The organism is Leifsonia sp. NPDC014704 (assembly GCF_043083605.1).
In the GTDB taxonomy this organism is placed as follows: Bacteria; Actinomycetota; Actinomycetes; order Actinomycetales; family Microbacteriaceae; genus Leifsonia.
On the sequence record NZ_JBIBYW010000001.1, the window covers coordinates 1,344,250 to 1,394,639 of the forward strand.

44 protein-coding genes (1 of these 44 running past the window's edge) are annotated in these 50,390 nt (G+C 70.8%); 20 read left to right on the forward strand and 24 right to left on the reverse strand.

From position 1 onward, the window contains the following. The 4 genes from ACF1AJ_RS06570 to ACF1AJ_RS06585 form a co-directional block, all read right to left on the reverse strand. On the reverse strand, positions 1-100 hold the start of the coding sequence (locus ACF1AJ_RS06570; RefSeq protein ID WP_391506623.1) for a hypothetical protein. Its footprint begins 377 nt before the window's first position; the window shows 100 of its 477 coding nt (coding positions 1-100); the start codon lies at positions 98-100; its stop codon lies beyond the left edge, outside the window. After that, entirely contained in the window at positions 100-1,293 is a 1,194-nt protein-coding gene (locus ACF1AJ_RS06575) for an ROK family transcriptional regulator (protein ID WP_391506624.1), read from the reverse strand. Before ACF1AJ_RS06575 ends, ACF1AJ_RS06570 begins: the two co-directional genes overlap by 1 nt. Positions 1,294-1,766: 473 nt before the next feature. Then, the gene (locus ACF1AJ_RS06580; protein ID WP_391506625.1) at positions 1,767-4,703 is read right to left on the reverse strand and encodes a UPF0182 family protein; all 2,937 of its coding nucleotides are present in this window, start codon (positions 4,701-4,703) and stop codon (positions 1,767-1,769) included. Positions 4,704-4,802: 99 nt separating this feature from the next. Continuing rightward, entirely contained in the window at positions 4,803-5,942 is a 1,140-nt protein-coding gene (locus ACF1AJ_RS06585) for a PDZ domain-containing protein (protein WP_391506626.1), read from the reverse strand. A gap of 176 nt (positions 5,943-6,118) precedes the next feature. Between ACF1AJ_RS06585 and ACF1AJ_RS06590 the strand changes: the two genes are divergently transcribed. Next, positions 6,119-7,468 (forward strand): zinc-dependent metalloprotease, encoded by a 1,350-nt coding sequence (locus ACF1AJ_RS06590; protein WP_018190484.1) that lies wholly within the window; start codon positions 6,119-6,121, stop codon positions 7,466-7,468. 78 nt (positions 7,469-7,546) lie between these two features. Beyond that, positions 7,547-8,422: a hypothetical protein gene (locus ACF1AJ_RS06595; RefSeq protein ID WP_391506627.1), complete on the forward strand. Its 876-nt coding sequence runs from the start codon at positions 7,547-7,549 to the stop codon at positions 8,420-8,422. Here ACF1AJ_RS06595 and ACF1AJ_RS06600 read toward each other — a convergent pair. Further along, positions 8,367-10,130, reverse strand: a complete 1,764-nt coding sequence (locus ACF1AJ_RS06600) for an ATP-dependent helicase (protein WP_391506628.1) — start codon at positions 10,128-10,130, stop codon at positions 8,367-8,369. The two genes, ACF1AJ_RS06595 and ACF1AJ_RS06600, sit on opposite strands and share 56 nt — an antisense overlap. After that, entirely contained in the window at positions 10,127-11,146 is a 1,020-nt protein-coding gene (nudC, locus tag ACF1AJ_RS06605; RefSeq protein WP_391506629.1) for an NAD(+) diphosphatase, read from the reverse strand. Before nudC ends, ACF1AJ_RS06600 begins: the two co-directional genes overlap by 4 nt. Positions 11,147-11,206: 60 nt before the next feature. Between nudC and ACF1AJ_RS06610 the strand changes: the two genes are divergently transcribed. Further along, positions 11,207-12,286, forward strand: a complete 1,080-nt coding sequence (locus ACF1AJ_RS06610) for a phosphotransferase (protein WP_391506630.1) — start codon at positions 11,207-11,209, stop codon at positions 12,284-12,286. Here ACF1AJ_RS06610 and ACF1AJ_RS06615 read toward each other — a convergent pair. Further along, complete coding sequence (locus ACF1AJ_RS06615) at positions 12,217-15,579, reverse strand: ATP-dependent helicase (protein WP_391506631.1); 3,363 nt, start codon at positions 15,577-15,579, stop codon at positions 12,217-12,219. The two genes, ACF1AJ_RS06610 and ACF1AJ_RS06615, sit on opposite strands and share 70 nt — an antisense overlap. Further along, positions 15,576-18,764, reverse strand: a complete 3,189-nt coding sequence (locus ACF1AJ_RS06620) for an ATP-dependent helicase (protein ID WP_391506632.1) — start codon at positions 18,762-18,764, stop codon at positions 15,576-15,578. The genes ACF1AJ_RS06615 and ACF1AJ_RS06620 overlap by 4 nt, the downstream gene beginning before the upstream one ends. A 107-nt stretch (positions 18,765-18,871) precedes the next feature. Here ACF1AJ_RS06620 and ACF1AJ_RS06625 point away from each other — a divergent pair, with 107 nt between their 5' ends. Together ACF1AJ_RS06625 and ACF1AJ_RS06630 are read left to right on the forward strand one after the other, a co-directional pair. After that, positions 18,872-19,096, forward strand: coding sequence for a DUF3107 domain-containing protein (locus tag ACF1AJ_RS06625; RefSeq protein WP_309858263.1), 225 nt, complete (start codon positions 18,872-18,874; stop codon positions 19,094-19,096). 9 nt (positions 19,097-19,105) lie between these two features. Continuing rightward, entirely contained in the window at positions 19,106-19,408 is a 303-nt protein-coding gene (locus ACF1AJ_RS06630; protein ID WP_391506633.1) for a hypothetical protein, read from the forward strand. 229 nt (positions 19,409-19,637) lie between these two features. Here ACF1AJ_RS06630 and ACF1AJ_RS06635 read toward each other — a convergent pair whose 3' ends face one another. Beyond that, a complete protein-coding gene (locus ACF1AJ_RS06635; RefSeq protein ID WP_309858258.1) occupies positions 19,638-20,354 on the reverse strand; it encodes a ferritin-like fold-containing protein in 717 nt (238 codons plus the stop codon). A 125-nt stretch (positions 20,355-20,479) separates the two neighbouring features. Here ACF1AJ_RS06635 and ACF1AJ_RS06640 point away from each other — a divergent pair, with 125 nt between their 5' ends. Further along, positions 20,480-21,955 (forward strand): DEAD/DEAH box helicase, encoded by a 1,476-nt coding sequence (locus tag ACF1AJ_RS06640; RefSeq protein WP_391506634.1) that lies wholly within the window; start codon positions 20,480-20,482, stop codon positions 21,953-21,955. 114 nt (positions 21,956-22,069) lie between these two features. Here the strand turns inward: ACF1AJ_RS06640 and ACF1AJ_RS06645 are convergent, their stop codons facing one another. Next, a complete protein-coding gene (locus tag ACF1AJ_RS06645) occupies positions 22,070-23,197 on the reverse strand; it encodes a coiled-coil domain-containing protein (RefSeq protein WP_391506635.1) in 1,128 nt (375 codons plus the stop codon). A 63-nt stretch (positions 23,198-23,260) separates the two neighbouring features. Next, complete coding sequence (locus ACF1AJ_RS06650; protein ID WP_391506636.1) at positions 23,261-24,133, reverse strand: PHP domain-containing protein; 873 nt, start codon at positions 24,131-24,133, stop codon at positions 23,261-23,263. Between the two features lie 59 nt (positions 24,134-24,192). Here ACF1AJ_RS06650 and ACF1AJ_RS06655 point away from each other — a divergent pair, with 59 nt between their 5' ends. Further along, on the forward strand, positions 24,193-25,830 hold the full coding sequence (locus ACF1AJ_RS06655) for an aminopeptidase P family protein (RefSeq protein ID WP_391506637.1): 1,638 nt from the start codon (positions 24,193-24,195) through the stop codon (positions 25,828-25,830). Positions 25,831-25,894: 64 nt separating this feature from the next. Here the strand turns inward: ACF1AJ_RS06655 and ACF1AJ_RS06660 are convergent, their stop codons facing one another. Beyond that, a complete protein-coding gene (locus ACF1AJ_RS06660; protein ID WP_391506638.1) occupies positions 25,895-26,524 on the reverse strand; it encodes a general stress protein in 630 nt (209 codons plus the stop codon). Between the two features lie 76 nt (positions 26,525-26,600). On the opposite strand from ACF1AJ_RS06660, the gene ACF1AJ_RS06665 reads away from it, so the two are divergent. From ACF1AJ_RS06665 to ACF1AJ_RS06675, 3 genes are read left to right on the forward strand one after another with little or no spacing between them, the layout of a single operon-like run. Further along, positions 26,601-27,923: a magnesium transporter MgtE N-terminal domain-containing protein gene (locus ACF1AJ_RS06665; RefSeq protein ID WP_309858241.1), complete on the forward strand. Its 1,323-nt coding sequence runs from the start codon at positions 26,601-26,603 to the stop codon at positions 27,921-27,923. Continuing rightward, positions 27,910-28,431 (forward strand): DUF1003 domain-containing protein, encoded by a 522-nt coding sequence (locus tag ACF1AJ_RS06670; protein WP_018190466.1) that lies wholly within the window; start codon positions 27,910-27,912, stop codon positions 28,429-28,431. Before ACF1AJ_RS06665 ends, ACF1AJ_RS06670 begins: the two co-directional genes overlap by 14 nt. Continuing rightward, positions 28,424-29,602, forward strand: coding sequence for an Mrp/NBP35 family ATP-binding protein (locus ACF1AJ_RS06675; RefSeq protein WP_391506639.1), 1,179 nt, complete (start codon positions 28,424-28,426; stop codon positions 29,600-29,602). The genes ACF1AJ_RS06670 and ACF1AJ_RS06675 overlap by 8 nt, the downstream gene beginning before the upstream one ends. Positions 29,603-29,704: 102 nt before the next feature. Here ACF1AJ_RS06675 and ACF1AJ_RS06680 read toward each other — a convergent pair whose 3' ends face one another. From ACF1AJ_RS06680 to ACF1AJ_RS06690, 3 genes are read right to left on the reverse strand one after another with little or no spacing between them, the layout of a single operon-like run. Further along, positions 29,705-31,204, reverse strand: a complete 1,500-nt coding sequence (locus tag ACF1AJ_RS06680; RefSeq protein ID WP_391506641.1) for a pyridoxal phosphate-dependent decarboxylase family protein — start codon at positions 31,202-31,204, stop codon at positions 29,705-29,707. Continuing rightward, positions 31,191-32,561 (reverse strand): MFS transporter, encoded by a 1,371-nt coding sequence (locus ACF1AJ_RS06685; protein ID WP_391506642.1) that lies wholly within the window; start codon positions 32,559-32,561, stop codon positions 31,191-31,193. The genes ACF1AJ_RS06680 and ACF1AJ_RS06685 overlap by 14 nt, the downstream gene beginning before the upstream one ends. Positions 32,562-32,607: 46 nt before the next feature. Next, positions 32,608-32,970 carry a twin-arginine translocase TatA/TatE family subunit gene (locus tag ACF1AJ_RS06690; protein WP_309858228.1) on the reverse strand — a complete coding sequence of 121 codons (363 nt, stop codon included), beginning with the start codon at positions 32,968-32,970 and terminating at the stop codon, positions 32,608-32,610. A 97-nt stretch (positions 32,971-33,067) separates the two neighbouring features. Here ACF1AJ_RS06690 and ACF1AJ_RS06695 point away from each other — a divergent pair, with 97 nt between their 5' ends. Beyond that, positions 33,068-33,700, forward strand: coding sequence for an O-methyltransferase (locus tag ACF1AJ_RS06695; RefSeq protein ID WP_018190461.1), 633 nt, complete (start codon positions 33,068-33,070; stop codon positions 33,698-33,700). 79 nt (positions 33,701-33,779) lie between these two features. Here ACF1AJ_RS06695 and ACF1AJ_RS06700 read toward each other — a convergent pair whose 3' ends face one another. The 3 genes from ACF1AJ_RS06700 to dapE all read right to left on the reverse strand — a co-directional run bounded on the left by ACF1AJ_RS06700 (position 33,780) and on the right by dapE (position 36,353). Further along, positions 33,780-33,953 (reverse strand): DUF3117 domain-containing protein, encoded by a 174-nt coding sequence (locus ACF1AJ_RS06700; RefSeq protein ID WP_018190460.1) that lies wholly within the window; start codon positions 33,951-33,953, stop codon positions 33,780-33,782. Positions 33,954-34,021: 68 nt separating this feature from the next. After that, a complete protein-coding gene (locus ACF1AJ_RS06705; RefSeq protein WP_391506643.1) occupies positions 34,022-35,287 on the reverse strand; it encodes a hypothetical protein in 1,266 nt (421 codons plus the stop codon). Continuing rightward, positions 35,256-36,353 carry a succinyl-diaminopimelate desuccinylase gene (gene dapE / locus ACF1AJ_RS06710; RefSeq protein ID WP_391506644.1) on the reverse strand — a complete coding sequence of 366 codons (1,098 nt, stop codon included), beginning with the start codon at positions 36,351-36,353 and terminating at the stop codon, positions 35,256-35,258. Before dapE ends, ACF1AJ_RS06705 begins: the two co-directional genes overlap by 32 nt. Positions 36,354-36,370: 17 nt before the next feature. Between dapE and dapD the strand changes: the two genes are divergently transcribed. The 6 genes from dapD to ACF1AJ_RS06740 are packed head-to-tail and all read left to right on the forward strand — an operon-like array spanning position 36,371 to position 40,237. Continuing rightward, positions 36,371-37,381 carry a 2,3,4,5-tetrahydropyridine-2,6-dicarboxylate N-succinyltransferase gene (dapD, locus tag ACF1AJ_RS06715; protein WP_391506645.1) on the forward strand — a complete coding sequence of 337 codons (1,011 nt, stop codon included), beginning with the start codon at positions 36,371-36,373 and terminating at the stop codon, positions 37,379-37,381. Positions 37,382-37,433: 52 nt separating this feature from the next. Then, positions 37,434-37,844, forward strand: coding sequence for a hypothetical protein (locus tag ACF1AJ_RS06720; protein ID WP_391506646.1), 411 nt, complete (start codon positions 37,434-37,436; stop codon positions 37,842-37,844). Between the two features lie 52 nt (positions 37,845-37,896). Then, positions 37,897-38,313 (forward strand): hypothetical protein, encoded by a 417-nt coding sequence (locus ACF1AJ_RS06725; protein ID WP_391506647.1) that lies wholly within the window; start codon positions 37,897-37,899, stop codon positions 38,311-38,313. Beyond that, positions 38,310-39,542: a hypothetical protein gene (locus tag ACF1AJ_RS06730; protein ID WP_391506648.1), complete on the forward strand. Its 1,233-nt coding sequence runs from the start codon at positions 38,310-38,312 to the stop codon at positions 39,540-39,542. Before ACF1AJ_RS06725 ends, ACF1AJ_RS06730 begins: the two co-directional genes overlap by 4 nt. A gap of 12 nt (positions 39,543-39,554) precedes the next feature. Next, on the forward strand, positions 39,555-39,914 hold the full coding sequence (locus ACF1AJ_RS06735; RefSeq protein WP_391506649.1) for a hypothetical protein: 360 nt from the start codon (positions 39,555-39,557) through the stop codon (positions 39,912-39,914). Continuing rightward, a complete protein-coding gene (locus ACF1AJ_RS06740; protein WP_391506650.1) occupies positions 39,911-40,237 on the forward strand; it encodes a hypothetical protein in 327 nt (108 codons plus the stop codon). The genes ACF1AJ_RS06735 and ACF1AJ_RS06740 overlap by 4 nt, the downstream gene beginning before the upstream one ends. A 93-nt stretch (positions 40,238-40,330) precedes the next feature. Here the strand turns inward: ACF1AJ_RS06740 and ACF1AJ_RS06745 are convergent, their stop codons facing one another. Genes ACF1AJ_RS06745 through pdhA form a run of 3 tightly spaced genes read right to left on the reverse strand, consistent with a single transcriptional unit; the run spans position 40,331 to position 43,883 of the window. Next, positions 40,331-41,761, reverse strand: coding sequence for a dihydrolipoamide acetyltransferase family protein (locus tag ACF1AJ_RS06745; RefSeq protein ID WP_391506651.1), 1,431 nt, complete (start codon positions 41,759-41,761; stop codon positions 40,331-40,333). Further along, positions 41,761-42,771: an alpha-ketoacid dehydrogenase subunit beta gene (locus ACF1AJ_RS06750; RefSeq protein WP_391506652.1), complete on the reverse strand. Its 1,011-nt coding sequence runs from the start codon at positions 42,769-42,771 to the stop codon at positions 41,761-41,763. The genes ACF1AJ_RS06745 and ACF1AJ_RS06750 overlap by 1 nt, the downstream gene beginning before the upstream one ends. Beyond that, on the reverse strand, positions 42,768-43,883 hold the full coding sequence (gene pdhA / locus ACF1AJ_RS06755; protein WP_391507448.1) for a pyruvate dehydrogenase (acetyl-transferring) E1 component subunit alpha: 1,116 nt from the start codon (positions 43,881-43,883) through the stop codon (positions 42,768-42,770). The genes ACF1AJ_RS06750 and pdhA overlap by 4 nt, the downstream gene beginning before the upstream one ends. Before the next feature lie 243 nt (positions 43,884-44,126). Here pdhA and ACF1AJ_RS06760 point away from each other — a divergent pair, with 243 nt between their 5' ends. Then, a complete protein-coding gene (locus ACF1AJ_RS06760; RefSeq protein ID WP_018190453.1) occupies positions 44,127-44,591 on the forward strand; it encodes an Lrp/AsnC family transcriptional regulator in 465 nt (154 codons plus the stop codon). Between the two features lie 148 nt (positions 44,592-44,739). On the opposite strand, the gene ACF1AJ_RS06765 is transcribed toward ACF1AJ_RS06760, so the two are convergent. Then, on the reverse strand, positions 44,740-47,028 hold the full coding sequence (locus ACF1AJ_RS06765; protein WP_391506653.1) for a polyribonucleotide nucleotidyltransferase: 2,289 nt from the start codon (positions 47,026-47,028) through the stop codon (positions 44,740-44,742). 344 nt (positions 47,029-47,372) lie between these two features. Here ACF1AJ_RS06765 and ACF1AJ_RS06770 point away from each other — a divergent pair, with 344 nt between their 5' ends. Next, complete coding sequence (locus ACF1AJ_RS06770) at positions 47,373-47,852, forward strand: hypothetical protein (RefSeq protein ID WP_391506654.1); 480 nt, start codon at positions 47,373-47,375, stop codon at positions 47,850-47,852. A 12-nt stretch (positions 47,853-47,864) separates the two neighbouring features. Here the strand turns inward: ACF1AJ_RS06770 and ACF1AJ_RS06775 are convergent, their stop codons facing one another. Next, positions 47,865-48,623 (reverse strand): fructosamine kinase family protein, encoded by a 759-nt coding sequence (locus tag ACF1AJ_RS06775; protein WP_391507449.1) that lies wholly within the window; start codon positions 48,621-48,623, stop codon positions 47,865-47,867. Further along, a complete protein-coding gene (locus ACF1AJ_RS06780; protein ID WP_391506655.1) occupies positions 48,620-49,060 on the reverse strand; it encodes a VanZ family protein in 441 nt (146 codons plus the stop codon). Before ACF1AJ_RS06780 ends, ACF1AJ_RS06775 begins: the two co-directional genes overlap by 4 nt. Positions 49,061-49,078: 18 nt before the next feature. On the opposite strand from ACF1AJ_RS06780, the gene ACF1AJ_RS06785 reads away from it, so the two are divergent. Further along, positions 49,079-50,299 (forward strand): low temperature requirement protein A, encoded by a 1,221-nt coding sequence (locus ACF1AJ_RS06785; RefSeq protein WP_391506656.1) that lies wholly within the window; start codon positions 49,079-49,081, stop codon positions 50,297-50,299. The last annotated feature ends 91 nt before the right edge of the window (positions 50,300-50,390 follow it).

The following is a 50,390-nucleotide window of genomic DNA, read 5'->3' on the forward strand; positions in this document are numbered from 1 at the left end:
GTCCACGGAATGCGGTCAGCGCCTCGCGCACTCCGGGGGCGAACCGGAAGGTGTCCGCGGCATCCCGGCCGAGGTCGACAGCGTCGGCGAGCAGGGTCATCACGACACCCCCAGCTGCGCGGAGAGCACCATGACGACGCAGCCGCGGAGCACGATATCACGTCCCTGGCTGGTCATCCGGACGGTGACGCCGGAGTGGAAGCCGGCCATCGTGCGGTTGCGGAGGGTCTCCCGCACGGCATCCAGCAGTACGCCGTCGAGCAGCTCCTCCGGACCGGCGAGGACGACCTCCGACAGGTTCAGCGCGCCGACGATCGGCGCGAGCGCGACGCCGAGCCGCTGGCCGGCCTCCCGCAGCACCGGCCCGGCCGATGCTCCGGCGGCCTCGGCGGCCGCCACGCGCGACTCCAACCGCGGCACCGCTAGCCAGGCCTCCAGACACCGCTCGCGGTCGTACGGCGCCTCGGGCCCCGCATCCGTTCCGACCATCACCTGACCGATCTCACCGGCTGCGAAACGGCTGCCGAAGACCAGCGCACCGGCGACCAGCAGGCCGGAGCCGACACCGTGGCCCACCTTGACGAGCATCATGTCGCCCTGCGCGTCGGCGAAGCCGTGCTCCGCCAGCACCGCGACGTTCGCGTCGTTCGCGACGAACACCGGGAGCCCGGTGCGTTCGGCGATGCGCTGCTGCAGCGGCTCATCCACCCAGCCGAGGTTCGGGGCGGTGGCGACCACGCCATCCGCGTCGACGATGCCGGGAGACCCGATGCCGATACCCAGCACGGGCGCAGACGTCAGCTCGACCAGTCGGTCGACGAGCGCGAGCACTTTTGCGGTCGCGTCCTCGCCGCGGCTCCCGGCGAGTTCGACCTCCGCGGTCTGCAGGATGCGGCCATCCATGTCGAGGACGGCTCCGCGGAACACGGCGTGCTCACTGAGGTCGACGCCGACGATCTGTGTCGCGCCCCGGTTGACGTCGAGAAGCACGGCGGGCTTTCCCGGGCGGGCGTCGTCGCGCTGGCCGAGTTCGACGACCAGGCCTTCGGCGATCAGCTCCCCCACGAGGTCCGAGATCGTGACGCGGGTGAGGCCCGTCGTCCTGGCGAGATCCGCCCGGCTCGCGCGCCCGGAGCGGTACAGGGACTGCAGCACGAGCGAGCGGTTGTGACCGCGTGCGTGCTCGGGAAGCACCTTCGTCCGGGGGCGGAGCGCCCGGCCGGGGACGAGCCCGTGGTCGGACGGCGCACCCCGATCGGCGGCGGTGGTGCGCTTGGCCAGGTCGATCGACATGTTTGTTAGTAAAGCTGACAATCAAAGTCGGCGCAAGAGTTTTCCGCCTTCCTCTTGTCGCGTTACGCACTTTGCACGGGCGCTGAGCATTCGGCGACGCCCACTCTCTTCGGCCAGCGCAGACCCCGCCGCCCTGCGCCGCGGGCAGCTCCCTGCGCGCAGCTTCCGTCGGAGAAAGTGCCCCAAATCTCCGACGCACCGCGGCCCGGATGGAGATCCGGCGGGAAGCGGGATGAATCTCCGGCGGTAGCGCCCGTGAATCCGCGCGCAGGGCGCGGCTAAGCCGAGGCATGCCGGCGGGCGCTTCCGTCGGAGTAAGTGCCCCGAATCTCCGACGGGCCGCGGCCGGGATGGAGATGAGGCGCGAAGCGGGACGAATCTCCGACGGGGCGCGTCGAACGCGCGGCGGACACGGAACGCGAAACGGCCCGCGCGAGAACGCGCGGGCCGTTTCAGCCGGTCGAGACGGCGGACTACTTGGCGGCGGGCTGCCCCTCCGCCGCGACGGCGTCGGAGATCGCCTGCTGGAGGCGCTTCTGGGCCTCGCCGTACGCGGCCCAGTCACCGGACTTCAGAGCGGCCTGGCTGTCGCTGAGCGCCTGGTTGGCGCGCTGCAAGGCTTCCTGGAGGGCCGTGTTGCCTGCCGCGGAGCCGCCGGTCCCTCCCCCGGTCTGCTCGCCACCACCGGTGCCGCCGCCGGTCTGACCGCCGGTGCCTCCACCCTCGGTCGGAACGTTGTTGTCACCGGCTGTCGCACCCGAGTCGCCGCCGAACAAGGCGTCCAGTGCCTGGTCCAGGGTGTCCTCGAACTCGATCTTGTCACCGAAGGCCACCAGCACCTTCTGCAGCAGCGGGTAGCTGGTCTCACCCGAGGAGCGAACGTACACCGGCTGCACGTAGAGCAGACCACCACCGACCGGCAGGGTCAGCAGGTTGCCGTTGATGACCTCCGATTTACCCTGTCGCAGCAGGTTCAGCTGCTGGGAGACGGTCGGATCGGAGTCGAACTGGTTCTGCATCTGGCCGGGGCCCGGGATGGTGTCGCTCGATGGCAGCTGCAGGAGCCTGAGCTTGCCGTAGCCGGATGCGACCTTGCCCTTGGTGTCGCCGGCATCCGCGTCCACCGCCAGGTAGCCCTTCAGCACCGACCGGCTGGACTCGCTCGTGCCCGCCGGGATGAACGTCGAGTAGAGCGAGAACGCGGGGTCGTCCTGACCGGGCATCTTCATGGTCAGGTAATACGGCGGCTGGAGGGCCGGGTTGCTGGACGGCGAGGTCGGGTCGTTCGGTGTGGTCCACGCGTCTTCACGCGAGTAGAACGAACCGGCGTCGTCGACGTGGTACTGACCGAGCACCGACCGCTGCACCTTGAACAGGTCGGACGGGTAGCGCACGTGGCTCATCAGCTGCGCGCTCATGTCGCTCACCGGCTTGACGGTGGTCGGGAAGACCTTCTCCCACGTCTTGAGCACGGGGTCGGTGGTGTCCCAGGCGTACAGGGTCACCGAGCCGTCGTACGCGTCGACCGTGGCCTTCACCGAGTTGCGGATGTAGTTGATGTCGTCGAACGCGTAGGCGGGCTTCGGGGTGTCCTTGTCCGCCGTAGCGTCGCTCAGGCTGCCGACGTGCGAGTACGGGAACTGGTCGCTCGTCGTGTAGCCGTCGATGATCCACTTGACGCGTCCGTCCACGACGGCCGGGTACGCCTGCGAGTCGAGCGTGAGGTACGGCGCGACCTTCTGCACGCGCTTGATCGGGTCGCGGTCGTAGAGGATCTGCGAGTTGCTGTTGACCGCGTCGGAGAGCACGATCTGCTCGTCCTGGAACTTCAGCGCGTACACCAGTCGCTTGAAGATGTTGTCGAGCTTCGGGCCGCCGTTGCCGTCGAACGTCGTGTACGTCTGCTGCGCGCCGTCCGCGCCGCCCGGATAGTCGAGCTCGACCTGCTTCGAATCCTTCGGGGCACCGACGATCGAGTACGTCGGCGACTGCTCGCCGAAGTAGATCCGCGGCTGGTACGTGCCGAGCGTCCCCGTGGTCGGAATTCCCGACTCCATGAACACCGGCTGCCCGTCGGGAGAGCGCTGGTTGCCGTAGGCGGCGACGAGCCCGTAGCCGTGGGTGTAGACGATGGTGTCATTGAACCAGTTGCGGGTGCCGCCCAGACCGGACTGCTGCAGCTCGCGAACCGCGACGACGGCATCCTGCTGCGTGCCGTTGACCTCGTAACGGTCGACGTTCAGCTTCTCGGGGAACGCGTAGTACTGCCGGAACTGCTGCAGCTGACGGAACGAGGGGCTGACGACGGCGGGGTCGAGGATGCGGATCTGCGCGGTGGTCTGCGCATCCTGCCGCAGGGCCCCCTGCTCGGCCGTCGTCTTCGCGTTGTACGGGATGGTCTCGATGTCGCTGAGCCCGTATGCCTCGCGGGTGTAGTCGATCCCCTTCTGCACATAGGGCGACTCGAGCGTCTTCTGACTGGGGTCGACCTGGAATCGCTGGACCACCCACGGCACGATCGCGCCGACCACCAGGGCGGCGACGATGAGCAGCGCCGTTCCCACCATCGGGAAGCGCCAGCGGCCGATGAACGCCGTCAGCACGAAGAGGATGGCGACGAAGACGGTCGCCCCCGCCAGGATCGCCCGGCCCGGGATGGTCGCGTTGACGTCCGTGTAGGCGGCGCCGTTGATCATGTCATTGACGTTGGAGTCGGTGACCGTCGCATAGCGGTCGAGCCAGATGCTGATGCCCTGCAGGAGGAGGTACAGCGCGGCGATCACGGAGATCTGGACGCGCGCGGCGCGAGAGATGCGCACCTCGCGCCCGCTGACCCGGATCGAGCCGTACAGGTACGTGGTCGCCAGCGTCGCGAGCAGCGAGATGAGGACCACCGCCGAGGCGAACCCGACCGCGCTGCGGTAGAACGGCAGGGCGAAGAGGTAGAAGCCGATGTCGAGGTGGAATAGCGGGTCGGTCTTGCCGTAGGCCGTGCCGTTGAGCCACAGCGCCGCCGTCTGCCAGCGGCTCGCGGTCGAGACGCCGGCGAAGATGCCGAAGACGATCGGGATGCCGTACATCGCAAGGCGCCGCAGGGGCTCGATGACCTGCTGATAGCGGTCGAGCTGCGAGTTCAGCTTGGCGTAGACCGGGCGCAGCCGGTACGCGAGCTGGATGGACAGCCAGAGCGGCAGCGCCATCCCGAAGAATCCGATGAAGAACATGGCGATGCCCGCGAACCACTGGGTGGTCAGCACCTGGAGGTAGCCGACCTGGTCGTACCAGAGGACGTCGGCGTACAGCCCTGCGAAGACGAAGAACAGGATGACCACCGCGACGATCACCCCGAGAGTGATCCAAATGGCCGCGCGCCGGCGGCCTGCGGGTCGAGCTGCTGCTGTTGAACTCACGTATGGCCCTCTTGGTCTCGCGTGGCGGGGATGTGAACCATCCTAGGCAAGAGACGCTTGGAGAACGCTGCTACGCGACCGTGCACTCGAACCGTGCGCTCAGCGGGCGGGGCAGGTGGCGAGGCCCGAGGTGCTCGATCCGTCCTCCACCGCCTTCAGCACCTTGAGCGAGTCGTCCAGCGTCTTCACGGCGAAGACGCGGAGTCCGGCGGGGATGTGGCCGGTCACCTCGTCGCAGTTCGAGGCGGGCGCCAGGAAGTAGTCGGCCTTGCCGTCGTCGCGTGCGGCGTACATCTTCTGCCGGATGCCGCCGATCGGTCCGATCTGACCGGTGTTGTCGATCGTGCCCGTCCCGGCGATGCGCTTGCCGCCGTTGAGGGAGCCGGGCGTCAGCTTGTCGATGATCCCGAGCGCGAACATCTGGCCGGCGCTCGGGCCGCCCACGTCGTTGAGCTGGATCTTCACGTCGAACGGGAAGGTGTAGTCCATCCCGGCGCCGATGCCGAGGACGACCTGCCCCTGCGACTCGGTCGGGGTGATCGAGACGGTCGTCGCCGCGCCGTCGCGCACGATCCCGAGCTCGGCCGGCTTCGTGGTGCCGTTCTGCTTCACCGCGCTGCGGAGCTCGTCGACGCTGGCGATCTTCGTGCCGTTGACGGAGGTGATCTCGTCGCCGACCTTCAGCACGTCGGCGGCCGGCGTGCCCTTGATGAGCTGCTTGACGGCCACGTTCTCGGGGAAGGTGTAGCCGAGCTCGTTCAGGGCGGCGGCGATCGCATCCTGCTGGGAGTCGACCATCAGGGCGGCGTTCTCGGCGTTCGACTGCTCGGTGGTGGTGCCGGGCGGGAACACGGACTCGAGCGGCAGCACCGCCTTGCTGGGCTGGAACCACGCGCCCGCGATCTCCATCCACGACGGGCGCTGCTCGGGATTGCCCACCACCGAGACGGTGAGCAGGTCGAGCGAGCCGGATGTGGGATAGGTCTTCTGGCCGGAGATGCTGATGAGCTCCTTGGCGTCCCCGCCTTCCTTCGCGCCGACCTGCTGGTCGGTGCCGAGGGTGTTGTAGACAGGCCCCGGCTGCTCGATCACGAACGGCGCGGGGACGAGCGCGAGCACCAAAGCGAGGACGACGGCGAGGCCGATGGCGACCCAGCCGATGATCACGCGCCGCGGCGGCGCGATGCGCGCGGCCTCCTGGGTGCGCAGCGTCGGGTCCTCGTCGCCGAACAGCGTCACGGGGGCGTCCTCTCGTCAGGGTCGTGTTCGCCACAGGCGCACGGTCCGGAAGCGAGCATAGGGCAATTCCCACCCGGCATCCCGGCGCCAGCGGCTAGCGTAGATGACAAGCCTGAAGCCGAGCCCGACGGCTGCTCACCGGACGGCCGGCTCACTTCGAGGAGTAGGGAACGACGATGGCCGACGACCAGAACGAGGAGCGGGACGACGACGAGTTCCGCGACATGCTGAACCAGTTCCTGTCGGGGAACGGCGCATCGATCGACCCGAGCCGCCTCGCCGGTGCCGCGGGCCTCCCGAACGATCCCGCCAGCATCCAGGCGCTGCTCGGACAGCTGCAGAACGCGCTGATGAACCCGGGCGGCGGCATCAACTGGGACATCGCCGAGCAGCAGGCGCGCCAGCTCGCCGCCGACGGCGCCCATGCGGTCACGCCGGCCGAGCGCGCCTCGCTCGACCAGGCCTTCCACGTAGCCGCCCTCTGGCTCGACCAGGCGACCGGTGTCGCCGGCCTCAGCGCGACGCCCGAGCTGATCGGCCGCGCGGAGTGGGCACGGCAGACGATGCCGCTGTGGACGCAGCTGGCCGAGCCGGTGGCGCTCAGCATCTCGGACGCGCTCACCCGCGTCCTCGCCGAGCAGGCTCCGGAGGAGATGCAGGCCATGCTGCAGAACGCCGGCCAGGTCATGCGCTCCATCGGCGGCGCGCTGTTCGCGATGCAGCTCGGCCAGGTGGTCGGGCAGCTCTCCAAGGAGGTCGTCTCCGGAGGCGACATCGGCATCCCGCTCCTGCCCGACGGCACCGCGGCCCTGCTCCCGCAGAACATCGCGGAGTTCGGCGACGGACTCGACATCCCCGACGACCAGATCCAGCTGTACCTCGCGGTCCGCGAGCTGGCTCACGCGCGCCTGTTCCGGCATGCGAAGTGGCTGCGGCTCCAGCTGATCACGCAGATCACCGCCTTCGCCAAGGGCATCACGATCGACACCGACGCCCTGGAGTCGCTGGCCGAGAACTTCGACCCGTCCAACCCCGACGAGCTGCGCGAGGCGATGGTCAGCGGCCGTCTGATCCCGCCGCGCACCGAGGAGCAGCAGGAGGCGCTCGCGCGTCTCGAGACCGTCCTCGCGCTGGTCGAGGGCTGGGTCGACGTGGTGACCGCCAACGCCACCCGTCTCCTCCCCCGCGCCGACGCGATCGCCGAGACGGTGCGGCGCCGGCGTGCATCGGGCGGTCCGGCGGAGTCCGCGTTCGCGACCCTCGTCGGACTGGAGCTGCGACCTCGCCGGCTGCGCGACGCCGCCGCGATGTGGCAGGCCGTGACGGAGGCGGTCGGCATGGATGCGCGCGACGACCTATGGTCGCACCCGGACCTGCTGCCGCAGTCGTCGGACCTCGACGACCCGTCGGCGCTGGTCGCACGCCTCACCGCCACCGCGACCGGTCAGGAGCCCGAGCAGGATGCGCTCGATCAGGCCATCGAGGACCTCCTGCGCGACGACAGGGACCGGCCGACCGAAGCCTGACCTGTGGATGACCGGGGCCCGCGGTCGGCGGCTGTGGACAACCGCTGACCGGGCCTCGGCATCCGGCAGGATGCGGGGATGGCCCTGGCACTCGACCCCCGCATCCAACGCGTCTGGCGCACTCCCGACTGCCTGCAGTTCGGTGTGGAGCAGCCGGTGCTCATGCTCGACGGCGTCAGCGCGGCCGACGAACGGATGCTCGCCGCGCTCGCCTGCGGAGTCACCCGGCAAGGTCTGCAGCTGCTCGCCGAGCGGGGCGGCGCGCCGCCGGGCGCGGCCGCGGCGCTGCTGGAGCGCATCGCGCCCGTGCTGGCACGCGGTGACGGCTCGGTTGGCGGACGCGATGACGGCTCAGGGAGCCCTGACGAGCGACCGCCCGACCGGCCGCCGCTCGTCGTGCTCGACGCGACGGGACCGACGGCGTCGCAGCTCGCGCGGATGCTGACCGATGCGGGCGCGGAGGTGCGCGGCGGACTCGCGTGGGACGACCCCGCGCTCGATCGCGCGGAGGCCGCGATCCTGGTCGGCTCGTATGCGATCGAGCCGCAGCGTTCCGCCCGCTGGCTGCGACGCGACATCCCCCATCTGCCGATCGTGTTCGGGGATGCCGGGGTCACCGTCGGCCCATGGGTACGACCCGGGGTGGCGCCGTGCCTTCGGTGCGTCGACCTTCACCGCACGGCCGCCGACCCGGCGTGGCCGGTGATGGCCACCCAGCTGCACACGCTGCCGCCACCGGGCGAGGACGCGATCGTTTCCGCGATCGTCGGTGCCCGTGCCGCCACGCTGGTGCTCGCGGGGATCGCCGCGGCGCGCGGACGGTCGGTACCGCCGCCACCGGTCGGGGTGAGCTGGCGGTCGCTCCGAACTCGCTCGGAATGGGGCGGTGCCGACTGGGTCAGCGTCGCGTGGGAGCCGCACCCGGAGTGCGGGTGCCTCGGCCTTCCGCCGTGACCGTCGGCCGCAGCTCCGCCAGGAAGCGGGACGGCTGCCGGAGCTGGGGCCGGCCAGGCTGGTTGCCGCGCGCCGCCCAGCTGAGGTGGAGGCTGCGACGCGCTCGCGTGATGCCGACGTACAGCAGGCGACGCTCTTCGTCGATCTGCTCGAAGGTGCTCGCGTAGCTGATCGGGACGAGCCCCTCGCTGAGTCCGATCAGGTAGACCGAGGGCCATTCGAGGCCCTTGGCCGCGTGGAGGGTCGCGAGGGTCACAGCCGACATCGTCGGCTCGTGCTGACCGGCCTGCCGGGCGAGCAGCTCGTCGGTGAAGCCGCGGAGCGTTTGGCCGGGCGGCTGCTCATCCACGAGGCCCATGATGGCGTTCAGCGACTCCCAGCGCTCGCGGACGGCTCCACGGGCCTCGGGCGGCTGCACCGACCATCCCAGCGAGCGCAGCACGTCGCTGACCGACTTGAACAGCGGGTCCTCGGTGGCCGCGAGACTGGCTGCCCGCAGCGACATAACGGCCTGCCGCACCTCCGGCAGGTCGAAGAACCGCTTCGAGCCGCGGATCTGGTAGCTGATCCCGAGGTCGCCGAGGGCCTGCTCGAGTGCCGCCGCCTGCACGTTCACGCGGTACAGCACCGCGATGTGCTCCGGGCGTGCGCCCGCGGCCAGTTCGGCGGCGATGCGTCCGGCGACGGCCCGGGCCTCGGCCCGATCGTCCTCGAAGGAGGCGGGCTCGGTCACGGGGTCACCGGACGGTTGCCCACCGGCGACCTCGGCCGGGCGCAGCGTCAACGCGCCGGACCGCCCCCGCATCAGCCGGTTTGCTGTGTCGATCACGGCCGGCGTCGAGCGGTAGTTCTGCTCCAGCCGCACCACGGTCGCTCCGGGATGCTCGTGCTCGAACCCGAGCAGGTACTCGCTGCGGGCTCCGGCGAAGGAGTAGATCGTCTGACTGGCGTCGCCGACGACGCACAGGTCGCGGCGCGTGCCCAGCCACAGGCTGAGCAGCTGGTGCTGCAGCGGCGAGACGTCCTGGTACTCGTCGACGACGAAGAAGCGGTACTGCTCGCGCACCTGCAGGGCGACCGCCGGTTCCGACTCGATCATCCCGGCGCAGGCGAGCAGCACATCCTCGAAGTCGATCTGCTTGCGCTCGTCCTTGAGGTCCTCGTACGACTGCAGCAGATCGGCGACCTGCGTCGCGGTCAGAGAACCGGGTGTCGGCCGGTCGGCGGCGGTGTACTGCTCGATGCTCAGGCCCGAGACCTTGCGCCACTCGATCTCCGCGGCGACGTCGCGGAGGGTGGCCGTGTCCACCTTCACCTTCAACCGCTCGGCGGCATGCCCCAGGATGCGGCCCTTGCCGTCGAGCACGGAGGGCAGCTGCCCGCCGACGACCTGCGGCCAGAAGTGGTTCAGCTGCGCGAGGGCGGCGGAGTGGAAGGTCCGCGCGGACACTCCCCCGGCGCCGAGCTGGCGCAGGCGCCCGCGCAGCTCGGCGGCGGCGCGCGCGGTGAACGTGAGCGCCATCACACGACCGGGCGCATAGGCGCCGGAGGCGACGCCGTACGCAATGCGGTGCGTGATCGCGCGGGTCTTGCCGGTTCCGGCACCGGCGAGGATGCACACCGGACCGAACAGCGCCTCCGCCGCGACCCGCTGCTGCGCATCCAGCCCGGCCAGCAGGGCGTCCGGGCCGGAGAGCGCGGTGCTCACGGCGCCGGCGGCTCGTCGAGCGGGCCGCCGTACCAGTCCTCGATGAGGGCGCGCGCGATGGACGAGCGTCCTGGCAGGATGATCTGCTCGCGCGCCGCCCACAGCTCATCGCGGGTGAACCAGCGCACGTCGAGGATCTCCTCGCCGTCCGGGTCGAGCGCGCTCGCGGCCTGATCGTCGGCCAACCGCGCCGTCATTCCGACCATCACCGATGCCGGGAACGGCCACGGCTGCGAGCCCTTGTAGCGGGCGTCGACGACGCGGATGCCCGCCTCCTCGAACATCTCGCGCTCCACGGCCGCCTCGAACGACTCGCCCGGCTCGACGAACCCGGCGAGCAGCGAATAGCGGGAGTTCTCCCACATCGCATTGGAGCCGAGCAGGAGCCGGTCGTCCGCATCCAGCACCGTCACGATGACCGCGGGGTCGGTCCGCGGAAAGATCTCGGAGCCGTCCTCCAGGCAGCGCCGCACCCAGCCGGCCTGCTCGACCACCGTCGGCGATCCGCAGCGCGGGCAGTGGGTGTGCGTCGCGTGCCAGTTCGCCATGGCGAGCGCCTCGGTGAAGAGGCCGGCGTCGCGGTCGCTCAGCGCCGTGGCGACGGTGCGGAGGTTGCCCCAGCGGGCCTCGTCCGGCTCCAGTTCCTGCGCCGCGGCGTCGGTCAGCACCTGCAGCACCACGGCGGTGCCTGCGGGCTCGGTCGCCGACGCGACCGTCGTGCGGCCGAGGTACACCCGGATGAGCGCGGAGGTGACGCGGTCCACCGGGAGCAGCTCCAGCTCGGCCGGCCCGGCGTCCGGAGCCGACCAGCCGTCGGCGGCAGGGGTCGCGGCCGCGACGCTCTCCGCGGTCAGCAGCGCCCGTCCCTTCCACAGCGCGAGCACGCGCGTCGTCGGCTCCTCCCAGAGCTCGTCGAACAGGGCAGGCCGCGATCTCGCGGCATGGTCGCGATCGGTCGCGTGCCGCGAGAGCGGAAGAGCGGCGAGGGGAAGGGCGGGAGTCGGGGCGGACGACATCGAGGTCCTTTCGGGGCGTGGCGGACGGCCGTCGCAGGGAGGTCCAATTAGCCTAGGTGCATGGCCAGATCCCACTTCACTCTAGCCGCGCTGGCCACCTCGGCCGTTCCCGACCTCGACGTCTCCGGCGCCCGCAGCTACACCAGGAGCGGCGCAGGCGAGTTCGACTCGGCGCTGCTGTCGACGAGGGACGGCTCCACCGTCATCGTGCGCGTGCCGACGAACCAGATCGCGGAGACGGAACAGAGCGCCGACCTGGTCGCGCTGCGCGCGCTGACCACCGGCATCCGCAGCCGCCTCCCGTTCGAGGTGCCCCGCTACCTCGGCCAGGCGCCGGTCGCGGGAACGCGCGCCGTCGTCTACGACTTCCTCCCCGGCGAGCACATCGCGGTGGAGGAGGTGCCGCCGGGCGACGGCCTGGCCGGGTCGATCGGGCACGCCATCGCGGCCATCCACGCGCTTCCCACCGCCTTCGTGGGCGAGGCCGGTCTCCCGGTGATGTCGTCGGCCGAGTGCCTCACCGCGGCGAACTCGGTGATCGAGTCGGCCGCATCCACCGGTCTCCTGCCCGTCGCTCTGCGCGACCGCTGGCGGGATGCGGCGGCCGACCACTCGATCTGGCAGTTCCAGCCGACCGTCATCAACGGCTCCCTCACCGCCGACTCGTTCCTCGTCGAGGACGACGTCGTCACCGCCGTGCTCGGCTGGTCGGCGCTCCGCGTCGGCGACCCGGCGCGCGACCTGCACTGGCTGCTCGCCATGAACCCGGTGGCGACCGACGGCGCCCTGGGCGCCTACGCCTCCACGCGGCAGGTCGCCACCGACCGCCAGTTCACCCAGCGCGCCATGCTGTACGCCGAACTCGAGGTGGCGCGATGGCTGCTCCACGGGCGCGAGGTGCGCGACCAGACGATCGTGGACGACGCCGTGGAGATGCTCGACGGCCTCGTGGACCGCGTCCGCAGCAACTCGATGAACCCGCTGTCGACGGCGACCGGCCCGATCATGGCGATCGGCGATGTGGAGGCCATGCTGGACCGGACTCCGGGAGACCGCACGGACGCCGGAGGCTACGGGCGCTCGGGCGGGATGAAGCCGGTCGCCGACGACCAGAGCGACGTCAGCTCCTCCTCCGCGTAGAGGCGCTCCGGCCGCACGACCGCGTCGTCGGCCACGAAGTAGAAGACCGCGTCGATCCGCTCCGCGTCGATCCCGGCGTAGCGGGCGAACGCGAGGCGGTAGAGCGCGAGCTGCAGCTGCTTGCGCTCGAGGTCGTCCGCGTCGCGCGGCGCCTTGCCGGTCTTCCAGTCCACGATCTGGTAGTCGTGGAGGCCGTCCTCCGCCCGGTAGACGGCATCGAGCTTGCAGACGACCACCTGCCCGGCGAGGGTGATGTGGATCTCCAGCTCCACCTCCTCCGGACGCCGCCCGGCCCACTGGCTGCGCTCGAAGGTGGCGCGCAGCTCCTCGAAGCGCTCGGCCTCGAGCACGTCGCCCGCGAGGTCGTCCAGCTCGGCGACGTGGGCGTCGAGCACGTCGGTCGCGCCCGCGACCGTGCCGAAGCGCTCCTCCACCCAGCGGTGGAACAGGGTGCCCAGCCTCGTCTGGCGGTACGGGCGCTCCGGCATCGGTCGGCGCAGGGTCGCCGCCACCGATGCCGGGTCGGTCACGTAGTCCTTGAACCGCGAGGCCGGGATGCGTGCGGGCAGCTCCACGAGGCCTGCCTCTTCGGCACGCCGGGCGCGCTCGGCCAGCAGCAGGTCGAGGTCGCGCGCGTAGACACCGCCGTCGCCTGCCCCGCGTTCACGCGCACGGCGCACGGCTTCGGCCGCCGCCTCGACGCGTGTGCGGCGGGCGCCGAGCGGTTCCAGCGGCCAGGTCACGGTGGATGCGGTCAGCGCGAGCGGGTTCTCCTCCGGCTCGTCGCAGTCCGGGAAGGCGTCCGGCGGCAGCAGACCCGCCTCCTGCAGTTCGAGCAGGTACGAGCCGGGGCCGCGCGGCTTGGTCTGGGTCGACCAGTACGAGCCGGACAGCAGCAGCCGCTGCCGGGCCCGGGTGACAGCGACGTAGATCAGCCGGCGCTGCTCGTCGAGGTGCCGGGCGAGGTTCTCCTCCTCGAACGCCGCGATCGAGTCGTTGACGTCCTTCTGGGTCTCGGCGGTGCGCCACGCGATCACCGGTAGCTCGGCCGAGTCTCCGCGGAACTCGTTCGGCAGCTGCCCGAAGGCCAGCCAGCCCTTGCGGCTCTGCGGCGGCCCGGGGAGCTCACCGTCGACGAGGCGCGGCACGGCCACGACATCCCACTCCAGGCCCTTCGCGCCGTGGATGGTGAGGATCTGCACCGTGCCCGGCTCCGGCTCCTCGCTGCGCGGGGCCAGGTTGTCGCGCTGCTCCGCCTCCGCGAGCCACGACAGGAAGGAGCCGAGCGTCGCCTGGTCGTCCGCGGCGAGGTAGGAGGCGACCTGCTCGGCGAAGGCATCGAGGCTCGCCTGACCGAGCTGAGCGGTCTCGTTCGCGGCGACCTCGATATCGAGCAGAAGCTCCTGCTGCACCAGCGTGACGAGGTCGAGCAGGTCGAGCCCAACCCGGGACCGCAGGTGGTCGAGCCGTCGGCCGGCGTCGCGCATCCGCGCCAGACCCTCCGGGCTGAAGCCCGCCAACCGGCCGTGGTCGTCGGGCGCCTCGACGACGAAGTCGAGCGCATCCACCAGGGATGCCGACTCCTCCCCCGCGACCGATCGCCGCAGCCGGTCACGCAGTTCGGGATCGAGTCGCTGGTACCGGTGGTCGCGCTCGGCGAGCCACGACGCCACCTCCCGCAGCGCGGCGATGTCCTTCGGCCCGACGCGCCACTTGGCACCCGTCAGCAGCCGGATCAGCTCGGAACCCGCGGTGGGGTCGTGCATGACCCGCAGGGCGCTGACGAGGTCGGCGATGACCGGCTGCTCCAGCAGGCCGCCCAGCCCGAGCACGTGATACGGGATGCCGTGGCGGGCGAGCGCGGACGTGAACACGTCGATCTTCTTCAGCGACCGGCAGAGCATCGCAGCACTCGGCGGGACGCCGTCGTCGTCGCGCTCGCCGAGCCGTGCGCCGAGCCAGCGCGCCACCGTCTCGGCCTCGTCGGCAACCGTCTGCTCGAACACCGCCGTCAGCTCCCCCGCGACGGCGCCGGGGCGCGGCTGCAGGCGCTCGACGTGCACCGGCGAGGCGGCGGTCAGCGGCTCCACGAGCGCGTTCGCCGCATCCAGGACGCGCGTCGGGTTGCGCCAGCTGGTGCTCAGCGCGTACTCGGCCGCTCCGCCCTCCGCCCCAGCGCGCTGACCGGTGAAGTCGGCGGAGAATCGGCCGAGGTTGGCCGCGCTGGCGCCGCGCCAGCCGTAGATGGACTGGTGCGGATCGCCGACCGCCATCACCGGCTGCCCGGCGAACAGCGTCGAGAGCAGGCGCGTCTGCACGACGGAGGTGTCCTGATACTCGTCGAGCAACACGACGCGGTAGCGCCGGCGGTAGTCGGCGACCACCGCGGGGAGGCGCTCGCTCACATCCAGCGCGAGGGCCACCTGGTCGGAGTACTCGACGAATCCGCGACGGCGCTTCTCGTCGGCGAAGGCGCGGGCGAGATCGAGCAGCGGAGGGAGCGACCCGACCGCGTCGACGGCCGAGCGCACGGAGGCGTAGAGCTCTTTCACGCGCCCGTTGCCCGTCGGCAGCTCGGCGATGCGCGCGAAGTGCTCCACCATCCGCTCGACGTCGTCCGGGTCGGCGACGTTCTCGCTGAGCGCCCGGCTCAGCGTCACGACCGCGGTCGTGACCGCCTCGACGCCCCGGTCGAGCTCGACCAGGCGGTCGTCGGTGCTGGTCACGACGAGACGGCGGGCGAGCTGCCACGCCGACGCCTCGCTGAGCACCGCCGACTCCGGCTCGCGGCCGATCAGCAGCGCGTTCTCACGGAAGATCGCGTTCGCGAACGAGTTGTAGGTGGCGACCGCCGGGGCGTCGAACGGGTCGAACTCCACCTCGGTCACGCCGGACGCGACCAGCTGCTCGATACGGGTGCGGATGCGGCCCGCCAGCTCGCCCGCCGCCTTGCGGGTGAACGTCAGGCCGAGGATCTCGGGAACTCGAACGTGGCCGTTCGCGAGCAGCCAGACCACCCGGTTCGCCATCGTCTCGGTCTTGCCGCTGCCGGCTCCCGCGACCACGATCGCGGGTCGGAGCGGCGCCTCGACGACCGCCTGCTGCTGGGCGGTCGGGATGGGCAGCCGGAGAGCCTCGGCGATGTCCCCCGCGCTCAGCGCACGCGACGGGCGCGGCCGCTCCTCCTCCGTCTCGGCCAGCGAGAAAGCCTGCTCGACGAGGTCGAGCTCCGCCTGCTCGGTCGCCCACTCCAGGAGGCTCTCGTCGTCGACGTGCGTCGCTTCGTCCGTCATGCTCCTCCTCCCGCGCTCACCGCAGGCACCAGGTGGATGCGGTACTCGTACTTCCCGTGCGGGTCGCGTTCGCCCAGGTCGACGACCCCGGCGAAGGTCGCGCCCGCCATGCCGTCGGCCGCCCGCGCGACGCGCTCTCGCAGCCGGTCGAGCCCTTCGTCGTCGACGCGGTCCTGAGCGACCTCGCGGTAGCCCTTCCCGCGGACGCCCTTGGCGACGAAGAGCAGCTTCGCGCCACCGGACGGCAGGTCGGCGGCCTGCTCCACGGCCCCGTGCTCCAGGGCGAGCTGGTAGGCGCCCAGCTGCGCGTGCTCGGCCGCTTCCGCCGCCGAGGGCGTGCGGTTTCCCGTCTTGAGATCGACGATGACGACCGTGCCGTCCGGTGTGCGCTCCACCCGGTCGATCGTCCCCCGCACCAACGCCCGGCCGAGGCGCAACTCGAAAGCGCCCTCGGAGCCCAGCAAGGTGCCGCCGGCGCGTTCGAAGTCCCGCAGGTATTCGGATACTCCGGCCGTGAGGGTCCGCGTCCGTCGGCGCTCCTTCTCCTCCAGCCACGGCGACTCGAACGCCAGCTCGCCCCACCGGCGCTCGATGCCCTGCCACAGCCGCTCGACGCTGAGGTCGCGATCGTCGCTCGTGCTCGCCTCCTCCATGACGGCGTGCACCACGGTGCCGATGCCCGCGGCGAGTCCGCTCGGCGAAGCGGCCATCGTGTCCACGAACCAGGCCAGCGGCGACTTCTCGAATGTCTCCAGCCGCGACGGGGACACCCGGACGACGGCCTCCGGGTCGTCCAGGTCGACCAGCGGCTCGGTCGTCGACGGCTCCAGCAGGCCGTACCAGGTGGCGGGATCGGCGCCCTCGACGTCCGCGTCCGCCAGGCGGGCGAGCGCCTCGGCCGCGTCGGGTGCGCCCGTCGTGGCGAGGCGGCGACGCAGCCGGCCGACCATGCCGCGGAGGGAAAGCGGATGGGCGCCGTCGTCCGCGTCGTCGACGGCCAGGTCGGTCGCGAGGCGCAGGAACGGCGAGGGCTGCTCGTCGTCGTTGGCCGTGGCGGTGAGGATCACCTGGCCGCGGGCGCGCGAGACGGCCAACGCGAACATCCGCAGCTCGTCGCCGAGCACCTCCGCGCGCTCGTCCTCGGTCTCGGTGGTGCGGCCCTCCACCGCGTCCGCGAGCTCCTGCGGACGCAGCAGCGAACCGCGCAGGCGCAGGTTCGGCCAGACGCTCTCCTGGAGCCCGGCGACGACGATGACCTCGAACTCGCGCCCGATGGTGGCACTCGGCGTGCAGACCAGCACGGCGTCGCCCGCAGTCCGGGCGGCCAGGGTGTCTTCCGGGACTTCCGCGCCGAGGAGTTCGACCACGAAGTCGGAGGCTGGACGCTCCGGGTAGCGCTCGACGAAGCGGCGGGCGGCGGTGAACAGCGCGACGACGCCGTCGAGGTGCCGGTTCGCCTCGTCGGCGACGATGCCCGTGCGCTCCGAGTGCTCCAGCCAGCGGGCGGCGAGGCCGCTGCGCTCCCAGACGTGCCAGAGCAGTTCCTCGATCGAGGCGCCGTTCTCCGCCTTCTCGCGGCCGGATCGCAGCGTCTCGGCCAGGCGCGCCGCCCGGCGGGCCGGGCTCGCGTCGATCGTTGCCAGGTGCGCGGGATGCTGCAGCGCCTCCACGAGCAGCTCGTCTCCCGGGCGGTTGCCGTCGCCCGCGAGCTCCTCCTGGCGGAGGGCGAGGCGCAGCCGTCGCAGGCTGACGCTGTCGAGCCCGCCGAACGGCCCGAGCAGCAGTTCGGTGGCGACCGCGGGCGTCAGCTCGATCGCGCCGAGTTGCACGCCGGCGATCGTGATCAGCTGGCGGGCGGCGAAATCGTCGCGCAACGGACGGCCGGCGATGCTCGTCGTCGTCGGGACCTCAGCGACCGCGAGGGCGCGCGAGAGGGCGGGCACATGGGCGCCGGAACGGACCACCACGGCCATCGAGCTCCACGGGACGCCGTCGAGCAGGTGACGTTCGCGCAGCTTGCGGGCCAGCCTCGACGCCTCCGCGGGGGCGGACACGGCGACGAGCCGCACGATCTCGGGGCGGCGGTCGGCGGCATCCACGCCGTCCGCATCTGCCCGTGCCGTATTCGACTGCTCCGGCTCCGGTCGGCCTGCCGCGGCCATGCGCTGCACGCCGGCCGCCGCCGTGCCGATCCGCTCGGTCACCCGGGCGGTCAGCTCGCGCAGCGCGGGCGTCTGGCGGTGAGCGGTGGTCAGCACGAACCGGGTCACCGGCACCCCGAGACGGCTCTCGAGCTGCCCGAGAGCGGTGGTCTGCGCTCCGCGGAAGGTGGTGGATGCGACATCCGGGTCGCCGAACGCGACGACGGCGACGCCGCGTGCCGCCAGCGCCCGCAGCAGCGCCAGGGTAGCGACCGTGGCCTCCTGCAGGTCGTCCACGAAGACGGCGCGCAGGCCGTCGAGCGAGCTGCCCTCGGCGATGACCGTGACCGCCGACGCGATGAGCTCGGCCGAGTCCACGAAGCCGCCGCGATAGCTGTCGACGACGAGCTGGTACTCGGCGATGAAGCGGGCGGCGGCACGCCACTCGTCGTGGCCGGTGATCGCGCCGAGCTCGGAAAGCCGGGAGGGGGTGACGCCGCGCTCGGCGCAGCGTGCCATCAGCTCGCGGAGCTCTGTGCGGAATCCGCGCAACGTCCGCACCTCCTCGACGAGCGGGTCGGGCCAGACCGGGCCGGTTCCGTCCTCCAGGTGGCCGTTGATCAGCTCGGCGATGATCTGGTCCTGCTCGCCTCCGGTGAGGAGGCGCGGCGGCTCTGCTCCGATGCGCCGCGCCCGCTCGCCGACGAGCTGGAACGCGAGCGAGGTCGCCGTGCGCGCCAGCGGACCCTGCGTCGGAACGCCGAGGCGCAGGGCGATGCGGTCGCGGAGCGCCGTCGCCGCGGTGCGCGAGGCGCTCAGCGCCAGCACCTCATCCGGCCGGTAGCCGCGGTCGAGCACGCGCTCGGCCAGCGCCTCGACCAGCGTCGTGGTCTTGCCCGTGCCGGGCGCTCCGAGCACGGCGGCGGAGGCGCCGTCCGGCAGCAGGAGCACCTCCGACTGCGAGCCGTCGAGCGCCGCGCCACCTGCGGGAGCAAGGGATGCGAGGGTGCCGGCAGGGTGCATCCGGAAGCCTCGAGCGATCATGTCCTTCACGGTATCGGCGTCCGCCGACAGAGAACGCGAGCGGGGGCCGCGAGCCGTGTGCCGTAGTCTGAACTCACACCCGCCGGTCAGACTCGAAAGGCACCTCAGTGGAGATCCGCATCGGAATCGTCAACGCCCCCCGCGAACTCAATTTCGAGTCGTCGCAGTCGGCCGAGGAGCTTGCCGGGCAGGTGCAGAGCGCACTCGCCAGCGGCACCGGTGTTCTGCAGCTGACCGACGACAAGGGCCGGCTCTACGTCGTCCCGACCGCGGGTATCGCGTACGTCGAGATCGGCACCGAGGAATCGCGCCGCATCGGCTTCGTCGGCTAGCCTCCACTCGTGGAACTGCTCTTCGTCGTCCTCGGCGGGGCCATCATCGGCCTGGCCGGACGCTATCTGCTGCCGAACCGTCACACGCACGGCTCCGTGCTCATCCCGGCCGTCGGCGTCGTCTCGTCGGCCGTGCTCTGGGTGGCGCTCACCTGGGCCGGCCTGAAGTGGGACGGCGGCTGGATCTGGTGGATCACGCTCCTCGGCACCGCACTCATCGTCGCGGTCGCCGACCTGCTGATCGGCCGCATCCGCGCCGCCAACGACGACCGCATGCTCCACGCGCTGGCGAAGGGCGCCGTCGCGCGCTGACGCGGCCGCATTCCGGCGCGGCGAGAACCGCGTCGCGCACATCGTCCGCGACGGCGACAGCAGATGCCTCGCCGTCGAAGTTCCGGCCACGTCGGAGATCTCACCCGATCGCCCCCGAACCTCCATCCACTCCGCGGTGCGTCGGAGATTTCAGCCACTTTCTCCGACCGTGCGCAGTGCCACCGGGGTGGTTCTCGACGAGATCCCCGTCGAGGCCGCAGACGCAGGCCTAGGCGGTCAGGCCGAGCGCATCCATCCGGCGCGTGTGCGCGGCGATCAGCTCCGTGAAGATCGGCTCAATGCGCGCATCGTCGGCGATCCTGTTCCCCGAGAGGTGCAGTGCGGACCGCGCGACGAGCAGCGTGTCGCCGACGAGCCTCCTGCCCCACATCGCGAGCCGTGACGCGAGCAGCGGGTCGGCCGCGATCTGCGCGCGCAGCACCTCCAGCACGCCCTCCTGCCCGGACTCCGAGCCGAGGAGGTGGGCGAGGCGCGGTCCGACGTCGCCCGGCAGTCCGGCGGCAAGCCGGATGAAGAAGTCGTCGAGCAGGCCGCCCGTCACCAGGGCGGAGAGCAGCGTCTCGCGCCAGTCCGCGCCGACGATGAGCGCGCTGAAGCCCTCGATCTCATCCGCGAACGGCTTCATGGCGTCGGCCGGGTCGTCCCCTCGGCGCCGGATCTCAGCCACGATCCCCTGATGCTTCGACAGGGCATGACCGGCGGCCGCCGAGATGAGGCCCTTCGCGTGCAGGTCTTCCGCCTCGGCTGCGACACGCGACAGCGTCTCGAACTGCTCCAGCTGGAGGTACGCGGACTGACCCAGGTACGGCAGCAAATCCGGCATCACCTCGTGCAGGTCGACGCGGACGGTCGGCAGCGTGCGCGCCCGCGGAGTCAGGCGCGGGAGCTCGACGGAGGGCCGTCGCCGGGTGAACCAAGTCGACACGCTCAGCAGTGTATCGGGACCGTCCAGTAGGCTGGGGACGCCGTCGGCGCAGGATCGGCGGCCCTACGCCTGCGACAGAGAAACAGGGCGTGGACACTCCAATCGAATCGACAGGCAATTCACCAGTGACTTTCTCAGAACTCAACATCGACCAGGACATGGTGGATCAGCTCGCCGCCAAGGGCATCATCGAGCCGTTCCCCATCCAGACGCAGACCATCCCGCTCGCGCTCACCGGCCAGGACATCATCGGCCAGGCGAAGACCGGAACGGGCAAGACCCTCGGCTTCGGCCTCCCCCTCATTCAGCGCCTCGGCCCGAACCCCGAGCCCGGCGTGAAGGCACTCGTCGTCGTGCCCACCCGCGAGCTGGCCATCCAGGTCTACGAAGACCTCGAGACGGCCGCCGCCGGACGCCCGACCTCCATCGCCAGCATCTACGGCGGCAAGGCCTACGAAGGCCAGATCGCCCAGCTGAAGGGCGGCGCCCAGATCGTCGTCGGCACCCCTGGGCGCCTTCTCGACCTCGCCGGTCAGCGTCTGCTGAACCTCGGCAGCGTGCAGGAGATGGTGCTCGACGAGGCCGACAAGATGCTCGACCTCGGCTTCCTCGCCGACATCGAGAAGCTGTTCGCGCAGACGCCGGCCACCCGCCACACCATGCTCTTCTCGGCGACCATGCCGGGCCCGATCGTCGCGCTGGCGCGCCGGTTCATGACCCGCCCTGTGCACATCCGCGCGACCGACCCCGACGAGGGCCAGATCCAGGCGAACATCAAGCACCTGATCTACCGCGCGCACTCGCTCGACAAGGACGAGGTCATCGCCCGCATCCTGCAGGCGGAGGGCCGCGGCAAGACCGTGATCTTCACCCGCACCAAGCGCGCCGCCGCCAAGCTGGTCGAGGAGCTCAACGACCGCGGCTTCAACGCCGCCGCCGTGCACGGCGATCTCAACCAGGAGCAGCGCGAGCGCGCCATGGCCGCGTTCAAGGCGGGCAAGAAGGACATCCTGATCGCCACCGACGTCGCCGCCCGCGGCATCGACGTGGACGACGTGACGCACGTCATCAACCACACCATTCCGGACGACGAGAAGACCTACCTGCACCGCGCGGGCCGCACCGGCCGCGCGGGCAAGACCGGCATCGCCGTGACGTTCGTCGACTGGGAGGACCTGCACAAGTGGGCCCTCATCAACAAGGCGCTCGAGTTCGGTCAGCCGGAGCCGACCGAGACGTACTCATCGTCGCCGCACCTGTACACCGACCTCGACATCCCGCAGGGCGTCAAGGGCCGGCTGAAGCCGACCCCGGCCGTGAAGGCGACCGAGTCGCCGCGCGGCGGCCGCACCGACTCCACGGGCCCGGAGGGCGGGGAGCGTTCCGGCAGCAGCCGCCGTCGCCGCACGCGCGGCTCCGGTCAGGGTGCGTCGCAGGGTTCGACGGCTCCCGAGGGCTCCGCATCCGAGGGCGGCGAGGCCAAGGCGCCGGCCGCCGGCACGCACGACGGCGGCGGATCGCAGCACCGCGACGGCAACAGCGCTCCGCGTCGTCGCCGTCGTCGCTCGCGCGGCGGCTCCGCGACCACCCCCGCCAGCTGACCCCAGCCTCCCCCGCCGACAGCTCCTGAGTTTTTCGCCCGATTCGTCAGGATCGGAGCGAAAAACTCAGGAGCTGTTTGCTTGGGACTGGGGGTGCTTGGGAGAGGGACGCGCTCAGTACCAGTTGGGGTCGTGGCTCATCTCGAAGGTCCACGCGGCGCACGGAGAGCCGTAGGCGCGATTGATGTAGTCGAGGCCCCAATTGACCTGCGTGTTCTGGTTGGTCAGCCAGTCCGGGCCGGCCGACGCCATCTTGCTGGCGGGCCAGGCCTGCGGGATGCCGTACGCGCCACTCGACGTGTTGTACGCGTCCGCCCGCCAGTCGGACTCATGGTTCCACAGCTTGATCAGGCAGCTCATCTGCTCGCCGCCCCAGCCGAAGGCCGGGAGGCGGCTGGCCGCGTACGCCTGAGCTCCCGCCGGGTCGACCACCATGCCGGGAGGCGGTGCGAACCCGTCGGATCCGCCGCCCGGGTTCGCGGCCGCCTCGGCCGCCTGTCTCGCTGCCTCCCCCTCGGCGTACGACTTCTCGACGGCCGCCTCGGTGTTCTTCAGGGTCGCCAGTTGGGCGTACAACGTGTCGGCGTGCTTCTTCTGGTCGGCCAGCTGGGCGTCGGCCGCCTGCTTCGCCGCGGTCGCGACGTCGAGAGCCTTCTTCGCATCCACCGCGAGCTGGTCGCGCACCTTCTGGGCGCTGGCCGCCTGCTCGCTGAGCGACGCGGCGAGGTTCTTCTGCGCGTTCGCCCTGGCGTAAAGCGAGCTGGCCTGGTCGGCGAGCTTCGACACCGCGCCGAGCTGGTACAGCAGGGAGTCGGAGCGCGTCGCGTTCGGGCTGAGGAACAACCGGAGCGACACGGATGAGGTGCCCGCGCGGGTGAGCTGCTCGGCGAGCTTGCCGCTCTGGGCCTTGAGCGCATCCGCCTGGGCCGATGCCTCCTGCGCCTTCTCGGCCAGACCCTGCGCCTTGGCGGTCGCGGTCTGCAGGGCGGCCTCGGCGGTTCCGTACTCCCCCAGCCGCTTGACGGCCAGGTCGCCCGCGGCGTTCGCGGCGGTTTGCAGACCCGAAAGGAGACCGTTGATCCGGTCGACCTCGGCCTGCGCTGCGCTCGCGTTGTTCTTCGCGGCCTGCACGTCGTCCCACGACGGGTAGCTGTCGGCGCTCGCGGGCGTGACGCCCGCAGCGACGACGAGGACGGCCGTCAGGGCGGCAGCGGCCGCCGATCCTCGCCAGAACCGTCTCACTCGCGCACCTCGCATCCTTCTTGCCCCGACGTCACGTCCGGGGTCCAGGCTACGTGCTGGTGGTCACGGAGCGTAGAAGGGAGCCGCGCCTGTCGCTTCTTCGATCATCGCGTCGACGACGGCCGGATCGGTGGTGTTCTCCCCGAGCCGGTTGGGCTTGCCCGCCCCGTGGTAGTCGCTCGATCCGGTGATGCGGAGGCCGTAGCGCGCCGCGAGCTCGCGCAGCCGTTCGACGCCGTCGGCGGTGTTCTCGCGGTGGTCGAGCTCCAGTCCGAAGAGCCCGGCGTCGACCAGGCGCCGCAGCCGGTCCTCCGGGATCACGCGCCCCCGGCCGCCGGTCGCGGGATGCGCCAGCACCGGCAGACCCCCCGCCCCGCGGATGAGACGGACGCCGGTCAGCGGCTCAGGCGCGTAGTGCGGCTGGAAGTATCCGCTGCGCCAGTGCAGGATCCCGGCGAATGCTGCGCTGCGGTCCGAGGCCAGCCCGCGCGCGACGAGTGCGTCGGCGATGTGCGGCCGACCGACGGTCGCGCCCTCCGTGGCCTGCGCGAGCACGTCGTCCCACGTGATGTCGTAGTCCTCCGAGATGCGCCGCACCATGTCCTCGGCTCGCCGCATCCGGCCTTCGCGGATGCGGCGGGTCTCGGCGACGAGCGCTTCGTTCGTCGGATCGAAGAGGTAGCCGAGCATATGGACGCTGGCGAACTCGATGCGGGTCGACAGCTCCATCCCCGGGATGACCGTGATGCCGACGCGTGCGGCCTCGGCGGCGGCCTCCGCCCATCCGGCCGTGGAGTCGTGATCGGTGAGCGCGACGGTGCCCAGCCCCGCGTCGGCGGCGGCGCGGATGAGCTCGGCCGGGGTCTCCGTGCCGTCGGACACGCTGGAGTGCGTGTGCAGGTCGACGGGACCTCGGAACCGCCGCGCATCAGCCATGGTGACCATCCTAGGAGGGCGCTGACCGGCCGGGCGCATGACGCCCAGCGGGTGGAAGAATGGACGCCATGTCCTCCCAGCCGAGCACACCAGCCACCGCAGACGCCGACATCGCGACCGACACCGTCGACGACCCGACCGCCGCAGCGGTCTCCACGACGACCGAGACGGCTGCCGCCGCCGAGTCCGACGAGGCTCCGCGCGCGACGCAGAACCGCTCGACGACGCCCGGTTCCGACGCGTTCCGCGAGTACATCGGCTCGGGATGGGCGGAGCGTCCGGAGGTCGTCCCGGAGCCGCGCCGCCAGACGCAGTACGCGGCGGCGCGTCGTGCGCGCGTGTCCGAGCTGTTCCCCGGGAAGCGCCTCATCATCCCGGCCGGGCGCCTCGCACAGCGCTCCAACGACACCGACTACCCGTTCCGCGCGCACTCGGCGTTCGCGTACCTCACCGGGTGGGGCTCGGACTCCGAGCCGGGCAGCGTGCTGGTGCTGGAGCCGACGGCGTCGGGACACGAAGCGACCCTGTACTTCCGGGAGCGCGCGGGCCGCGACTCGGACGAGTTCTACGCGAACCCCGAGATCGGCGAGTTCTGGATCGGTCCCCGTCCGTCGCTCGCACAGGTCGCCGGCGACCTCGCGCTGGCCACCCGCGGCATCGCCGAGGTGCGCTCGGTGCTCGACGCGGTGGACGGCGACACCGTCGTTCTGCGCGAGGCCGACCGCGCCATCACGGACGACGTGGATGCGGCGCGCCTGCTGCTGGGAGACGGTTCCGACAGCGACGGCGACGGCGACGCCACCGGCGTCGACCCCGAGGACCACGATGAGGACGACCGGCTGGCGCGCGAGCTCTCCGAGCTGCGCCTGGTGAAGGACGAGTACGAGATCGCCGAACTCCGCGCCGCGGTCGCGGCGACCGCACGCGGCTTCGACGACGTGATCGCCGACCTGCCGCGCATCACAGCGCACCCGCGCGGCGAGCGGCTCGTCGAGGGTGTCTTCTACGGCCGTGCCCGCGCCGACGGCAACGCGGTCGGTTACGACACGATCGCGGCGAGCGGACCGCACGCGTGCATCCTGCACTGGACGCGCAACGACGGCCCCGTGGTGCCCGGCGACCTCATCCTGCTGGATGCGGGCGTCGAGCTGGACAGCTACTACACCGCCGACATCACCCGTACGTTCCCCATCGACGGCACCTTCACCGAGACGCAGCGCCTGATCTACGAGGCAGTGCGGGAGGCGGCGGACGCGGCGTTCGCGATCGTGCGGCCCGGCATCCGGTTCCGCGAGATCCACGCGACCGCCATGGCGGTCATCGCTCGGCGCACCGCCGAATGGGGGCTGCTCCCGGTCAGCGCCGAGGAGGCCCTGGAGGTCGAGAACCAGCAGCACCGCCGCTACATGGTGCACGGGACGAGCCATCACCTCGGGCTCGACGTGCACGACTGTGCGCAGGCGCGCCGGGAGCTCTACCTCGACGGCGTGCTGCAGCCCGGCATGGTGTTCACGATCGAGCCGGGACTGTACTTCCAGCCGGACGACCTCACTGTGCCCGAGCGCTTCCGCGGCATCGGCGTGCGCATCGAGGACAACATCCTGGTCACCGAGGACGGCGCCGAGAACCTTTCCGCCGACATCCCGCGCACCGCGGACGATGTGGAGGCGTGGGTGCGGCGGCTCTCGCAGCGCTGAGGTGCACGTTGTGGCTGTTTCGCACGCGAAATAGCCGCCACGACGTGCACTTCGGCGGAGGTGGTCAGGCCGAGGGTGCGGGCGGACGCTCGTCGCCCGGCTGGGGAGCGACCGGCGGTGCCGACGCGGGAGGCACGGGCGGCGGGTCGGACGGGTGCTGGGGCTGCGCCGGTGGCGTCCATCCGGGAGCCGCGGCGGGCTCCTCCGCTCCCCCGCTCGCGAGCAGGTTGCGCGCACGGTTGCCCAGCTCGGAGTCGACCAGCACCGAGTAGCTGGTCGCGATCACCTGCTGGACCGATGTGAAGTCGCGCCGACGCCGGTTGATCGCGTAGGAGACGATGCCCCACAGCATCCCGAATCCCGCACCGAGGAGCAGCGCGGCGAGCACGAACGCGAGGCTGACCGACGGCGAGAAGATGATGAGCAGCAGGCCGAAGAAGATGCCGAGCCACGCACCGGACGCCGCCCCAGCGAGGGCGACGCGGCCCCAGGTGAGCTTGCCGGTGACGCGCTCGACGCTCTTCAGGTCGCTGCCGACGATCGAGACCTTGTCGACCGGGAAGTCGGCGCGGGCCAGCACGTCGACCGCCTCCTGCGCCTCCGGGTAGCTCTCGAAGGTGGCGACCACTTCGCCTCGCGGCAGGGTCGGGAAGAGGATACGGTTGCGCCCGTTGTTCAGCCCAGGTGTGCTCATCCACCCATTGTTCCATCCAGGCTCCGAGAGGGCACGGAAACAGCCGTCGTTCACCTGCGAGGGCTAGGTTAACAGGGTGAGTTCGCCCAGAGTCTTCGTCGCCCGCCTCGCCGGGACGACCGTGTTCGATCCCGTCGGAGACCGGGTCGGCAAGGTCAGAGACGTCCTGGTCGTGTACCGCAAGAACGACCCGCCCCGCGTGGTCGGGCTGATCGTCGAGATCCCCGGGAAGCGCCGCGTGTTCCTGTCCATCGGGCGGGTCACCAGCATCGGCAGCGGGCAGATCATCACGAACGGCATCATCAACATGCGCCGCTTCGAACAGCGCGGCGGCGAGGTGCGCGTGATCGCCGAGCTGCTCGGCCGCCGTGTGGTGTTCGCCGACGGCGGCGGCGAGGCCACCATCGAGGACGTCGCGATCGAAGAGACCGAGACCGGCGACTGGGCGGTCAGCCAACTGTTCGTCCGGAAGCCCAAGGCGGGCGGCTCCCCCTTCGCCAAGGGCGCGACGACGTTCGTGACCTGGAACGAGGTGCGCGAGAAGCAGAAGCTCGGCGAGGCGCAGTCGGCCGAGCAGCTCATCGCGACCTACTCGGAGCTGAAGCCGGCCGACCTCGCGAACACCCTCCTCGACCTCCCTCAGCAGCGGATGCTGGAGGTCGCGGAGGAGTTGCCGGACGACCGTCTCGCCGACGTGCTGGAGGAGATGCCGGAGAGCGAGCAGGTGCAGATCCTCGCCCAGCTGAACGACGACCGCGCCGCAGATGTGCTCGACCAGATGGAGCCGGACGACGCAGCAGACCTGATCGCCCAGCTCTCCGACGAGCGCGGTGAGCACCTGCTCGAGCTCATGGAGCCGGAGGAGGCGGACGACGTCCGCATGCTCCTCAGCTACAACCCGGACACCGCGGGCGGTCTGATGACGACCGAGCCGATCATCGTCTCGGCCGACGCGACGGTGGCGGAGGGCCTGGCCCTGATCCGCCGTCACGAGCTCGCGCCGGCCCTCGGCGCCGCGGTGTGCGTGACGCTGCCGCCGTACGAGCCGCCGACGGGCCGGTTCCTGGGCGTCGTGCACTTCCAGCGGATGCTGCGCTATCCCCCGCACGTGCGCCTCGGCACCCTGCTCGACCCGAGCCTGGAGCCGGTCACGGCCGACACCTCCGCGGCCGAGGTGTCGCGCATCCTCGCCTCGTACAACCTCGTCTCGGTCCCCGTGGTCGACGACAAGCATCGTCTCGTCGGGGTGGTGACCATCGACGACATCCTCGACTATCTGCTCCCCGACGACTGGCGAAGTCAAGACGAGGACGAGCCCGTGAAACGCACGGCGCCGTCCGACCAGACCGGAAGCATCCGCATCGTGAACGGAAGGAGGGGCGGAAGTGGCAGGAGGTAGACAGGACGCGGGGCTCGACGCCCCGAAGGGACTGCGCACGCCGGTGCTGCGGCGCAGCCCACTGGAGTCGCGCGACCGTTTCGGCCGGTTCACCGAGTGGATCGCGCGGGCGATGGGCACGCCCTGGTTCATCCTGGGGCTGACCGTCTTCGTGCTCGCGTGGATGGCGTGGAACACGCTCGCCCCGAACGCCTGGCGCTTCGACTCCGCGGCCCTCGGGTTCATCGCGCTGACGCTCGTGCTCTCGCTGCAGGCGTCCTACGCCGCTCCCCTGATCCTGCTCGCGCAGAACCGTCAGGACGACCGCGACCGCGTGCAGATCGAGCAGGACCGCCAGCGGGCCGAGCGCAACCTCGCCGACACCGAGTACCTGGCGCGCGAGGTCGTCGCCCTGCGGCTCGCCGTCAAGGACATGGCGACGAAGGACTTCATCCGTGCCGAGCTCCGCTCGCTGCTCGAAGACCTCGAGAGGGGCGACGCGGGCGAGGGCGAGCAGGCCCGTGCCTGAGCCGGAGCTTCCCGCCGCCGACTCCGCCGCCCCCGATCTCGTAGCCGCTGTCCGGAGCGCCCTCGGCGCGGTGCTCGACCCCGAGATCCGCAAGCCGATCACCGAGCTCGACATGGTGGGCGGCGTGGAGGTGGATGCGCAGGGCCGTGCCGAGGTCGGCATCAAGCTGACCATAGTCGGCTGCCCGGCGGCCGACGCGATCGAACGGGATGTTCGCGCGGCGACCGCCGCCGTCCCCGGTGTGACCGACGTCGCCGTCGACGTCTCCGTGATGAGCCCGGCCGAGCGACGCGCCCTGACCGACCGGCTGCGAGCCGGCCGTCCGGCGCGGGGGCAGCAGTTCGGCCCGGAGTCGCTGACCCGCGTCTACGCCGTCACGAGCGGCAAGGGCGGTGTCGGCAAGTCGACGGTCACGGCCAACCTGGCGGTCGCCCTGGCGGAGCGCGGGCTGCGGGTGGGGATCGTGGATGCGGACGTCCACGGTTTCTCGATCCCCGGCATCCTGGGCCTGACGGATGAGAACGGCGTCGCACCGCGACCGACACGCGTGGACGACATGATCCTGCCGCCGGTCGCCTACGGCGTGAAGGTGGTCTCGATCGGGATGTTCGTCGACTCGGCCTCGGCCGCCGTCGCCTGGCGCGGGCCGATGCTTCACCGCACCATCCAGCAGTTCTTGTCGGACGTGTACTTCGGCGACCTCGACGTGCTGCTGCTCGACCTCCCGCCGGGCACCGGGGATGTCGCGATCTCGGTCGGCCAGCTGCTGCCCGGCGCGGAGGTGCTCGTGGTGACGACACCGCAGCCGGCCGCCGCCGACGTGGCAGAGCGCAGCGGCGTCGTCGCGCGGCAGACCGGCCAGCGGGTCATCGGCGTGATCGAGAACATGGCGGGCCTGGTGCAGCCGGACGGAAGCGTGCTCGACCTGTTCGGCTCCGGCGGTGGAGCGGAGGTGGCGCGACGGCTGTCGGCCGGCCAGGACGAGGAGGTGCCGCTGCTCGCGAGCGTGCCCCTCAGCATCCCGCTGCGGGCCGGCGGCGACACCGGAGCGCCCATCGTGGTGACCGACCCCGCGGACCCCGCTGCGGCTGCGATCCGCGCCGTCGCCGACCGCCTCGCGACCCGCTCCCGTGGCCTCGCCGGCCGCAAGCTCGGCCTCTCCGTCCGCTGACCCCGTATCCCCCGCCCGACCCCAGCCATCAGCTCCTGAGTTTTTCGCTCCGAGAACGGCGTGTCGCCCCGAAAAACTCAGGAGCTGATGGCTGGGGGCGGGTTAGGCGTCGCGGGGCTCGACGGCGCGGGCGAGCAGCTCCGTGAGGAGGCGCTCGGTGACGGGACGCGGGAGCGCCGAGACGAGCGCGAGCAGCGGCGCCTGGTCGTCGGGGAGGCCGGGGCTTCCGCCCCCGGCGAGGCCGATTGAGGCGAGGATGTGCGCGGCCGTCGCCGAGTCGAGCTCCACGTCGCCCGCCGCGAGGCCCGCCAGCAGGTCGCCGGGCAGGGCGGCGAGCACCGCATCTCCGTCGACCGGGTGCACCCCGCGCGCCTCGTCCGCGGCGCCGCGCAGGGCCGCCTCCAGCTCGTCGATCCGCGCCTCCGTCACCGGCGTGATCGTGAGGTGGGTGGTGTGCGGCAGGCGCGTGCCGTCCGCCTGCACCAGCCCCGGCTGCAGCTGCAGCACCCAGCCGCGGCGGCGCGCACGGTCGGCCCAGTGGTGCGGGTCGACGCGGCGCTCCGGAGGCACCGCGTCGTCGGTCGTGACGGCGAGCAGCGGACCGGTCGGGTCGCCGAGCACGCGCAGCCCGTCGATGTCGCCGACGATGTCCTGCAGCCCACGGGTGGCGCGACGGCACGACTCGGCGAGACCGGAGAAGCCGCGTGCCCCGAGCGCCTGGATGATGGCCCAGGATGCGGCGAGCGACCCGGCCGACTTCGACCCGAGGAGGGTGGAGTTGACGACCGGATACCCCGGCCAGCCGGTCGTCGCGAAGTACTGGCGCCGCTGCCGGTCGCGCCCGCGCTGCAGCAGGACGCTGGCGCCCTTCGGCGCGTAGCCGTACTTGTGGAGGTCGGCCGAGACGCTCGTCACGCCGGGCACGCGGAAGTCCCACGCCGGGAGCGCCGATCCGTCCGCCGCCCGCCAGAAGGGCAGGATCCATCCGCCGATGCAGGCGTCCACATGGCAGGCCACGCCCGCGTCGTCGCACGCGGCGGCAACGTCCTCGATCGGATCGAGCGTCGCGAACGGGTACGACGGCGCCGAGACGACGACGAGCGCGACGTCCGGAGCGATGCGCTCGATCAGGCGGGATGCGTCGAGCCGCCCGCTCTGCGCATCCACCGGCACGAGGTCCAACGTCAGGTCGAACAGTGCCGCCGCCTTCTGGAACGCCGCGTGAACGGTCACCGGCGCGAGCAGCCGGGGCGTCCCGGTGCCCCCTGCGGCGCGCCAGACGTCGCGCGCGGTCTTCACGGCGAGCAGGCACGACTCCGTGCCTCCGGAGGTCACCGAACCGACTACGTCGTCCCCGCCGTGCAGCAGCTCGCGGGCGAACCCGACGACTTCGCGCTCCATCACCGCGACCGAGGTGAACGTCGTCGGGTCGAGACCGTTCACCGGCTGCACCAGCCGCATGGCCTCGGCCGCGAGCTCGTCGATCTCGGGCATCCCCGAGTCGTAGACGTAGCTCAGCACCCGGCCGCCGTGCGTCGGGGCGTCCGCCTCGCGCAGGGCGGCGAGGCGCCCGAGGATGGCCGCTGCGTCAAACGACGACATCGATGTCTCCCTTCCGGAGCCGGTACCGCGCCAGCGGCACCAGGCTGATCGCGATGATGATCGCGGGCACGAGGCTGAAGCTCAGGGCGATCCCGGCGACGGCGCTGGCCGGCTGAGACGCGCCCGCCTCCGCCGCCGCACTGCGCGAGACGTAGCCGCTCACCGCGAGCACGATGCTCAGCACGGTCGCGCCGAGCGCCATGCCCGTCGTCTCCCCCGCCGTCCACATGCCGCCGAAGGTCCCCGCCCGGCCCTCGCCGTTGCGCCGCGCGTCGTGCGAGATGACGTCAGGCAGCATGGCCATCGGCAGGGACTGCATGCCCGCGTACCCGGCTCCCGCCAGCGCCACAGGGGCATAGACCCACGCGCCGGGCGCCCACAGCAGCGCGATCATGGACAGGGCCGCCAGTCCGAACAGGATGCTCGCGATCACGAACCCGCGCTCCTTGCCGATGCGTCGCGCGACGACACCCCACAGCGGCGTCACGATGAGCGCAGGGCCGATGAGCGCGACGAACAGGAAGGTGACGGCGTCCTCCGAGTGCAACACCCACGTCGCGACGTAGTTCGCCCCGGCGAGCATGAGACCGGTGGCCAGCCCCTGCAGCAGGAATGTCAGCAGCAGCGCTCGGAACGGCTGGCTCTCCCGCAGCACGCGCACCCCGGCCGCGTAGTTCGACCGCAGGGTCGCGACGATGCTCTCGCGCGCCGGCGGCTCGGCAGCGGGCAGTCCGCGCGGCGCGACGAAGGCCGAGACGAGCATCCCGGCGCCGATCGTCACACCCGCGACCAGCGCCATCAGGAAGTACCCCGCGAAGGCGTTGCCCCCGCCGAGCGACCGCAGCGCCGGCCCGCCGGCCCCGAACAGCAGGATGGCGAAGGTCAGAACCACCACGCGCCAGGTCAGCAGGCGCGTCCTCTGGTCGTATCCGGACGCGAGCTCGGCCGGCAGCGCGATGTACGGCACCTGGAACAGGCTGAACGCCGTCGCCGTCAGCACGAACGCGAGCAGCACCCAGACGGCGGCGGCCGCGGCCGGCGTCCCGGGCGGGACGGCGAACGTGAGCAGGAAGAACACCGGCAGCGCGAGCGCGCCGAGCAGCATCATCGGCCGGCGGGAGCCGCGCACGGCGAGCATCCGGTCGCTGCGGGCGCCGATCACCGGGTCGATCACCACATCCCACACCTTGGCCACCGTCACGACCACGCCCGCGACGATCGCGGCGACACCCAGCGAGTCGGTGAGGTAGTACACGAGCACCAGCCCGGGAAGGGTCGCGAAGCCGCCCGTGCCGAGCGACCCGACGGCGTACCGCGCGACGGTCGCCCTGCTCAGCGACTGCTCCGTTGCGATCATGTCCGCAGCGTAGTGGATGCGCGACCGCGCAGCCCGCCCCGCCGCGTCAGGTGGACTCGGTGTCGTACGGCGGGATCGCCCCGGCCGTCAGCGGCAGCTTCCGCTGCGCGTACGCGGACTGCGTCACCGGCTTGATCGCGCCGGCGGCCTCCGGGCCGTCCTCGAGCAGTGCTTCGCGAATGATGCGGCGCGGGTCGTACTGGCGGGGGTCGAGCTTCTTCCAGTCGACGTCGTCGAATTCGGGGCCCATCTCATCCCGCATCCGGTCCTTCGCGCCGTTGGCGAAGTCGCGGAGCGACCGCACCAGCTGACCGAGCTTCGCGGCGTACGCGGGAAGGCGCTCGGGGCCGATGACGAACGCCGCGATCACCGCCACGATCAGCAGCTTGTCGAAGGTCAGCCCGAACACGTTTCCAGGGTATCGCGGCGGTGCCTGCACGGATGCCGCATGAGCCCGCCGTATCCTGTGAAGAGGCCCGCGCCCGAGGCCGATCGACGGGAGTGCAGTGTCAGACAAGGACTCGAACTGGAGATTCGCCGACGACATCGTCGTCGAGAGCGATGTGATCGCCCGGGCACGGCAGCAGTCGCTCGAACTGGGCATCGACCCCATCTCGCCCGCGACCGGCGCCCAGGCGGCCGTCGTCGTGGCGGCGACGCGTGCCGAGAACGTGGTCGAGATCGGAACCGGCGTCGGCGTCTCGGGCCTGTGGCTCCTCACCGGCGGCACGGACGCGCAGCTCACCTCCATCGACGTGGAGGTCGAGTACCAGCAACACGCCCGCGCGTTCTTCACCGAGGCGGGGCTGCCGTCGAACCGCGTGCGGCTCATCCCCGGGCGGGCGCTCGAGGTTCTCCCGCGTATGAACGAGAACTCGTACGACATCGTCTTCATCGACGCCGACCCCCAGTCGGTCATCGAGTACGTCGAGCACGGGCTGCGCCTGGTGCGCCCGGGCGGAACGGTGCTCGTCGCCCGCGCGCTCTGGCGCGGACGTGTCGCCGACCCGGCGGCGCGTGACGAGGTCGCGACCGGCTTCCGCACGCTCATCACCGAGACGTCCGCGTCCGGCGCGGTCATCAGCGCCCTGTCGCCGGCCGGCGAGGGGCTGCTGCAGATCACCAAGCTCGCGCCGTAGCCGACCGGCTCACCGGCCCAACACATGCGAGAAGGGCCCCGATCGAGTCGATCGGGGCCCTTCTCGGTACAGCGTATGGTCAGGCGGAGGTCACGACGCTGGCAAGCGCGTCGTGGAGCTCTTTGGCTTCCGCGTCGTTGACGGAGACCACCAGTCGTCCCCCACCCTCGAGCGGCACACGCACGATGATGAGCCGTCCCTCCTTCACAGCCTCCATCGGCCCGTCCCCGGTCCTCGGCTTCATGGCCGCCATGCAGCTCCCCTTTCGTGGATGTCCTCCTATTATCCGACATCGTTGCCGACGTGAGGAAATCGGAGGGATCACGGAGGTGACCAGTCGTATCCGTTGATGAACCAGCAGACGGCGACCCAGCCCACCTGCAGGACGATGAACAGCGCGACGATCGCCACGCGGTAGACCCTGCTGCGCGGCAGGGCGATGGCTCCGAGCAGGGGGAACAGCGGCATCAGCAGCCGGAACGTGCTCGACTGAGGGAAGAACACGGCGAGCAGGTAGAGCGAGTACGCGGCCACCCAGAACCGCAGGTCGACACCGAGCCTCCGCACTGCCGGGGAGAACAGCAGGATGCCGAACAGCGCGACGATGACGACCAGCGCGGCCATGCCCACCCAGCCGGGGATGCCGAGCATCGCGCTCGCCCACCAGTCGGCCCCCTGGAACCAGGGCGTGAACGGCACCAGGTGCGTGTACCCGATGTACGCCGACCGCCAGGCCAGCTCCGTGTCGGTGTAGGCCGTGAGCGAGCCCGTCCCGATTGCGGCGATAGCCGGCCAGGCGAGTCCGGCCAGGCCGCTGAAGACGGCGAGCGAGACGCTGAGTACGCGCTCGCGCACGGGGAATGGGTCGTCGCGCCGCCGCATCCAGCGGTAGCCAACATGCAGGGCGAGGGCGAGGGCGAACGCGAGTCCCGATGGACGCGTGAACGCCATCGCGAGGACGACCGGGAACAGCCAGGCGTACCGCCGCTCGACGAGCAGCAGCAGCGCGGTCGTGAGCAGCAGGATGTACAGCGACTCGGCGTACGCGACCTGGAACAGCGGCGAGACGGGCGCGACGCAGAACAGGACGACGGCGAACAGGCTGGTCGAGGCGCTCAGGCCCACGCGGCGCATCAGCTGATGGAACACCAGGGCCGCGCCGGCGCCCGCCGCGAACGACACCAGCACCGCGGCCATCGGCCAGGGCAGCCGGGTCAGGAACATGACCGCATCGACAAGGCCCGGGTAGCCGGGGAGGAAGGCCCACGCGTTCTCGGCGACGTGCACACCATCCGTCGTCGGAAGGCCGGCGGGATAGCCGGAGCCGGCGACGATCTCGTACCAGCGCCCGTCCCAGAGGTTGGCGAACGAGAAGTAGTCGGGCGACGCGCTGGTCCAGGCGTTGGCGCCCTCGGCAGCGGCGAAGCTCAGGAGGATGACGGTCGAAACCGCGCGCGCTCCCAGATAGATCAGGAGGACCCGCACCCACCACAGCGTCCACCACGGGCCGCGGGCGACCGCCCGGCCGCCCGCCGCATCCGGCAGCGCCGTGGACTCAGCGGGCGCCGGCGCCGGTGAGCCAGGCACGCAGCCCCTCCTCGACCGCGACGATCTGCTCCACGTCGACGCGCTCGTCGTCGGCGTGCGCCTTCAGCGGATCGCCGGGACCGTAGTTGACCGCGGGGATGCCCATGGCGCTGAACCGGGCCACGTCCGTCCACCCGTACTTCGGCTTCGCCACACCGCCGACCGCCGCGACGAACTCCTGCGCGAGGGGCGCATCCAACCCCGGGCGGGCGCCGTCGGCCCGGTCGACCACGGTGATCTCGTAGTCGCCGAACAGCTCGTGCATGTGCTCGATGGCCTCCTGCGACGAGCGCGACGGGGCGAAGCGGTAGTTGATGTGCACCATGCACTCGTCCGGGATGATGTTGCCCGCCACTCCTCCCGAGATGCCGACGGCGTTGAGGCCCTCCTTGTAGACGAGCCCGTCGACCTCCACCTCACGCGCCTGGTAGCCCGCGAGAATGTCGAGGATAGGCGCCGCCTTGTGGATGGCGTTGTCGCCGACCCAGCCGCGGGCCGAGTGGGCGCGCAGGCCGTACGTGCGCACCTCGACGCGCAGGTTGCCGTTGCAGCCGCCCTCCACGACGCCGTTGCTCGGCTCGCCGAGGATGCCGAAGTCGCCGACGAAGAGGTCGGGCCTGTTGCGGGCGAGCCGGCCCAGGCCGTTCAGCTCGGCGTTGACCTCCTCGTGGTCGTACCACATCCACGTGACGTCGACGGAGGGGTCGGTCAGCTCGGCGGCGAGCTTCAGCTGCACGGCGACGCCGGCCTTCATGTCCACGGTGCCGCGACCCCAGAGGTAGCGGATGCCGTCGTGGTCCTCGAACCGCGTCGGCAGGTTGTTGTTGAGCGGAACGGTGTCGATGTGACCGGCGATCAGGGCGCGCCGGCCGCGTCCCAGGTTCGTGCGCGCGACGATCGCGTCACCGTCGCGGATGACCTCCAGATGCGGCAGCCCGGTCAGCGCGGCCTCCATCGCGTCGGCGAGGGTGCCCTCCCCGCCGGAGACGGACTCGATGTCGCACAGCTGACGTGTGAGGTCGATGGACGAGGCGGTCAGGTCGAGGGGGACGCTGCTGATCTGCACCCTACTAACCTAGGGGCATGCCCTCTGCCGTGCCTGAAAATTCCGCCGCGCCCCGCTCCGCCGACCTCGGTTCCGCCGACGTCCGTTCCGCCTGGGGCTACGGGCTCGCGACGGTGTCCGCCGACGGAACCGTGCTCGACACCTGGTTCCCCGAGCCGCAGCTCGGCAGGCTGCCGGCGGGCCGCGACCGCTGGATCGCCCCCGCCGAGCTCGAGGAGCTGGCCGGCGACGACCCGCGCCGCGCCGTGCGCGTCGACATCGTGACGGTCGAGATCGAGCTGGATGCGCCTCCCGCCTCCACGCCCGACGCCTACCTGCGCCTGCACCTGCTGTCGCACCTGCTCGTCCAGCCCAACGGCCTCAACCTGGAGGGCGTGTTCGCGCACCTTCCCACCGTCGCGTGGACGAACGCCGGACCGGTGAACCCGGCCGACCTCGACCGGTTGCGTCCGCGTCTGCAGCGGGCGGGAATCCAGGTGTCGGGCATCGACAAGTTCCCGCGGCTGCTCGACTACGTGACGCCCGACCGCGTGCGCATCGCCGACGCGTCGCGCGTGCGCCTCGGCGCGCACCTGGCGCCCGGCACGACCGTGATGCATGAGGGATTCGTCAACTTCAACGCCGGCACGCTCGGCACCTCGATGGTCGAAGGCCGCATCTCGCAGGGCGTCGTCGTGGGCGACGGGTCGGACATCGGCGGCGGCGCATCCATCATGGGGACGCTCTCCGGCGGCGGTACGCACCGCGTCTCGATCGGCGAGCGGGCGCTGCTCGGCGCGAACTCCGGCATCGGCATCTCGATCGGCGACGACTCAGTCGTCGAAGCCGGCCTCTACGTGACCGCAGGAACCAAGGTCGTGCTGGTCGGCGAGGCGCCGACGGCCGACGGCCGCGCGCGCACGGTGAAGGCCGCCGAACTGTCGGGCCAGCCAGGCCTCCTCTTCCGCCGCAACTCCCTCACCGGAGCCGTCGAGGTGCTCCGCCGCACGGGCACCGGTGTGGAGCTCAACGCGGCGCTGCACGCGTAACGTCGCGGCGCGCGCTCGCGTCACGATCCGACGCAGCCCCTCGTCTTTGAGGGTGATGAGCAGAGTGTGGACGGCTGTTGTCGGGCTGGCGGTCGCTGGCGCGGTGCTCGTGGGCACGACCGGATGCGGTGACGTCGGGCACCGCATCCTGTACGGAACGCTGAAGCCGAAGTCGAATCACGAGTATCAACGGGAGTCGGCATTGGAGTTCCGCACGGTGTGGGCGAACGTGGAACGAATTCGCTTCACGGAGGAGGGCGGCAAGCCAGGCCTCGGTGCCGCCTGGGCAGCCAATGCTGTCGCCACCATCGAGGGCAGGGACTACGAGGTGATCATCGGCCCAGACACGCTGGCGGTTCTGCATACCGATCCACCTCCCAAGACGCCGACGTTGCCCCCGACAGCCTCACCCGTGGTCCTGACGGTGACTTACAGCGATGGGTCAACCGAGGTCATCGACTGATGCCGGTGCGTGCGTGTCACGTCATGATCTGATACTCCCATCGTCTCTGAGAGTGATGATCAAAGTTTGGACGGTTGTTGCGGGGCTGGCGGTCACTGGTGCACTGCTCGCGGGCACGACCGCGTGCGCTGAGATGGGAGACCGCATTCTGTACGGGAACTCGACCGAGAGGCCGAAGTCCAATCTCGAGTGCCAACGAGAGTCCGCTCTTCACTTCCGTTCGAGATGGGCGAATGTCGAAGAGATCCGGTTCAAGCGCGAAGGTGGCAAGCCGGGACTCGGAGCGGCCTGGAGCGTCAACGCGATCGCCACCCTCGACGGGAAGGAGATAGAGGTGATCATCGGCCCCGACACACTCGGATTTCCGCTAGGAGAGTCACCCCCGATGATGCCCTCTCCGCCCCCGTCGGCACCTCGCATCGCCATGACCGTGTTCTACAGCAACGGCACATCGGAGGTCTTCGAATGACGACGCAGAAGGAACAATTCGACCTTGCCAAAGAGGCCTATCTGGTCGACCCGTTGAAAAAGGACCCACCGCTCAAGAAGGACGACAGTCTCTACATCGGTCCCAACAGAGTGGAGTACCTGGTTTACGACTCCCACCACGATCCGGTCTCCGGATTCCAGGGCATGGCGGTGGTGCCCGTGGTCGCAGGCAAGCCGGACTTCTCGCACGTCACGATCGCATTCGCCGGCACGAACCCGGAGCATCGGGCGGACATCCTCGCAGACACCATGTCGGTCGTGGGCGGGGACACCGGGCCCGGTACGCAGGCGTGGCAGGCGATGGAGTTCGCCCGACGGGTCCGGGAGAGCGTCAAGAAAGAGCACCCCGAAGCGTCGTACTCCACGGTGGGGCATTCGCTCGGCGGGTGGCAGGCGATGCTGGTCGCGGCAGAGTTCGGTTGGGCCGGAGTGTCCTTCAATGGTCCGGACCCCTGGGACAACCTTTCTCCGCAGGCGAAGGAATGGCTTCAGAGGCAGCGGGACGCCGGCCGTAACCCGTTGGTCAACTATGTCAACGAGTGGGACCTGATCGGGAACCTGTCGGGCAACGGCACCGGGGCCGCGAAGTACGTCGGCGGTCCGCGGGGAAAGGGACCATTCGGTCACCACGATCTGGAGACGGCCTACGAGTTCAACGCCGACGGCTCGCTCAAGCGTCTGGGAGTGGAGGGTCGCAGCGACTGGGAGATCAGCCAGAACCAGGTTGCGGGACTCCCGGCCGGCCTGCAGCCTCAGTTCACGCCGATCATCGCCGGCCTGTACGGAGGTCTGCGCCTGCCCCTGGTCGGAGAGGTCGTCGGAACCATCGCCTCCGGCGCCACGGTCCTGGTGGATACCGTGGCCGCGCTCGACCTGGCCTCCTCGATCGGCTCGCTGGGCATCTCCCTGGAGGCCATCAAGGCGGCGAACGCCGGGCTTCCCGGTCAGCTGCAGTCCGTCCTGGATGCCGGCAGGAGCACGGTGTCGATGATCCCCTTCGTCACTCCGGCGGATGTAGAGAAATGCATCAGCACCCACCGGCTGAATCCGCACCAGCGCATCGACCTCGACGCGGTCGCAGAGGTGGACCGGCGCGTCGACACTCACACGCTCCTGGTCGCCCAATTGTCCGAAGGGGTCGTCAAGGCCGTCGTTCACACACTGGAGCAGGATGGCCAGTGGGCGTCCCGCTTCTCACCGCTGCGCTGAAAGGAGACGCTCGTGTCGTTCTTACCGGAGATCTCGTCCAGCACCATTGCTGACGTGCTGGATGACGCCCTCAGGACCGCCTCGGACGCTGTCGAAACCCTGACTCACGTCGATCAGATCCTGCACCGGGCGGCGGTCGACCTGCTGAACCTCGCCCTCCCGACAATCGTCCGGGCCGGTTCGGTACCGGTGCAGGCGGCCGCCCTGGCGGTCGTTTCCGCCTCGAGCGGCCGTATCGGCCTCACCCTCGGTGGCGCCGCGTTCAGCAACTCCGTGCTCGGAGGCGAGGTCGCGAAGAAGGTCGCCCAGGGGATCGACACGCTGAAAGCGGACAGCGACTACGGCAAGGCGGTGAACAGCATCACATGGTGACGTATCGATCGCTCGGCGAACTCGAGAGCGCCCACGACGAGGAGAGCGCAGCTGCCCGGCGCCGACTGGAAGACGCGGAAGAGCATCTCATGCACTACCGGTCGCAGATCTACCGGATCCAGGAGAGCGTCTACCAGGCCGTCGCTCAGCACGGTGCCGCCGATGACCCCGACTTCCGCCACGAGTTCCAGCGTTTCGCCGACCGGCACGAGGAAGCGGCTCACGAAGCCGACCGCGTCGTGACCCGGTACCAGGAGCAATACGAAGACCTGCAGCAAGAGCAGTCCCGCGAACGGGAACGCTTCCTGCAAGGCCACCGCTGAAGTCCCGCCCAACACTGCCCGCGCGTGCGTGGTTGACGCAACACGCCGTCCGCCCGGCGGCGGCCACGGCGTGTTGCGTCAGCCAGACGCTGGTCAGACGAGGGTGAGGACGGAGGCGGGGTCGGCGAGGATGCGGCCGATGTCGGCGAGGAAGCGCGCGGCCTGCTCGCCGTCGACGATCCGGTGGTCGAACGTCAGCGCGAGGGTGAGCACCTGGCGGAGCGCAATGCCGCCGTCGTGCTCCCACGGCTGACGACGCACCGCGCCCACGGCGAGGATCGCCGCCTCTCCGGGCGTCAGGATGGGCGTCCCCGCATCCACGCCGAACACGCCGACGTTGGTGATCGTGATCGTGCCGCCGCTGAGGTCCGCCGGGGCGGTCCGACCCGCCCGCGCGGTCTCGGCGAGGCTGCGGATCGCGCCGGACAGGGCGCCGAGGGCCATGCCGTCCGCGTCGCGGATCACCGGCACCATCAGCCCGCGCGGCGTCGCCGCCGCGATGCCGAGATGCACATACTCCGCCTGCACGATCTCGTTCGCGGCGTCGTCCCACCGGGAGTTGACCTCCGGCGTGCGTCGCACCGCAAGCAGCAGCGCCTTGGCGACGACGGCCAGCAGGCCCGGCCGCGCCTCAGCCAGCTCGGGCAGCGCGCGCAGCCGCGACACCAGCTCCATCGTGGGCGTCACGTCGACCGTCAGGAACACGGTCGCCTGCGGCGCACCGAACGCGCTCCGGACCATCGCGTCGGCGGTCGCCTTGCGGACACCGCGGATCGGGATGCGCTTCTCCCGCGCTCCCGTATCCACCGTGGCCGCGCCCACCGCTGTCGCGGAGCCGCCCTCGCGCTGCTCGGCGTACTGCTGAACGTCTCCGCGCGTGATCAGCCCCCGATCGCCCGAGCCGGCCACCGACGCCAGGTCGACACCGAGCTCGCGTGCGAACTTGCGCACCGGCGGTGTCGCGCGCGGGCGCTCGGCCAGCGCGGTCGCCGTCGCGCCCGTGTTCATGCCTGACGAGGCAACTGAGGCCGGCGCAGCCGCGGTCGTCTGGGCCGTCTGCGCCGCCGGGGCCGCCTGGGCCGACGCGACCAAACCGGCACCTGCCGCCGCACTTCCGGCCACGGCCACCCCCGGCCGTGCCCGCCGCGCCGGGCGCGCACCTGACTCCGGCCGCGCACCATAACCGACCAGGGTCGGCTCACGCCCATCCGGCGACGCCGACGTAACCGTCTCCGACGCGGGCGCTGCAGGAGCCGCCGGAAGATCCTCCTCGGACTCCCCCGCATCCACCTCGAACGCCACGAGCGGCTCGCCCACGGCCACCGTGACGCCCGGCTCCACGAACAGGCGCGACACCCGCCCGTCGTACGGCGCGGGCAGCTCGACGAGCGCCTTGGCCGTCTCCACCTCGGCGATGATCTGGTTGAGCTGCACGGTGTCGCCGACGGCGACCTTCCAGGCGACCAGCTCCGACTCGGTCAGTCCCTCGCCGAGGTCCGGCAGCGCGAACTCGCGGACGGCCATCAGTCCTCCACCCCGCTCAGCGAGTTCGGCCGGTCCATGGCGCGGTCGATGCCGTCCAGGATGCGGTCGAGGTCCGGCAGGTGCGCCGACTCGAGGCGTGCAGGTGGATACGGGATGTCGTGCCCGGTCACGCGCACCGGCGCGTGCTCCAGGTGGTAGAAGCACCGCTCGGTGATCGACGCGGAGATCTCGGCGGCCAGGCCGCCGGACAGCGCGGCTTCGTGCGTCACGACGAGGCGGCCGGTGCGCTTCACCGACGCGACGACCGTGTCGAGGTCGAGCGGCGACAGCGAGCGCAGGTCGATGACCTCCACCGAGACGCCCTCGTCGCCCGCGGCCACGGCCGCGTCCCGGGCGAGGTGCACCAGGCCGCCGTAGGTGACGAGGGTCACGTCAGTCCCCTGCGTCAGCACCCGTGCGGTTCCCATCGGGCGTGCGTCGGCGAGCGGGGCTTCCTCATCCACCTCTCCCTTGGCGTGGTATCGGCGCTTCGGCTCGAAGAACAGCACAGGGTCGTCGGACGCGATCGCCTGCTGGATGAGCGTGAACGCATCCTGCGGATCGGACGGGCTGACCACCCGCAGCCCGGCGGTGTGCGCGAAGTACGCCTCGGGTGAGTCCGAGTGGTGCTCGGCGGATCCGATGCCGCCAGCGAAGGGCACCCGGATCACGATCGGCATGCGGACAGCGCCCTGCGTGCGGTAATGCATGCGCGCGACCTGGTTCACGATCTGGTCGAAAGCCGGATAGATGAAGCCGTCGAACTGGATCTCCACCACCGGCCGGTACCCGCGGTACGCCATGCCGACCGCCGTGCCGAGGATGCCGGACTCCGCGAGCGGCGAGTCCATCACCCGGCGCGGCCCGAACTCGGTCTGCAGGCCGTCTGTGACGCGGAAGACGCCGCCGAGGGTGCCGATGTCCTCGCCCATCAGGACCACGTGGTCGTCGGCGGCCAGCGCACGCCGGAGCCCGGCGTTGATGGCCTTGGCCATGCTCAGTGAGGTCATCGTCCGTCGCTCCCCACGAAGGTGCGCAGGTAGCGCGAGTAGTGGTCGCGCTGGCGGGCAAGGCCGGTGTGCGGCTCGGCGTAGACGTTGTCGAAGACGGTGAGCGGGTCGGGGTCGGCGAGAGTGGCGATGCCTGCGCGCATCTCGGCCGCGACGGCGTCGGCCTTCGCCGCGATCGCTGCTCGGCGGTCGTCGGTGAGGGCTCCCTGCGCGTCGAGGTACGCCTCCACCCGGGCGAGCGGGTCCTTCCCGCGCCACAAGTCGAGCTCCGACGCGTCGCGATAGCGGGTCGGGTCGTCCGCGGTCGTGTGCGGACCCATCCGGTATGTCACCGCCTCGATGAAGGTGGGGCCGCCGCCCGAACGGGCACGGTCGAGTGCTGCGCGCGTCACGGCGAGCACGGCCAGCACGTCGTTGCCGTCGGCGCGGACGCTCGGAACGCCGAAGCCGGGAGCGCGGTCGGCGATGGGACGCTGCGCCTGCAGCGATACGGGCTCCGAGATCGCGTACTGGTTGTTCTGGCAGAAGAAGATCACGGGTGCCGCGTACGTCGCCGCGAAGATCAGGGCTTCGTTCACATCCCCTTCGCTGGTGGCGCCGTCGCCGAAGTAGGCGACCGCCACAGCGTCGGTTCCGTCGGCCTGGATGCCGAGCGCGTATCCGGTCGCGTGAAGGGTCTGCGCGCCGATGATCACCTGCGGCGTGGCCATGTTGATGTCGTAGGGGTTCCAGCCGCTCTGCGTCGTGCCGCGCCAGACACGCAGCAGGTCGACCAGGCCGGCGCCGCGGCAGTACGCGACGCCGTGCTCGCGGTAGCTGGAGAAGACGAAGTCGTCGGTGCGGAGCGCGCGCCCGGAGCCGATCTGGGCGGCCTCCTGGCCCAGCAGCGGCGGCCAGAGGCCGAGTTCGCCCTGACGCTGCAGTGCGGTCGCCTCTGCGTCGATGCGGCGGATGACCTGCATGTCCTCGTAGAGCGCGACCAGCTGGTCGGTTCCGATGTCGGAGACCCAGGCGTCGTAGCGGTCGTCCTCGTGACGGACGCCGTCGGCGTCGAGGAGGCGGACGAGTCCGAGGTCACCGAGTCCGGCCTCGCCGAGCCGGAGCTCGTCCATGGCACCGAGGTCCGTGTGGGAGCCGCCCCGACGGGTGGCGGGCTGATTGTCGATCGTCACGGTTCACGCAACCTTCACTCTCGCGCCCGGCCGACGCTGCTTGTGGCGCGCACGACCGGCTTCCGGCCCCTTCGCCGGAATTAGGGGAAGGCTACGCCGCGCGATCAGCGCGCACAACCATCGGCGTGTCGACGGTGCAGGATGCACTATGCGGCGGAGCGGGTGCCTGCTAGGTTTCACACTATGCGCAGCTTCGACAGCACCGACCGCCGCATCCTGCTGGCCCTTGCGGACGACCCCCGATCGACGAACGTGTCCCTCGCCGATCGCCTCGGCCTCAGCCGCAACACGGTCCAGGCGCGGGTCGCCGAGCTGGAGCGCAGCGGCGCGTTCCTGTCGTTCGAGCGGCGCATCTCCGCCCGTGTCGCCGGGTACCCCCTGGCGGCCTTCGTCAATGTGCACGTGCGGCAGCAGCGGCTGGCGGCGGTCGTCGAGAGTCTCGCCGCCATCCCCGAGATCGTGCAGGCGCACGGCCTCTCCGGCCCCTCCGACCTGCTGCTGCGCGTCGTGTGCGTCGACGCGGAGGACCTCTTCCGCATCACCGGCATCATCCAGTCGACGGACGGCGTCGACCGCGCCGAGACGTCCCTCGACATGGGCGAACTCATCCCCTACCGCCTCCGCCCCCTCCTCACCCGCGACGCCTGACCGCGCACACGCCATCAGCTCCTGAGTTTTTCGGGTCGACACGCCGCCTCCGGGCCGAAAAACTCAGGAGCAGATGGCATGGGCGCCGGGCCGGACGCACGAAGGCCGCGCCGACAGAGTCGACGCGGCCTTCGGTGAGGTGCGGTGCTTACGCCTCGGCGGGAGCCTCCACGGGGGCGGTCTCGGCGGGGGCCTCTGCGGCCTCCTCCGCGATCACCGGAGCGAGCGACAGCTTTCCGCGGTCGTCGATCTTGGTGATCTCGACCAGGACCTTCTGTCCGACCCCGAGCACGTCCTCGACGTTCTCCACGCGCTTGCCACCGGCGAGCTTGCGGACCTCGGAGATGTGCAGCAGGCCGTCCTTGCCCGGGAGCAGCGAGACGAACGCGCCGAACGCGGCGATCTTGACGACGGTTCCGAGGAACTGCTCGCCGACCTCCGGGTTGGTGGGGTTCGCGATCGCGTTGACCTGGGCGCGGGCCGCCTCGGCCGAGGGGCCGTCGGTGGCGCCGATGTAGACGGTGCCGTCCTCCTCGATGGAGATCTCGGCGCCGGTCTCGTCCTGGATACCGTTGATCGTCTTGCCCTTCGGGCCGATCAGCTCGCCGATCTTGTCGACCGGGATCTGGACCGAGATCACGCGAGGCGCGGTCGGGGCCATCTCGTCCGGACGGTCGATGGCGGCGTTGAGCACGCTCAGGATGGTAGTGCGGGCGTCCTTCGCCTGCTTCAGCGCGCCGGCGAGCACCGACGACGGGATGCCGTCGAGCTTCGTGTCGAGCTGGATCGCGGTGACGAACTCGCTGGTTCCGGCGACCTTGAAGTCCATGTCGCCGAGCGCGTCCTCTGCGCCCAGGATGTCGGTGAGCGCCGCGTAGCGGGTCTCACCGTCTACGACGTCGGAGATCAGGCCCATGGCGATGCCGGCGACCGGGGCGCGCAGCGGCACACCGGCGTTCAACAGCGACAGGGTGGAGGCGCAGACGGAGCCCATCGAGGTGGAGCCGTTGGACCCGAGGGCCTCGGAAACCTGACGGATCGCGTACGGGAACTCCTCGCGGCTCGGCAGCACCGGCACGAGCGCGCGCTCGGCCAGGAAGCCGTGCCCGATCTCGCGACGCTTCGGCGACCCGACGCGGCCGGTCTCACCGGTCGAGTAGGGCGGGAAGTTGTAGTGGTGCAGGTAGCGCTTGTGCGTCACCGGCGAGAGCGAGTCGATCTGCTGCTCCATCTTGAGCATGTTCAGCGTGGTGACGCCCAGGATCTGGGTCTCGCCGCGCTGGAAGATCGCCGAGCCGTGGACGCGCGGGATGACCTGCACCTCGGCGTCGAGCGGACGGATGTCGGTGAGGCCACGACCGTCGATGCGGATGCCCTCGCGGAGCACACGGCCGCGCATGACGACCTTCGACACCGACTTGTAGGCGGCCGAGAACTGCGTCAGCACCTCGGGGTCGAGGACACCCGCCTCCACCTTCTCGGTGAGGGCGGCCTTGACGCGCTCCTTGAGGGCGTCGTCGGCGTTCTGGCGCTCGATCTTGTCGGCGATCTGGTAGACGTTCACCAGCTCGTCGTAGGCGAGGCCGGCGACGTTGTCGTACGTCTCCTGCGAGTAGGGCAGGAACACCGGGTAGTCGGCGATGGCCTTCGCGGCCTGCTCGGCGATGACGTTCTGCGCACCGACGAGCTGGCGGATGAACGGCTTGGCCGCCTCGAGGCCCTGCGCGACGATCTCCTCGTTCGGCTTGACCGCTCCACCCTGGATGAGGTTCCAGCTGTTCTCGGTTGCCTCCGCCTCGACCATCATGATCGCGACGTCGCCCTCGGAGCCGTCCTCGTTGGTGAGGACGCGGCCGGCGACGATGAGGTCGAACACGGCCTCCTTGAGCTGCTCGGCCTTCGGGAAGGCGATCCACTGGTCCTCGTGGGTGCCGTTGCCGGGGATGAGCGCGAGGCGCACACCGGCGATCGGGCCGGAGAACGGCAGACCGGAGATCTGCGTGGAGGCGCTGGCCGCGTTGATGGCGAGCGCGTCGTAGAACTCGTCCGGAGCGATGCTCAGGACGGTGATGACGATCTGCACCTCGTTGCGGAGGCCGTCGACGAACGACGGGCGCAGCGGACGGTCGATCAGGCGGCACACCAGGATCGCCTCGGTGGAGGGGCGGCCCTCGCGCCGGAAGAACGAGCCGGGGATCTTGCCTGCGGCGTACGAGCGCTCCTCGACGTCGACGGTCAGCGGGAAGAAGTCGAAGTTGTCCTTCGGGTGCTTGCTGGCGCTGGTCGCGCTCAGCAGCATGGTCTCCTCGTCGAGGTACGCGGCGACGGCGCCCTGCGCCTGCTGGGCGAGGCGTCCGGTCTCGAACCGGACGGTGCGGGTGCCGAAGCGGCCGTTGTCGAGAACGGCTTCGGCGAATTTGATTTCAGGACCTTCCAAGAGGTCTGTCTCCTTTGTTTAACGTCGCTGTCCCGTGTGGACGCGACTGTCATTCAAGGAGCAGGAACAGGCAGTTCGACACGTCGTGTGTACGCGGCATCCCATGCGGATCGCGTGGGCTGAGCCCGTCTGGCCATCAGTAGAAATACACGGTTGCGGGCCGCTCTCGCTGCCACCGCATCCGGATACCACCACCGAGGACCAGCTCCTGCCAGCCTGCTCCGGGTTCCTTCTCGGTATTGAGTTGGATGGACGGCGCTCGGCCGACCACCAGCATCCTATCAGTCGCAGCCCGTGCCAGGATGGATGGAGGCCGTCAGCGAGCCGGGACGAGGGGGATTCCGATGGGCGAGACACCACGGTCGGCGGACGCGTCGATTCTTTCACGGGATGCGCTGCTGCCCGCCGTTCCTGGCGCGGCGATCCTCATCCGGGTGCGGCGGCTGATCAGTGCGACCGCGCTCGTCGCCGTCGGCTATAGCTTCCTGTCGAACGGCTCCCGCGCTTTCTGCCCGGGCGCAGGACCCGCGGCCGACAGCTGCGTCAGCCTCCAGCTCCACCCGAGCCCGTTCGTGTTCGCGGCACTCGCCTTCGTGGTGTTCGTGGCGATCGGACGCGTGCTGCGGCGTGCTCGCACCGAGGCGGACGCCCTCCGCATCCTCGATCGCGCTGCACTCGTCGGCACCGCGATCGCCGGGGTCAGCCTGCTGATCGGCGTCGTGTGGTTCGGCCTGATCCCGCTGGAGTCGTGGAACGGCAGTACGACGTACGTCTTCCCGTTCCCCTTCGCCTCCGTCGACCTGACGGTGACGCCCGCCTCCTGATCCGCGTGCTGCTCAGAGCGCGAGCGTCGCGCGCGCGGCGTCGGTGAGCGCCCAGCCGTACGACGGCCCGTAGCCGGCGGCGTGCACGGCCAGAGGATGCAGCTGGTGCAGCGGGATGCGGTCCCGCCAGCCCGCCCGCAGCGGCCGGGCGGCGTCGTAGCCGGCGACGATGTCGTCGAGGTGCGGTGCGCCGAAAAGCGCGAGCATCGCGAGGTCCGTCTCGCGGTGGCCGCCGTGCGCGGCCGGGTCGATCAGCACGCCGCCGCGCGCGTCCCAGAGCAGGTTGCCGTTCCACAGGTCGCCGTGGATGCGCGCGGGCGGCTCCTCGTCGTCGAACTCGCCCGACTCCACGCGCTCGACGGCCGCACGGATCACCGGCAGCTGGTCCATGGTGACGCTCCCGGCATCCACGGCGATCTCCAGATACGGCCGCACGCGGTCGCGCGCGTAGAACCGGCCCCAGCCGGCCTCGTGCGCGATCGGGAGCGGGCGCTTGCCGATGAACAGCGGACCGTCCCAGCCGGCCGGTGGCGCGCCGAACGCTGCGGCCCCGGCCGCGTGCGACAGCGCGAGCGCGGCGCCGAACGCCCGGGCGGCCTCCTCCGTCGCGCGCGTCTCGCGGATGCGCTCCAGCTCGATCCGTCCGCGGCTCACGGCCGCGACCCGCACCACGCGCGCTCCCCCGTCCGCCTCCGGTTCGCCGAGCCAGCGAAGCCCGGCGGCCTCCGCCTCGAAGAACCCGTCGGGGGCGTCCACCCGCTCCTTCGTCACCGTCTCCACGCGGCCACCCTACGACCGCGACGGAGACGGGTGACAGGAACGAGGAACGCGATCCCGACGCCCACGAGCGTCCCGAGCGTGTTCGCGAGCAGGTCGCTCGGGTCGCTGAAGCGCGCCGGCAGGAACAGCTGGACGAACTCGATGACCAGCGTCGCGACGACCCCGATGGCGACCGCGAGCCACCAGCGCCAGCGGCCGAGCAGCAGCGTGAACAGCAGGCCCATCGGCACGAACAGGAGTACGTTGGCCGAGAACTCGGCCACCGCATAATCCACCCAGCCGAAGCCGGGAACCGCCGACACGAAACGCAGCAGCGAACGCAGAAGCGGGTTGCCCGCGGGGTTCCCGGGCGCCGGGTTCAGCGTGATCCACGCGACGACCGCCAGGTAGGCGACGGTGACGGCGGAGAGCACGGGACGGCGGCGCATCCTCCTATGCTGGCGCACATGACCAGCGCGTTCCGCATCCGGATGACCGGCCGCTCCACCGACGAGCGCCACAGGGTGTCGAGCCCGCTCGAACTGCTCTTCGACCTGACCTTCGTCGTCGCGATCGCGCAGGTCGCCGGGCAGCTGGCGCACGCTGGTGAGAACGGGACCATCCTCGACCACCTGCCCTTCTACCTGATGGTGTTCTTCGCCATCTGGTGGGCGTGGATGAATTTCACCTGGTTCGCCTCGGCCTACGACACCGACGACGTGCCCTACCGGCTGATGACCCTCGTGCAGATGGGCGGAGTCCTGGTGCTCGCGGCCGGCGTCCCCGCGGCGTTCGACCACGAGAACTTCACGGCGATCATCGTCGGCTACCTGATCATGCGGTTCGCGCTCGTCGGCCAGTGGGTTCGTGCGGCGATCGAGTACCCGGAGGGACGCAAGACGGCGATCCGGTACGCCGTCGGCGTCTCGGCGGTCCAGGTGCTGTGGGTGGCGTGGGGATTCCTGCCGACGCAGATCGCCGTCGCGACCTTCGTGCTCGGCGCGCTGCTCGAACTGGCGGTGCCGCTGTGGGCCGAGCGGCCCGTGATGACGAGCTGGCATCCCCACCACATCGCCGAGCGCTACGGGCTGTTCACGATCATCGTGCTCGGCGAGTCGGTGTCGGCGTCGGCGATCGGCGTGCAGAACGCACTCGCCCAGTCGGGATTCAGCGCCACGCTGGTGTGGATCGCGGTGGCCGGGCTGGTGCTCCTGTTCGCCCTGTGGTGGCTGTACTTCCTGGAGCCGGCCGCCGAGGGGCTGCGGTCGCGCCGCAACCGGTCGTTCTATTGGGGGTACGGACACTACTTCGTGTTCGCGTCGCTGGCGGCGTTGGGCGCCGGGCTGGAGGTCGCGGTGCAGGCGGGCGCCGCGCACTCGGAGGCCTCGAACACGGCGGTGGAGTACGCGATGGCCGTTCCGGTCGCGCTGTTCCTGTTCATGCTCTACGTTCTGCACGCTCCGCTGGTGTCGGAGGTGGTCATCCGGCCGCTGAAGACTTTCGTCGCGATCGCACTCGTGCTCCTCCTCCCGCTGGCGTCGCCGGTGATCGGACTCGTCGGGGTGACGATCGGGATCGCGCTGGTCGCGGCGGCGCTCGTCGCGGTCACGCTGTTCGACCGGGCCGTGGGGGCGCGCCGGGCCGCCGTGCCGTCTTCCGCGCCCGCGCATCCCGCACCCCACGACTGACGTCCCCACATTCGTGCCGAATGTGCGTTATGGCGGCGCCATAACGCACATTCGGCACGAATCCCGTCGCAGGGAGCTGCCGGAGATTTGG

What these genes read in the sequence shown, in the direction of transcription:
- ACF1AJ_RS06575 (WP_391506624.1), bottom strand. Translation starts at nt 1,293, where the DNA reads ATGTCGATCGACCTGGCCAAGCGCACCACCGCCGCCGATCGGGGTGCG.
- ACF1AJ_RS06590 (WP_018190484.1), top strand. Translation starts at nt 6,119, where the DNA reads ATGGCCGACGACCAGAACGAGGAGCGGGACGACGACGAGTTCCGCGAC.
- ACF1AJ_RS06595 (WP_391506627.1), top strand. Translation starts at nt 7,547, where the DNA reads ATGGCCCTGGCACTCGACCCCCGCATCCAACGCGTCTGGCGCACTCCC.
- nudC (WP_391506629.1), bottom strand. Translation starts at nt 11,146, where the DNA reads ATGTCGTCCGCCCCGACTCCCGCCCTTCCCCTCGCCGCTCTTCCGCTC.
- ACF1AJ_RS06610 (WP_391506630.1), top strand. Translation starts at nt 11,207, where the DNA reads ATGGCCAGATCCCACTTCACTCTAGCCGCGCTGGCCACCTCGGCCGTT.
- ACF1AJ_RS06615 (WP_391506631.1), bottom strand. Translation starts at nt 15,579, where the DNA reads ATGACGGACGAAGCGACGCACGTCGACGACGAGAGCCTCCTGGAGTGG.
- ACF1AJ_RS06620 (WP_391506632.1), bottom strand. Translation starts at nt 18,764, where the DNA reads ATGATCGCTCGAGGCTTCCGGATGCACCCTGCCGGCACCCTCGCATCC.
- ACF1AJ_RS06650 (WP_391506636.1), bottom strand. Translation starts at nt 24,133, where the DNA reads ATGGCTGATGCGCGGCGGTTCCGAGGTCCCGTCGACCTGCACACGCAC.
- ACF1AJ_RS06655 (WP_391506637.1), top strand. Translation starts at nt 24,193, where the DNA reads ATGGACGCCATGTCCTCCCAGCCGAGCACACCAGCCACCGCAGACGCC.
- ACF1AJ_RS06660 (WP_391506638.1), bottom strand. Translation starts at nt 26,524, where the DNA reads ATGAGCACACCTGGGCTGAACAACGGGCGCAACCGTATCCTCTTCCCG.
- ACF1AJ_RS06680 (WP_391506641.1), bottom strand. Translation starts at nt 31,204, where the DNA reads ATGTCGTCGTTTGACGCAGCGGCCATCCTCGGGCGCCTCGCCGCCCTG.
- ACF1AJ_RS06685 (WP_391506642.1), bottom strand. Translation starts at nt 32,561, where the DNA reads ATGATCGCAACGGAGCAGTCGCTGAGCAGGGCGACCGTCGCGCGGTAC.
- ACF1AJ_RS06700 (WP_018190460.1), bottom strand. Translation starts at nt 33,953, where the DNA reads ATGGCGGCCATGAAGCCGAGGACCGGGGACGGGCCGATGGAGGCTGTG.
- dapD (WP_391506645.1), top strand. Translation starts at nt 36,371, where the DNA reads ATGCCCTCTGCCGTGCCTGAAAATTCCGCCGCGCCCCGCTCCGCCGAC.
- ACF1AJ_RS06730 (WP_391506648.1), top strand. Translation starts at nt 38,310, where the DNA reads ATGACGACGCAGAAGGAACAATTCGACCTTGCCAAAGAGGCCTATCTG.
- ACF1AJ_RS06745 (WP_391506651.1), bottom strand. Translation starts at nt 41,761, where the DNA reads ATGGCCGTCCGCGAGTTCGCGCTGCCGGACCTCGGCGAGGGACTGACC.
- ACF1AJ_RS06750 (WP_391506652.1), bottom strand. Translation starts at nt 42,771, where the DNA reads ATGACCTCACTGAGCATGGCCAAGGCCATCAACGCCGGGCTCCGGCGT.
- pdhA (WP_391507448.1), bottom strand. Translation starts at nt 43,883, where the DNA reads ATGGACGAGCTCCGGCTCGGCGAGGCCGGACTCGGTGACCTCGGACTC.
- ACF1AJ_RS06760 (WP_018190453.1), top strand. Translation starts at nt 44,127, where the DNA reads ATGCGCAGCTTCGACAGCACCGACCGCCGCATCCTGCTGGCCCTTGCG.
- ACF1AJ_RS06770 (WP_391506654.1), top strand. Translation starts at nt 47,373, where the DNA reads ATGGGCGAGACACCACGGTCGGCGGACGCGTCGATTCTTTCACGGGAT.
- ACF1AJ_RS06780 (WP_391506655.1), bottom strand. Translation starts at nt 49,060, where the DNA reads ATGCGCCGCCGTCCCGTGCTCTCCGCCGTCACCGTCGCCTACCTGGCG.
- ACF1AJ_RS06785 (WP_391506656.1), top strand. Translation starts at nt 49,079, where the DNA reads ATGACCAGCGCGTTCCGCATCCGGATGACCGGCCGCTCCACCGACGAG.